At 41.0% G+C, this 52,811-nt stretch carries 47 protein-coding genes and 1 pseudogene; 27 read left to right on the forward strand and 21 right to left on the reverse strand.

All coding sequences use genetic code 11. The features are described from left to right. From GBI16_RS07870 to GBI16_RS07910, 9 genes are all read right to left on the reverse strand, one after another. Nucleotides 1-401: 3-oxoacid CoA-transferase subunit A (locus GBI16_RS07870; protein WP_151706853.1), on the reverse strand; the 401-nt coding region annotated here is incomplete at its 3' end. A 27-nt stretch (nucleotides 402-428) separates the two neighbouring features. Beyond that, nucleotides 429-1,655: a benzoate/H(+) symporter BenE gene (gene benE / locus GBI16_RS07875; RefSeq protein WP_151706854.1), complete on the reverse strand. Its 1,227-nt coding sequence runs from the start codon at nucleotides 1,653-1,655 to the stop codon at nucleotides 429-431. 53 nt (nucleotides 1,656-1,708) lie between these two features. Then, nucleotides 1,709-2,494, reverse strand: a complete 786-nt coding sequence (benD, locus tag GBI16_RS07880) for a benzoate diol dehydrogenase BenD (protein ID WP_151706855.1) — start codon at nucleotides 2,492-2,494, stop codon at nucleotides 1,709-1,711. A 319-nt stretch (nucleotides 2,495-2,813) separates the two neighbouring features. Next, nucleotides 2,814-3,830, reverse strand: a complete 1,017-nt coding sequence (gene benC, locus GBI16_RS07885; protein ID WP_151706856.1) for a benzoate 1,2-dioxygenase electron transfer component BenC — start codon at nucleotides 3,828-3,830, stop codon at nucleotides 2,814-2,816. 88 nt (nucleotides 3,831-3,918) lie between these two features. Then, a complete protein-coding gene (gene benB / locus GBI16_RS07890) occupies nucleotides 3,919-4,428 on the reverse strand; it encodes a benzoate 1,2-dioxygenase small subunit (protein WP_110975456.1) in 510 nt (169 codons plus the stop codon). Further along, nucleotides 4,425-5,822 (reverse strand): benzoate 1,2-dioxygenase large subunit, encoded by a 1,398-nt coding sequence (gene benA / locus GBI16_RS07895; protein WP_086210935.1) that lies wholly within the window; start codon nucleotides 5,820-5,822, stop codon nucleotides 4,425-4,427. The genes benB and benA overlap by 4 nt, the downstream gene beginning before the upstream one ends. 78 nt (nucleotides 5,823-5,900) lie before the next feature. Further along, nucleotides 5,901-6,821, reverse strand: a complete 921-nt coding sequence (catA, locus tag GBI16_RS07900; RefSeq protein WP_151706857.1) for a catechol 1,2-dioxygenase — start codon at nucleotides 6,819-6,821, stop codon at nucleotides 5,901-5,903. Nucleotides 6,822-6,964: 143 nt separating this feature from the next. Next, nucleotides 6,965-7,255 carry a muconolactone Delta-isomerase gene (gene catC / locus GBI16_RS07905; RefSeq protein WP_151706858.1) on the reverse strand — a complete coding sequence of 97 codons (291 nt, stop codon included), beginning with the start codon at nucleotides 7,253-7,255 and terminating at the stop codon, nucleotides 6,965-6,967. A 29-nt stretch (nucleotides 7,256-7,284) separates the two neighbouring features. Beyond that, a complete protein-coding gene (locus tag GBI16_RS07910) occupies nucleotides 7,285-8,394 on the reverse strand; it encodes a muconate/chloromuconate family cycloisomerase (protein ID WP_151706859.1) in 1,110 nt (369 codons plus the stop codon). 115 nt (nucleotides 8,395-8,509) lie between these two features. On the opposite strand from GBI16_RS07910, the gene GBI16_RS07915 reads away from it, so the two are divergent. The 3 genes from GBI16_RS07915 (at nucleotide 8,510) to GBI16_RS07925 (ending at nucleotide 12,587) form a co-directional block, all read left to right on the forward strand. After that, nucleotides 8,510-9,424, forward strand: a complete 915-nt coding sequence (locus GBI16_RS07915) for a LysR family transcriptional regulator (RefSeq protein ID WP_086210932.1) — start codon at nucleotides 8,510-8,512, stop codon at nucleotides 9,422-9,424. Between the two features lie 279 nt (nucleotides 9,425-9,703). Further along, nucleotides 9,704-11,071 carry an MFS transporter gene (locus GBI16_RS07920; protein ID WP_119063937.1) on the forward strand — a complete coding sequence of 456 codons (1,368 nt, stop codon included), beginning with the start codon at nucleotides 9,704-9,706 and terminating at the stop codon, nucleotides 11,069-11,071. 238 nt (nucleotides 11,072-11,309) lie between these two features. Beyond that, the gene (locus tag GBI16_RS07925; RefSeq protein ID WP_151706860.1) at nucleotides 11,310-12,587 is read left to right on the forward strand and encodes a DcaP family trimeric outer membrane transporter; all 1,278 of its coding nucleotides are present in this window, start codon (nucleotides 11,310-11,312) and stop codon (nucleotides 12,585-12,587) included. Nucleotides 12,588-12,666: 79 nt separating this feature from the next. Here the strand turns inward: GBI16_RS07925 and GBI16_RS07930 are convergent, their stop codons facing one another. Then, entirely contained in the window at nucleotides 12,667-14,019 is a 1,353-nt protein-coding gene (locus GBI16_RS07930; protein WP_151706861.1) for an 8-oxoguanine deaminase, read from the reverse strand. 76 nt (nucleotides 14,020-14,095) lie between these two features. Further along, complete coding sequence (locus GBI16_RS07935) at nucleotides 14,096-15,019, reverse strand: LysR family transcriptional regulator (protein ID WP_086210942.1); 924 nt, start codon at nucleotides 15,017-15,019, stop codon at nucleotides 14,096-14,098. Nucleotides 15,020-15,327: 308 nt separating this feature from the next. On the opposite strand from GBI16_RS07935, the gene GBI16_RS07940 reads away from it, so the two are divergent. From GBI16_RS07940 to GBI16_RS07985, 10 genes are all read left to right on the forward strand, one after another. Then, a complete protein-coding gene (locus GBI16_RS07940) occupies nucleotides 15,328-16,383 on the forward strand; it encodes an aromatic ring-hydroxylating dioxygenase subunit alpha (protein ID WP_119063939.1) in 1,056 nt (351 codons plus the stop codon). 24 nt (nucleotides 16,384-16,407) lie between these two features. Next, complete coding sequence (locus GBI16_RS07945) at nucleotides 16,408-16,893, forward strand: nucleoside deaminase (protein ID WP_151706862.1); 486 nt, start codon at nucleotides 16,408-16,410, stop codon at nucleotides 16,891-16,893. A 138-nt stretch (nucleotides 16,894-17,031) separates the two neighbouring features. After that, nucleotides 17,032-18,081 (forward strand): BMP family ABC transporter substrate-binding protein, encoded by a 1,050-nt coding sequence (locus GBI16_RS07950; protein WP_228267823.1) that lies wholly within the window; start codon nucleotides 17,032-17,034, stop codon nucleotides 18,079-18,081. Between the two features lie 76 nt (nucleotides 18,082-18,157). Beyond that, entirely contained in the window at nucleotides 18,158-19,138 is a 981-nt protein-coding gene (locus GBI16_RS07955; RefSeq protein WP_151706864.1) for an isopenicillin N synthase family oxygenase, read from the forward strand. Between the two features lie 341 nt (nucleotides 19,139-19,479). Next, nucleotides 19,480-20,502 (forward strand): BMP family ABC transporter substrate-binding protein, encoded by a 1,023-nt coding sequence (locus GBI16_RS07960; protein ID WP_228267824.1) that lies wholly within the window; start codon nucleotides 19,480-19,482, stop codon nucleotides 20,500-20,502. A 124-nt stretch (nucleotides 20,503-20,626) separates the two neighbouring features. After that, nucleotides 20,627-22,189, forward strand: a complete 1,563-nt coding sequence (locus tag GBI16_RS07965; RefSeq protein ID WP_228147031.1) for an ABC transporter ATP-binding protein — start codon at nucleotides 20,627-20,629, stop codon at nucleotides 22,187-22,189. Between the two features lie 23 nt (nucleotides 22,190-22,212). After that, nucleotides 22,213-23,313, forward strand: a complete 1,101-nt coding sequence (locus GBI16_RS07970; protein WP_151706866.1) for an ABC transporter permease — start codon at nucleotides 22,213-22,215, stop codon at nucleotides 23,311-23,313. A gap of 21 nt (nucleotides 23,314-23,334) precedes the next feature. Continuing rightward, nucleotides 23,335-24,255 carry an ABC transporter permease gene (locus GBI16_RS07975; protein WP_086210922.1) on the forward strand — a complete coding sequence of 307 codons (921 nt, stop codon included), beginning with the start codon at nucleotides 23,335-23,337 and terminating at the stop codon, nucleotides 24,253-24,255. 21 nt (nucleotides 24,256-24,276) lie between these two features. Beyond that, nucleotides 24,277-25,650, forward strand: a complete 1,374-nt coding sequence (locus GBI16_RS07980) for an amidohydrolase family protein (protein ID WP_151706867.1) — start codon at nucleotides 24,277-24,279, stop codon at nucleotides 25,648-25,650. 107 nt (nucleotides 25,651-25,757) lie between these two features. Continuing rightward, nucleotides 25,758-26,645, forward strand: a complete 888-nt coding sequence (locus GBI16_RS07985; protein WP_086210920.1) for a DMT family transporter — start codon at nucleotides 25,758-25,760, stop codon at nucleotides 26,643-26,645. Nucleotides 26,646-26,849: 204 nt separating this feature from the next. Here the strand turns inward: GBI16_RS07985 and GBI16_RS18660 are convergent, their stop codons facing one another. Further along, nucleotides 26,850-27,008, reverse strand: coding sequence for a hypothetical protein (locus GBI16_RS18660; RefSeq protein WP_171494546.1), 159 nt, complete (start codon nucleotides 27,006-27,008; stop codon nucleotides 26,850-26,852). Nucleotides 27,009-27,319: 311 nt separating this feature from the next. On the opposite strand from GBI16_RS18660, the gene GBI16_RS07990 reads away from it, so the two are divergent. The 7 genes from GBI16_RS07990 to GBI16_RS08020 all read left to right on the forward strand — a co-directional run bounded on the left by GBI16_RS07990 (nucleotide 27,320) and on the right by GBI16_RS08020 (nucleotide 35,741). After that, on the forward strand, nucleotides 27,320-28,156 hold the full coding sequence (locus tag GBI16_RS07990; protein ID WP_086210940.1) for an SDR family oxidoreductase: 837 nt from the start codon (nucleotides 27,320-27,322) through the stop codon (nucleotides 28,154-28,156). 130 nt (nucleotides 28,157-28,286) lie between these two features. Beyond that, nucleotides 28,287-29,195 carry a cation diffusion facilitator family transporter gene (locus tag GBI16_RS07995; protein WP_151706868.1) on the forward strand — a complete coding sequence of 303 codons (909 nt, stop codon included), beginning with the start codon at nucleotides 28,287-28,289 and terminating at the stop codon, nucleotides 29,193-29,195. Nucleotides 29,196-29,260: 65 nt separating this feature from the next. Then, the gene (locus tag GBI16_RS08000; RefSeq protein ID WP_087527476.1) at nucleotides 29,261-29,680 is read left to right on the forward strand and encodes a cation efflux protein, CzcI-like; all 420 of its coding nucleotides are present in this window, start codon (nucleotides 29,261-29,263) and stop codon (nucleotides 29,678-29,680) included. Between the two features lie 47 nt (nucleotides 29,681-29,727). Continuing rightward, the gene (locus GBI16_RS08005) at nucleotides 29,728-31,050 is read left to right on the forward strand and encodes a TolC family protein (RefSeq protein WP_151706869.1); all 1,323 of its coding nucleotides are present in this window, start codon (nucleotides 29,728-29,730) and stop codon (nucleotides 31,048-31,050) included. A 1-nt stretch (nucleotide 31,051) separates the two neighbouring features. Further along, nucleotides 31,052-32,287 carry an efflux RND transporter periplasmic adaptor subunit gene (locus GBI16_RS08010; RefSeq protein WP_151706870.1) on the forward strand — a complete coding sequence of 412 codons (1,236 nt, stop codon included), beginning with the start codon at nucleotides 31,052-31,054 and terminating at the stop codon, nucleotides 32,285-32,287. Next, nucleotides 32,277-35,423 carry an efflux RND transporter permease subunit gene (locus GBI16_RS08015; protein WP_151706871.1) on the forward strand — a complete coding sequence of 1,049 codons (3,147 nt, stop codon included), beginning with the start codon at nucleotides 32,277-32,279 and terminating at the stop codon, nucleotides 35,421-35,423. The genes GBI16_RS08010 and GBI16_RS08015 overlap by 11 nt, the downstream gene beginning before the upstream one ends. A 204-nt stretch (nucleotides 35,424-35,627) precedes the next feature. Beyond that, the gene (locus GBI16_RS08020; RefSeq protein ID WP_086210914.1) at nucleotides 35,628-35,741 is read left to right on the forward strand and encodes a hypothetical protein; all 114 of its coding nucleotides are present in this window, start codon (nucleotides 35,628-35,630) and stop codon (nucleotides 35,739-35,741) included. A gap of 219 nt (nucleotides 35,742-35,960) precedes the next feature. Here GBI16_RS08020 and GBI16_RS08025 read toward each other — a convergent pair whose 3' ends face one another. Continuing rightward, nucleotides 35,961-37,214 (reverse strand): saccharopine dehydrogenase family protein, encoded by a 1,254-nt coding sequence (locus GBI16_RS08025; RefSeq protein ID WP_404814589.1) that lies wholly within the window; start codon nucleotides 37,212-37,214, stop codon nucleotides 35,961-35,963. Nucleotides 37,215-37,836: 622 nt separating this feature from the next. Between GBI16_RS08025 and GBI16_RS08030 the strand changes: the two genes are divergently transcribed. Next, nucleotides 37,837-39,078, forward strand: a complete 1,242-nt coding sequence (locus tag GBI16_RS08030; protein ID WP_151706883.1) for an NADH:flavin oxidoreductase/NADH oxidase family protein — start codon at nucleotides 37,837-37,839, stop codon at nucleotides 39,076-39,078. 205 nt (nucleotides 39,079-39,283) lie between these two features. Continuing rightward, entirely contained in the window at nucleotides 39,284-39,703 is a 420-nt protein-coding gene (locus GBI16_RS08035) for a MerR family transcriptional regulator (protein WP_151706873.1), read from the forward strand. Nucleotides 39,704-39,755: 52 nt separating this feature from the next. Here GBI16_RS08035 and GBI16_RS08040 read toward each other — a convergent pair whose 3' ends face one another. Then, complete coding sequence (locus GBI16_RS08040; RefSeq protein WP_151706874.1) at nucleotides 39,756-40,655, reverse strand: LysR family transcriptional regulator; 900 nt, start codon at nucleotides 40,653-40,655, stop codon at nucleotides 39,756-39,758. A gap of 182 nt (nucleotides 40,656-40,837) precedes the next feature. On the opposite strand from GBI16_RS08040, the gene GBI16_RS08045 reads away from it, so the two are divergent. The 3 genes and pseudogenes from GBI16_RS08045 to GBI16_RS08055 all read left to right on the forward strand — a co-directional run bounded on the left by GBI16_RS08045 (nucleotide 40,838) and on the right by GBI16_RS08055 (nucleotide 42,532). After that, complete coding sequence (locus GBI16_RS08045) at nucleotides 40,838-41,395, forward strand: NAD(P)H-dependent oxidoreductase (RefSeq protein WP_151706875.1); 558 nt, start codon at nucleotides 40,838-40,840, stop codon at nucleotides 41,393-41,395. 93 nt (nucleotides 41,396-41,488) lie between these two features. After that, nucleotides 41,489-41,773: a YciI family protein gene (locus tag GBI16_RS08050; protein WP_171494547.1), complete on the forward strand. Its 285-nt coding sequence runs from the start codon at nucleotides 41,489-41,491 to the stop codon at nucleotides 41,771-41,773. A gap of 27 nt (nucleotides 41,774-41,800) precedes the next feature. Continuing rightward, nucleotides 41,801-42,532: pseudogene (locus tag GBI16_RS08055) on the forward strand (SDR family NAD(P)-dependent oxidoreductase). Between the two features lie 85 nt (nucleotides 42,533-42,617). On the opposite strand, the gene GBI16_RS08060 reads toward GBI16_RS08055, so the two are convergent. Then, nucleotides 42,618-44,711 (reverse strand): TonB-dependent siderophore receptor, encoded by a 2,094-nt coding sequence (locus tag GBI16_RS08060; RefSeq protein WP_086210907.1) that lies wholly within the window; start codon nucleotides 44,709-44,711, stop codon nucleotides 42,618-42,620. A 421-nt stretch (nucleotides 44,712-45,132) separates the two neighbouring features. On the opposite strand from GBI16_RS08060, the gene GBI16_RS08065 reads away from it, so the two are divergent. Continuing rightward, on the forward strand, nucleotides 45,133-47,262 hold the full coding sequence (locus tag GBI16_RS08065) for a TonB-dependent siderophore receptor (RefSeq protein ID WP_086210906.1): 2,130 nt from the start codon (nucleotides 45,133-45,135) through the stop codon (nucleotides 47,260-47,262). Between the two features lie 120 nt (nucleotides 47,263-47,382). On the opposite strand, the gene GBI16_RS08070 is transcribed toward GBI16_RS08065, so the two are convergent. Genes GBI16_RS08070 through GBI16_RS08080 form a run of 3 tightly spaced genes read right to left on the reverse strand, consistent with a single transcriptional unit; the run spans nucleotide 47,383 to nucleotide 49,155 of the window. Then, nucleotides 47,383-48,102, reverse strand: a complete 720-nt coding sequence (locus GBI16_RS08070) for an alpha/beta fold hydrolase (RefSeq protein ID WP_151706877.1) — start codon at nucleotides 48,100-48,102, stop codon at nucleotides 47,383-47,385. 34 nt (nucleotides 48,103-48,136) lie between these two features. Further along, nucleotides 48,137-48,448, reverse strand: coding sequence for an AzlD family protein (locus GBI16_RS08075; protein WP_151706878.1), 312 nt, complete (start codon nucleotides 48,446-48,448; stop codon nucleotides 48,137-48,139). Then, nucleotides 48,445-49,155 carry an AzlC family ABC transporter permease gene (locus GBI16_RS08080; RefSeq protein WP_151706879.1) on the reverse strand — a complete coding sequence of 237 codons (711 nt, stop codon included), beginning with the start codon at nucleotides 49,153-49,155 and terminating at the stop codon, nucleotides 48,445-48,447. The genes GBI16_RS08075 and GBI16_RS08080 overlap by 4 nt, the downstream gene beginning before the upstream one ends. A 182-nt stretch (nucleotides 49,156-49,337) precedes the next feature. Here GBI16_RS08080 and GBI16_RS08085 point away from each other — a divergent pair, with 182 nt between their 5' ends. Then, complete coding sequence (locus GBI16_RS08085; protein WP_086210498.1) at nucleotides 49,338-50,207, forward strand: LysR family transcriptional regulator; 870 nt, start codon at nucleotides 49,338-49,340, stop codon at nucleotides 50,205-50,207. A 206-nt stretch (nucleotides 50,208-50,413) separates the two neighbouring features. Here the strand turns inward: GBI16_RS08085 and GBI16_RS08090 are convergent, their stop codons facing one another. The 3 genes from GBI16_RS08090 to GBI16_RS08100 form a co-directional block, all read right to left on the reverse strand. Then, entirely contained in the window at nucleotides 50,414-50,980 is a 567-nt protein-coding gene (locus GBI16_RS08090; RefSeq protein ID WP_151706880.1) for a carboxymuconolactone decarboxylase family protein, read from the reverse strand. A 10-nt stretch (nucleotides 50,981-50,990) separates the two neighbouring features. Next, nucleotides 50,991-52,181: an OmpP1/FadL family transporter gene (locus GBI16_RS08095; protein ID WP_151706881.1), complete on the reverse strand. Its 1,191-nt coding sequence runs from the start codon at nucleotides 52,179-52,181 to the stop codon at nucleotides 50,991-50,993. A 90-nt stretch (nucleotides 52,182-52,271) separates the two neighbouring features. Continuing rightward, nucleotides 52,272-52,589: a helix-turn-helix transcriptional regulator gene (locus GBI16_RS08100; protein ID WP_171494548.1), complete on the reverse strand. Its 318-nt coding sequence runs from the start codon at nucleotides 52,587-52,589 to the stop codon at nucleotides 52,272-52,274. Between the last annotated feature and the right edge of the window lie 222 nt (nucleotides 52,590-52,811).

Below are 52,811 nucleotides of genomic sequence, written 5' to 3' on the forward strand. Positions count from 1 at the left end.
TTGCCTTCAGCCAATAAAGTACCGTAGCCTGTAGGCGTAAAGACTGCACCCAGTCCCATACCTGCGGCTTGAATACGACAGGCCAAGTTACCTTGAGGCACCAGTTCCAATTCGATTTTGCCTGCACGATAGAGTTCATCGAAGACCCAAGAGTCGGACTGACGCGGGAACGAACAAATGACTTTTTTCACAGCACCCGCTTTGAGTAGCTTGGCTAACCCATAGTCGCCATTGCCAGCATTGTTACTAACGATGGTAAGGTCTTTAATGCCGAGTTGAATCAAGCCATCAATCAGTTCAGCAGGTTGTCCTGCTGTACCAAAACCACCAATCATGATGGTTGAGCCATCCTTTATTTGCGAAAGTGCTTCTGTTATAGAAGCTGAACTTTTATCAATCATAATATTGTCCTAGGTACAGCGTACCTATTAACTTTTAGAACTTGGATTGGAGCGTGAAGCTAAAGCTGAAACTTCAGGACTATGTTTGGTTAAAATCAGATGCGCAGTTAAACCAATAACGATGCCCCAAAAAACGGAACTTAGACCCAAAAAGTGCATACCTGAAGCTGTAGCTAAAAAGGTAATGAGTGCAGAATCTCGTTGAGATTCATCTTTCATGGCTACAGCAATATTGGTTGAAATCGCTCCCAATAAAGCCAAGCCAGCCAAAGCAGCAACAAGCTCTTTTGGCAGCAAGCTGAAGAGCAGAACGATACTGCCTGCGAACAAACCACCTAAAATATAGAAAATGCCGTTAGCAACGCCTGCGATATAGCGTTTTTCTTTTAACTCATGCGCATCTTTGCCCATGCACAGTGCAGCCGTAATCGACGCTAAAACAATGGTGATACCGCCGACACATGCAACAGCTAAAGACGCAATACTGGTGGTGGTGATAATCGGCTTAGCAGGCATGTCATAACCACTCAGTTTCATGATGGCCATGCCCGGTAAAAACTGTCCCGTCAGACTGACTAAAATTAAAGGCAGGGCAAGGTTTAAGGTGGAGTGCCAAGTCCATTCAGGGCTAATGAACTGAGGAGTAGCAAGTTGGAAATCTAAACTCACCGCATTCACTTCACCAAGCCCAAAGCTCAAGGCTACACCTGAAAGCAGTACCCAAAGCATGCTATAGCGTGGTGAAATTCGTTTTGCGACTAAAAAGACAAACAGCATGCTAAATACAATAATCGGCATACTGTTAGTTGCACTAAAAAGACCCAAACCAAACTGAAATAAGATCCCTGCCATCATGCCTGCTGCAACCGACTGCGGAATCCATTTCAACAATTTATCGAAGTAACCACTGATCCCGATCAGGAAAATTACCACTGCTGAGGTGATATAAGCGGCTACAGCTTCATTCAGGCTAATATTCGGAAACAGCGTGACCAATAAAGCTGTACCCGGTGCAGACCATGCGGTAATCACAGGGACTTTAAACTTAATGGAAAGGAAGATCCCTGCCACGGCTGCCCCTATAGAAATACCCCAAATCCATGAAATCATCATGGTCGGGGAAACCTGAGCTTGTTGCGCAGCCTGAAAGAAGATAATGAGTGGTCCTGAATAGGAAATCAGCACCGCCAAAAAACCTGCGACAGTGGCTGAAATAGACCAATCTTCTTTCAAAGTTTTAAACAGGGTAGCCATTCATTTGCCTCCATGCAGACATGATCCTGTATATAAAGTTTTGCGACGATCAATTAGCCTTGATCGCCACCGCCTACAGGAACCACTGTACCTGTCATATATGACGAATCATCTGAAGCAAGGAATACAATCGCATTTACTTGTTCCTGAATCGTGCCATAACGGTTCATAAAACTACGATCAATGGTTTGATCGACCACTTGTTGCATCCATGCTTTTTCATTTTCAGACAGTGGATTTGCATTACGTGGCACTTTACGCGGCGGTGCCTCGGTTCCACCTGTCGCAACTGCATTCACTCGGATGCCATCTTTGGCATGCTCAAAAGCCAATGATGCTGTAAGGGCATTGACCCCACCTTTGGATGCCGAGTACGGCACACGGTTGATGCCACGAGTTGCAATAGAAGACACATTTACAATCGTACCTTTCTGATTTTTAATCATTTCAGGTAAAACTGCACGACAACACCATAGCGTTGGAAATAATGAGCGATTGACTTCTTTGATGATTTCTTCTTCAGAAAATTCGTCAAAGGGTTTCATCCAAATCGCACCACCGACATTATTGATGAGTACATCAACACGGCCATAGACTTCAAGTGCTTTTTCAACAACGGCTTGTGCGCCTGCAAAGGTTTCAAGATTGGCTTTGACGGTTATAGCATCGCCTTGATGTGCTTCAATCTCTGCTAATGTTTCATCGACATAGTCGGATAAATCAGCTAAGACAACTTGCGCACCTTCTTCAGCTACTTGGAGTGCAACACCGCGACCAATGCCTTGAGCGGCACCAGTCACAATCACGACTTTGTTTAAAAATCTTTGATTTAACGCCATTTTTGAACTCGCTCATCATCCAACATAAAGATGATTTTCTAAATTTATAAATTTGGCACGCCGGCGTCCTAACATTTGAATATCACTTACCGGATTAACCTTTGGTTGGACTTACTTTTCTTTTGGGAAAATGAGAAGCAGCGCTTCGCAAGAAACCACCTTGCGGTGCAGTGCACCTCATCACAAAACTCGTCAGAAACCGATTACTTGATATCTTTCTCGCAGAAAAGGCTTTTTTACCAAGCAGTCTGGCCTCGAACAATTGCGAATGACGTTTTCGCGTATCATTTTTTCTATGACTTAAATATTGGGTGATCTATTAGTTTGCAGAGAATTTTTCAAACAGGAAGTTTGCAGGCTTTACGCCTTCGCTATCTAACCAACCACGAACAGCATCGACCATAGGTACAGGACCACAGAGGTAGATATCAACATCACCACCATTGAGCCATTCATTGTCAATGTGCCCAGTCACATAACCTTTACGCTCATGCGCAGAGTCTGGGCTTGCAACCACAGTACGGTATTCGAACCATGGCAGTTTAGCTTGGAGGGCATTGAGCTGTTCTAAAGCCACTAAGTCGAAATCATTGGTAACACCAAACACTAAACGAACAGGGTGTTCAGCGCCTTTTTCTTCTAAAGTTTGTAACATAGACATAAAGGGTGCAATACCAGTACCGCCTGCAAGCATAACCACAGGACGAACCACATTACGCAAGTAGAAGCTACCAAATGGACCAGTAAAAGTCATTTTGTCGCCCGCTTTGGCAGCACCACTTAAAAAGCTACTCATTTTGCCATTCGGCACATTACGGACCACGAAACCAGTTAAACGGTTGCCCGGTTTCGAGCTAAATGAATATGAACGCGTTTCTGCTGTCTCTGGAATGCCGACGTTGACATATTGACCAGCAAGGAAGTGAATGTCAGGTTGGCCTTCATCGAGCTGAATATCAAAAGTAATGGTCGATTCTGATAAATTTTCGACAGAGACTAAAGTGCCTTGGTACTGGTGGATTTCGGTTTTACACACTTCAGATGACGCTTGAATTTGGAATACAGCATCCGAGGTTGGGCGACATTGGCAAGCCAGAATATAGCCTTGTTCCGCTTCTTCTGGTGTTAACGCATCTTCAATATACGTCTCTTCAGGCATGTCATAACTACCAGATTCGCAAAAAGCGCGGCAAGTCCCACATGCACCATCACGGCAGTCTAGCGGAATGTTAATTTTTTGGCGGTAAGCGGCATCTGATAAAGACTCACCTTGAGTCACGGTAATAAAACGCGTTACGCCATCTTCAAATTGAAGTGCAACATTGTGGTTTGACATGGCTGAATATCCTTTAAAAACTTTGAAACTTGGAACTTTCAGCCAAAACTCCATTTGGCTGAAAGCATACTAAGGATGTGTGGCTAACTTAGAGGTGATAAACATCAATCACTTGGTTGATATAGTCGTTTTTCAGTACCACGTATTTGCTTAAAATTTGTGGTTTTTCACCTGAAAAGTCGATTTCATAACGCGACATACCAAAGTAGCTATAACTGGTTTTGTAGCGGAAGCTCAGCGTATTCCAGTTAAAACGGACAGTAACTTTATCGCCATCACGCTCAATCATTTCGATGTTGTTCACATTGTGACAAGTACGTGTGTCTGGCATAGTCGCAGAGGAGCGTTCAGTTTTAATGCGGAAGACACGGTCTTCTAAACCTTGGCGGTCTGGGTAGTAAATCAGTGAAATTTCAGACTGCGGATCTGTAGTCAAGGTATCGTCGTCATCCCATGCAGGCATCCAAAACGATGCAGAAGGGGCATAACATGCAAGCCAATCGTCCCATTGTTCATCATCTAAAAAGCGTGCTTCTTGATACAAAAACTGACTGATTTGTTCGATGCTAACCGTATTGAGTGTTGTCGGAGCATTCATGCAACTTCTCCTTGTTCATTTGCAGTTTCAACAGCCAGTGCTTTTTCATTCGCAATGGCAATTTTCATCATGTCTAACCAGTGTTGGTGCTGTGCAAGATAGAGACCTTCATCTTCAGTTTTGACACCTGAAAGTTTTGGTTTTAGACCAATTTCATTGGCAGCATCATCTGGGCCCTGAATCCAATGTTTTGAACCGCGGCACATATCGTTCCATTCCAGTTCAATGCCTGCATAACCTGCTTGGCATGCACGGAATTCTTCTAAATCATCGGGTGTAGCCATACCTGATGCATTGAAGAAGTCTTCGTACTGGCGAATACGGCGTGTACGTGCTTCCGTGTCTTCACCCACAGGCGCGATACAATAAATGGTGACTTCGGTTTTATTGACTGAAATCGGGCGGAGTACACGAATTTGTGAACCGAACTGATCCATCAAATAGACGTTTGGATAAAGACATAAGTTACGTGAACGCTCAATCATCCACTTAGACATTGCTTCGCCAAATTTTTCAGAGTATTCGTCGGCTTTCGGGAAGTTTGGACGGTCTTCTGGGTTCGCCCATTGTGTCCAAAGCAGCATGTGGCCATTGTCAAAACCGTATGAACCACCGCCTTGTTTACCCCAAGCACCTGCGCTCATGGCACGGATGTTGTCACCCGCTTGTTTTTCTTTACGCTGTTGAGTGGTAGCAGCATAGTTCCAGTGTACCGCGGAAACATGATAACCATCTGCGCCATTTTCCGCAGTCAATTTCCAGTTGCCTTCATAAGTGTAGGTAGACGCACCACGTAAAACTTCGAGACCTTGCTCAGACTGATCCACAATCATGTCAATGATCTTACTAGTTTCGCCTAAGTATTCTTCTAAAGAGGGTACGTCTGGATTTAAACTACCGAACAAGAAACCTTTGTAGTTGCCAAAACGTGCAACTTTTTTTAGATCGTGTGAACCTTCATGGTTAAAACAGTCTGAATAACCTGCATCTGCTGGGTCTTTAACTTTTAAAAGTTTGCCAGAGTTGTTAAATGTCCAACCGTGGAAAGGGCAAGTATAGGTTGCTTTATTGCCACGTTTATTACGACAAAGCTGTGCACCACGGTGTGAACAGGCATTGATCATGGCATTGAGTTCACCATTACGGTTACGTGCAATCAGAATAGGCTGACGGCCAATATACGTTGTGTAATAGTCATTGTTATTTGGAATTTGGCTTTCGTGTGCCAAGTAAACCCAGTTACCCTCGAAGATATATTTCATTTCTAGGTCAAAAAGGGCTTGATCAGTAAAAACTGAACGATGAAGTTTGAATTCGCCTGTTTCAAAGTTGTCGACAAGTAATTCGTCGATACGATCGAGATGGCTAGTATTAATAACTGGGATACGTGGCATGTCCGTTCTCCGACTTTCCAAAAGTGAGGAAGTCCCCGAAATGCAACTTTGCAGTGGCTATTTCGGTTCCAATGGTAATTAAGCGCTTGCGCGACGACGATCAACTTCAGTTGATGGTGCAGCCGCTTGGTCTTTCACAAGTTCAACATTGAATTGAATGTGTTTAAATGGACCTGTTAAACCACGGCGCGCAATTTCAGCCTCATCAGTAATATCGACAGCGGTAGCCACTAAGCCTTCACGGGTTGCAAATGCAAAGTCATCCCACAGGTATTGGTCACCCTCAATGTTGAATTGAGTGGTTAACTTGCGGTAGCCTGGCGCAGATACAAAGTAATGCACGTGCGAGGGACGATTACCGTGACGACCTAACTTGTTCAATACAAATTGAGTTGTCCCTTCTGGTGGGCAACCGTAACCGACAGGCATCGTGGTGAGCGCAATGTATTTACCATCTTGATCGCTAATGATTGAACGACGTAGATTGAAGTCTGATTGGGACTTATCGAAGAAAGAGTAATTACCTAAGCTATTGGCATGCCAAACTTCAACTTTTGCACCTTCAATAATCTGACCATTCGTGTCGGTCACAGTCCCTTCAATAATCAAGGTCGGAATTTTGCCTTCTTCAGAACCATCATCCATACGTGCAAAACCAACTGATTCAGGTGCGCCAGCTACATATAAAGGACCTTCGATGGTACGTGGTGTTCCGCCTGTAATGCCTGCTTTGGCATCGGCTTCGTCTGCACGTAAGTCGAGGTAGTGCTCAAGGCCAAGCCCCGCTGCAAGTAACCCGAGTTCGTTGGCTTGGCCTGCATCCGTAAAGTATTCTAGGCCTTTCCAAACTTCAGTTTGACTCAAATCTAAGTCTTCAATTGCTTGGAATAAGTCACCCAATAGGCGAACTACAATTTGTTGAGTACGTGCGTCTACAGGGCCTGTTGCTGTATCCACATTCATTGTTTTGACTAGTGCATCAATCTGTTGACGATTCATACTATTGCTCCTTAAGTATGTTTGCTGTGTGGTGGCTGGCTTTATGAATAGGTTGAAAAGCTAGCTGCCACGCTCCTTGTTAATTTCTTTCACTGGATTACTCATTAGGTTCCAGTGATTAAACTGCATTAAATCTTTTTAAATTAGCGATCATCTTCGCGAATAGACGATGGATGTTGGTTCAAAGGCATCACTTCAATGTTCATATACGGGTACAGGGGTAAACCTTGCAAAATGTTGTGTAGCTCTTCATTGCTGTCTACATCAAAAATACTGATGTTTGAGTACTGACCTGTAATGCGCCAAATATGTCGCCATTTGCCCTGAGCTTGTAGCTCTTGCGAATATGCTTTTTCGACTGCTTTAATTTCACTGGCAGTTTCAGCAGGCATATCCAGTGGAATGTTTACATCCATACGTACGTGAAAAAGCATGTGTAACTCCTAAACGGTTAAGACGTCGCTTAAGCGCGGCGCAGCTGATCAATCTTGTTTTCATCCAACTCAATACCGAGTCCTTTGCCTTGGGGTAGATGTAAGGCGAAGTCAGTGTATTGAAGTGGGGTTTTTAAAATATCTTGGGTTAACAACAGTGGGCCGAATAACTCGGTGCCATAAGCTAAATTTTCAAAGGTCGAAAACAAATGTGCCGAAGCAATCGTGCCGACTGCACCTTCAAGCATGGTGCCGCCGTATAGGTCGATTCCTGCTAAGTTGGCAATCTTTGCGACTTCATGACCTTCGATTAGTCCACCAGACTGAGCCACTTTGACTGCAAAAACAGAGGCCGCATTAGTTTTGGCTAAACGGTAGGCTGAGCTCGGCCCCATGAGCGATTCATCCGCCATGATGGCAAGATCAAAACGTCGTGTTAAACGCTGCATCGCATCAATGTTGTCGATTGCACAGGGTTGTTCAATCAGGTCAACACCACCATTTTGTAGCAGTTGAATGCCTTTAATCGCATCTAGCTCAGACCATGCACGGTTCACATCAACACGGATAGAAATGTCTGAACCCAATGCTTGTTTAATTGCAAGAACATGTTCAACATCTTCTTCTACACGACGTGAGCCAATTTTAAGTTTGAAAATATTGTGGCGTTTCGCCTCAATCATTTTTCGGCCTTCAGCGATGTCTTTTTCAGTATCACCAGATGCCAATACCCAAAGTACAGGTAAGCTGTCACGTAAACGGCCACCCAACACTTCAGAAAGGGGTAAATCTAAACGTTGTGCTTGGATGTCGAGTAGAGCCGTTTGAATTGCACATTTGGCAAAACGGTTACCATTAATATTCTTTTTCAAAGCACGCATGATTTGTGCGATGTTTTGAGCTTTAAGGGACTTTAATAAAGGGGCAAAATAAGTTTCAATATTGGTCTTAATACTTTCAGGGCTTTCTTCACCGTAGCCCAGTCCGCCAATCGTTGTTGCTTCACCCCAGCCGACAAAGCCATCTTCAGTGCTGATTTTCACCAAAACAAGCGTTTGCGTTTGCATAGTCGCTACCGCCATTTTGTGCGGGCGAATAGTGGGGATTTCGACGAGTAAGGTTTCTATAGATTTATACATCTTAACTCTGCGCAGCCTTGCGTTGTGTACCTGATGTGATATACCTTAAAAGAATAAATATGAACTGTCGAAGATCAAATTAGCATTTTAATATATCTTAAAGGTATCAAAGGTCATGGAATTGAGACACCTCCGCTACTACGTAGCTGTTGTAGAAGAGCAGAGTTTTACCAAAGCTGCTGAAAAACTATTCATTGCACAGCCTCCTTTAAGCCGCCAGATTCAAAATCTAGAGGCTGAATTGGGAGTGCAATTATTTGAACGTGGCAGCCGTCCACTCAAGACCACAGAAGCAGGGCAATTCTTCTATCAACATGCGGTTAAACTTTTGTCTAATGCCGAAGAAGTAAAAACCATGACTCAGCGGGTGGGTTTGGTGGAAAAAACGGTAACGATGGGCTTTGTGGGTTCTTTGTTATATGGGTTATTGCCTAAAATTGTGTATTTATTTCGCCAGCAACAGCCGCATTTAAAAATAGAATTGATTGAAATGAGTACCAAAGACCAAATTCAAGCCTTAAAAGAAGGGCGTATTGATGTTGGTTTTGGACGTTTACGCATTTCCGATCCTGCTGTGCGTCGGGTTTTACTGCGTGAAGAACCGTTAATGTTAGCGGCACATTCTAGTCACCCTTTAACGGCACACAAGCAGGGTGTGTACCTGTCTGACTTGGTTGATGAAAACTTATTTCTTTATCCAAGTCATCCAAAGCCAAATTTTTCGACTCAGGTACAAAGTCTATTTTCAGAATATGGGCTCGAACCGAAACATTTAAAAGAGGTTCGTGAAATACAGTTAGCACTGGGTTTGGTCGCCGCTGGAGAAGGGATTTGTGTAGTTCCAGAAAGTGCAAGAACCATTCAACTCCCGCATTTGAACTACATTCCAATCTTAGATGATGCAGCAAGAAGCCCAATTTTTCTTGCGATTCGCTCTATGGATGAAAGTGAGGATATTCGTTCGTTATTTGATTGTATTTATCAGGTCTATGACCTTGAAGCGATCAAATATGACCGTGCATTTATCTAAACTTGTAGATTAAAATTCCACGATACTTTTAAAGTCTACATTTTAAAATGAGCCATTTCAGCCATCCTCTGAGATGGCTTTTTTATAGTCATTTTCGCTTGGTTTTGCTTATTTTCTGTCTCTCACTGTAATTATGAGTTATATAAGCTATTTATTTAAAACAATAAAAACCTTAACCGACCTTAAAGGTATAAATATAGAGTTATTCAGTTTTGGACAAGAAAGCTACTTTTGCTGCAATGTGCACAGCAACAAACATTCGCAAGCAGGAGGCTTAAAGTGAATACAAATCCAGTTAACATCAACACGGTGGTCGATGAAGCCAAATTTACGCCCTTTCATTGGAGTGTACTCATTTGGTGTCTACTGATTATTATTTTTGACGGCTATGATTTAGTCATCTACGGTGTGGCATTGCCACTTCTGATGCAAGAGTGGGGACTCAGTGCAGTACAAGCAGGCTTACTTGCGAGTACAGCCTTGTTTGGCATGATGTTCGGTGCAATGAGCTTTGGTACGTTGTCTGACAAATTGGGCCGTAAAAAGACCATTATGATTTGTGTGGCTATTTTTAGTGGTTTCACCTTTTTAGGCGCATTTGCAAGCAACCCTATTGAGTTTGGTATTTTACGTTTTCTTGCAGGGCTTGGCATTGGGGGAGTGATGCCAAACGTGGTCGCGCTCATGACTGAATATGCCCCAAAGCGCATTCGTAGCACACTTGTTGCGGTTATGTTCAGTGGTTATGCCATTGGCGGGATGACCTCAGCTTTATTGGGTGCATGGTTGGTAACAGACTATGGTTGGAAAATCATGTTCTATATCGCCATCATTCCATTTCTGGCTTTACCGATTCTTTGGAAGTTTTTACCTGAATCTTTAATGTTCCTGACTAAAAAAGGCGAAACTGAAAAAGTCCGTGAAATTGTGCGAAAAATTTCACCTGAACAAGACATTCAACCAGAGACCACTTTTAAATTGAATGATGCGGTTGCAGGCGACGATGCACCATTAAAAGCATTGTTCCAACAAGGTCGTACCTTTAGCACTATGATGTTTTGGGTGGCATTCTTTATGTGCCTGCTCATGGTCTATGCGCTTGGAAGCTGGTTACCAAAACTCATGATTCAAGCAGGCTATTCGCTTGGTGCAAGTATGATTTTCTTATTTGCTTTAAATATTGGCGGTATGGTTGGCGCAATTGGCGGTGGTGCTTTGGCAGACCGTTTCCACTTAAAACCAGTTTTAACAACGATGTTTACCGTAGGTGCTATTGCACTGATTCTACTTGGCTTCAATAGCCCGCAAATGGTGCTGTATACCTTGATTGCGATTGCAGGTGCAGCGACTATTGGTTCACAAATTTTACTGTATACCTTTGTTGCACAGTTCTACCCAACAGCAGTGCGCTCTACAGGTATGGGCTGGGCTTCAGGCATAGGACGCATTGGCGCAATTGTCGGGCCTGTACTGACAGGTGCACTGTTAACTTTTGAATTGCCACATCAAATGAATTTTCTCGTGATTGCGATACCTGGTGTGATTGCGGCTTTAGCCGTATTTATGGTGAATTTAAAAGTATCTGTTGATGGTGAAAAAGCTAAATCAAAACAAGTGTTTGATGCCGTTAAATCCACGGCCAATTAAATAATATTGAACCCATGAGTCTAGTGCATTAGTAGTAGGCTCATGTTAAAAACTGAACGAACTGTTAGAATCAATATGCTTTTTTATAAGTTGTTTTTAACGCAGTTTTAATGCGATAAAAGATTAATTTTAAAGTATTAAAAAAATTGCATTGCGTTGAATAACAGCAGTGAAAAAGAGATCCAAAATATTAAGAGTAAAAGTCAGGACAGACTTATATACACAGGACCCGTGTTAAATGAAACAATTTAAGAAGAATGCTTTAGTTGTCACACTATCTATGTTCAGTAGCGCTGCATTACATGCGCAAAGCAATACTACGACAGAAGTTGAACAACTGAGAAATGAAGTAAATGCGTTAAGACAAATGCTTCAACAGTACACTCAGCAACAACAGCAGCAAGCTGTTCAACTGAGTGCTGTTGAGCGACAAGTGTCAACAGCGCCTAAGACGGTTGAAAAAACGGGTTTGGGTTTAACCAAAGGTGGGGCAGAGTTCAATTTATACGGTAATGTTCGTATGGACGCATCGTATCAGGCTGAAGGTGGTGCTCGTGATATGCCGTATAATCAGATCAATAGTGTGCCTTTAAAGGGTAATGCTGAAAATAGCGATCGTTTAAGATCAACACTTTCAGCAACACGATTAGGTTTGGATTTTAAGGCACCCATGGCCGATCAGAACTTAAATGCTAAAATTGAGGTTGACTTTTTAGGCGGTACAAACCTTGATAATTTACGTATTCGTCATGCGTATTTAAATTATGGGAACTGGTTAATTGGTCAAACCTGGTCAAACTTTGCAACCCCAGACTATATCCCTGAAACGATTGATGCTTTGGCTTATGTGGGTGCTTCAATTAAACGTACCCCTCAAGTGCGTTATACTCATAAATTCACGCCAAATACCAACTTAGTTGCAGCCGTGGAAGATCCGAAAGATAGTAGCATTAGCCAACGTATGCCTGCATTTACCGGACGACTGAACCATAAGTTTAATGATGCATTATCAGTCAGTGGACGTGCAATGGCGCATGAAAAACGCATTCAAAATGAAGAAAAGTGGGCGTATGGCGTAGGTGTTGGTGCCAAATTTGACATCTCTCCGGTCACTTCGGTAAAAGCCGATTATTATCATGTCAAAGGCGATAGCAGCTTTGTATCCTTTACCAACTCGGGTGTTGTTTCAACGGGTACAAGTATTGAACAAAGTGAGTTTGACTCAATTACTGTCGGTTTAACGCAGAAGTTTAATGACAAGTTACGCGGCACGTTAGCTTATGGTTATATGACTTTTGATAAAAATCAGGACTATCTTGATGCTGTCGCTGATGATACCAAAATCAATAAAAACTTATGGCAGGCATGGGGGAATTTATTCTATAGCCCTGTTCAGCCTGTTAGTCTTGGGATTGAGTATGTCTACGGTGAGCGTGAGGCGTTTGCACCTGCGGCAAATGGCAGTAAGAAAGGTGAAGACAACCGTGTGAACTTGGTTGCGATTTATAACTTTTAGTCTTTGACGTGAAACTTCGCGCATAAGAACTGAAGGGATAATCCTTCAGTTCTTATTTTTTTATTCAATGTTTCGGTTTTTAAGCGGCTAATAACTGTTTAGCTGCAATACGATGTTCAGCTTGTAAGCGTTCTAAATCTACCGAGACTAGGTTTTGATTTTTTACGATCCATTGACCTTTGATCATTACATGTTCTGCTCGATCAGCGCCACAAAGCAATAGTGCAGCAAGTGGATCATGTGCACCTGAAAAACGAAGTTCATCTAGACTATAAAAAGCAAGATCTGCCTGATAGCCAACAGCAATTTGCCCTAAATGCTGTTCACGCCCCAACAGTTGTGCTGACCCTTTTGTTGCCCAGCCAAGAGCTAGCTCAGGCGTGATGGTTTCGGCACCATATTTTAAACGCTGTAAATACATAGCTTGACGCGTCTCAAGTATCAAATTAGAAGCATCGCCAGAAGCAGAACCATCCACACCAAGTCCAATAGGAACACCTGCTTGTATGAGATCAAAGGTTGGGCAAATACCTGAAGCTAGACGCATATTAGAATGCGGACAATGACAAATTCCGACATGGGCTTGTCCTAAGCGTGTAATTTCCTCGGCATTAAAATGGATACCGTGAGCCAGCCATGTTCTGCTATTGAGCCAGCCTACGCTTTCTAAATAATCAACGGTTCGCATACCAAACATGTGCATGCAAAAGTTTTCTTCGTCAAGGGTTTCTGCTAAATGGGTATGTAGACGAACGTCGTAAAAATCCGCCAGTTTAGCGCTTTCGCGCATAATATCTTGTGTCACAGAAAAAGGAGAGCAAGGCGCAAGAGCAATATTCACCATGGCGTCTTCACTACGCTGATGATAGCGCTGAACCAGACGCTCAGAGTCTTTTAAAATAGTATCTATTTCTTGAACAGTATGTTGTGGTGGTAAACCACCTGCATCTGAACCTAAGCTCATTGAACCGCGAGTGAGCATAACTCGTAAACCAATTTGTTGTGCAGCTTGTACTTGAATATCAATCGCGTCAGTTAATTGTTCTGGAAATAAATAATGGTGGTCGGCTGCAAAGGTACAACCTGAAAGCACGAGTTCTGCCAAAGCTACTTGTGTCGCTAAATGCAGTTGCTCTGGATTAAGCTTGGCCCAAACTGGATAAAGGGTTTTCAGCCAAGGAAAAAGTGGCGCATTTACAACAGGAGCCCAAGCCCGAGTTAGAGTTTGATAAAAATGATGATGGCTATTAATAAGCCCTGGCGTAATGACAAGATTTTTGGCATCAAATATTTCTTCAAAGGGTTGAGTAGGGTTGGCTCCTAGAGCAATCAGCTCAGTGATTTTCCCATCTGAAATCAGTAGTCCCCCACGCGCATCAAATGCATTTGCAGTATAAATAGCCATTGGGTTTTTAATCCATATTGAAGCCATAGATCAACCTAAATATTTTATTTGATAGAACTACAGCAACTTTTATACCAAGCTTATAATTTATCAACACAAAAAATTAGAGCAGCGTCATACTGTTTTTGACTTTCTCCATTTGCTCAACTAAATGCTTAATCATGACCTGAGAAATGCGTGAAATTTGTCTTTTAGGCGCAACACAAAGTGCAATAGTGAGAGGATATAGACCCTTTTCATGGATTGGGCTAAAAATTAGCTTTTCATTTTGGATGAGGGGATATGCATCAATATACGACAGTAAGCCAATGCCCAAATTACGTTTTAATAGTGATGTCAACATATGGATATCATTGCACTCTGTTTTCTGCGATGGCGTAAATTTATGGTGCTTATACAATGCGTTGGCATAGTCATGAATAATGAGTGGTGCGCACGGAATTAAATGCTTAAAGCTAACTGTATCTGAAAAATTGATTTTTGGGGCTTTAGCTAATGGATGTTGTTTGGACATGACAAATCCGAGTGGGATTTCGATAAATGCCAAAACATCTAGATGATGATGTTCTTTGGGATTCAGCAAAATACCAAAATCAATTTCGGCATTGGCAATCATTTTTGCAACTTGATCACTGTCTTGGATTTGAATATTAAAATTGATCCAAGGATATTGCTGGTAAATATACTCAATAGAGTCAAGCACAAAACCATCACTTAATGCTGAAATTAATCCTAACTCAATATTCCCTCGTGACAAGCCCTGAATTTCATCAAACCTGACTCGTGTCATTTGGAATTCTTTTTGCCACTTTAAAAGGTCAGCATATAACATTTCACCTGCAAGTGTGAGTTTTAGGCCATTGGGCAAGCGTTCAAATAATGGTACTCCTAGCTCTTCTTCAGCAAGAGCAATTTGGCGATGGACTGCAGACACTGAAATATAAAGTTGATCTGCGGCTTTTCTTAGACTTCCTGTTCTGGCAACAGCAATGAAATAGTCTGAAAAACGTGAAAATGGAGTGCTAATCGTCAAATGGATATACCCCAAGTATGTTTAAAAGCAAGGTAGAAAATGATTGAGCATTTTCCTAGATCGGAACAATGATAAGAATTAAGCGATTTCCATGCCAAAAACTGCAAAATCTCAGAGTTATGCGCTATGTGCAAACAAAGGTGTGTTCTTATTTTTAGAATGAAATGTACGAAACATTCTAATAGACAGAATGTTATAAAAATCTTTATTTTTTAATCAAATACAACGGTTTTATCAACGAGGAAAAAAATAGCTTGTTGATAGATAAATTGATGAAATAAAGAACCTTTTGTGAGTTAAATATGAATGCAATTCCAGTGCTTAATCTCTTTAGTCAACCGCATGGCAGCGACTTTGATCCAACGGATTGGAATATTTTAGCGCAGCATTGGTATCCAGTAGCGCGCATTCAGGATGTTACAGATAAACCGCAACAAGTCATTCTTTTAGACGTCAAGATGGCGTTGTATAAAACGGAAAGTGGCAGTATTCATTTAGTTCGAGATATCTGTCCACATCGAGGTGTACCTTTGACTAAAGGCTGGGTTAAAGGCGAAGACTTGGTCTGTCCATATCATGGCTTACACTACAATACTGATGGCAAGTGCGTCAAAATTCCTGCGCAACCTGAATTAACCCAAATTTCAGACCGTTTTTCTCTAACTAAATTTCCTGTGGTTCTAAGGTATGGTCTGATCTGGACCAGTTTATTTGGTCGCAATGAAACAGATGCGAATTTCCCAAATTTAGATACATGGGATCATGGTGAACATCAAGCAATTTTACCGCCATATGTAGATATCGGTGGTTCAAGTGGACGTCAACTTGAAGGTTTTATTGATGTCGCTCATTTTGCTTGGGTACACAGTGCTTCCTTTGCTGATGCCGATAATCCTGTGGTGCAAAAGTATTCAACAGTAAGAACAGACTATGGTTTACATACGGAATATGTCAGTGATGTCAGCAATTACCCACATGGCATGCAGCATTTAGCACCAGAAGGATTTTTATGGAAGCGGGTATTTGATGTTTATCCACCATTTTCAGCGATCCTGACCATATATTTCCCAGAAAACGGGGTGTTGAAAATTTTAAACGCCTGTTGCCCAGTCTCGCACAATAAAACCCGTTTATTTGTACCACTGACCCGTAACTTTGATACCACTGGAGACTTAGAAGCTGTTTACGCCTTTAATGCACAAATTTTTGCTGAAGATCAAGACATGGTTGAAAGCCAAAAACCAGAAGAGCTACCACTTGATATTGGTATGGAGGCGCACTTTGAAGCAGACCGTTCTTCGACCACATATCGTCGTATTCTGGCGGAGTGGGGTTTAAGTAAGCGTTATATCGTTTAGTTTTTAGAAATGGAGTAGATCATTGTGAATCAGCCGAGCCATGAACAGATTATTCGATTTTTAAAGCTTTCAAATGATGTTGGAAGGCGAGCAATCAGTTTAGGGCACCACCCATTTGGTGCAGTATTGGTTGCACCTGACCATGAGACTGTCCTGTTAACTCAGTGCAATATTGACACTGTAAATCATGCAGAGTCGACCTTAGCACGTGTGGCTGCAACCAATTATTCACCAGAATATTTATGGAACTGCACACTATATACAGCTGTAGAGCCATGTTGCATGTGCTCAGGTACGATTTACTGGGCAAATATTGGACGCGTGGTTTATGCCATGACAGAGGAAAAACTTTTAGTGTGTACAGGTAATCATAATGAGAACCCAACCATGAATGTTTCTTCACAATATATATTTTCTCATGGGCAAAAAAATATTGATTTAATTGGTCCAATTCTTGAACTTGAAAAAGAAACAGTAGATCTGCAAATGAGTTTTTGGGCCAATAGATAATATTATTATTTATTTAAATTTGGTTGATTGTCGATTTTTTATAATGCAATCATTTAGAGTTGATAATAATTTTTACTTGGTTAAATAATCTATGGTGGAACAGAAATGCATTTAAAACGAAGATTATTAAAAAGTGTTATGTTGTTTTGTGTCAGTGCTGGGACATGGATGAGTCATACCGTGTATGCACAGGATAAAGCCGCTTTTGTTTATTTAGGACCGACCAGTGATCATGGCTGGTCATATTCACATGACCAAGGGCGGATCAAAGCAGAAAAAATATTGGCAGGTAAATTTAAGACGTCTTATATCGAAAATGTACCCGAAACAGCCGATGCAGAACGGGTGATTCGTAATCTTGCACAACAAGGAAATAAAGTCATATTCGGAACGTCTTTTGGTTATATGAATGCTATGGAGAAAGTTGCGAGGCAATTTCCTAATACTGTATTTATGCATGCAACTGGCTATAAGCAAGCTAAAAACTTAGGGGTGTATGAGCTTAGAACTTATGAAGGGGCCTATTTGTTGGGCGTGCTAGCGGGACAGAAAACCAAGACTAATATCATTGGAGTTGTTGCGTCATTTCCTATTCCAGAAGTTGTTAGAAACATCAATGCATACACACTGGGTGCACAAAGTGTAAATCCAAAGGTGAGCACCAAAGTGATTTGGGCAAATACATGGTTTAATCCAGGAAAAGAGCGTGATGCTGCAATGGCACTCATTGCACAAAAAGCAGATGTGCTCATGCAAAACACAGACTCTCCTGCTGTGGTGCAAGCTGCACAGCAAAAAGGGGTGTATGCATTTGGTTGGAACTCAGACATGAGCAAATTTGGACCAAAAGCTCATTTGGCAGCAGCTGTATTACACTGGGAAAAAATTTATGAGCCAGTGATGAAACAAGTTCAGAATAAAACTTGGAAATCAACTGCTTATAAGTATGGTGTGAAACAAAATGCAGTGAATATTGAAGATTTTGGAGTAGCAGTTTCTACCGCTGAAAAAAATAAAGCGCTAGCAGTTCGAGACTCACTCAAAACAGGGGCAATTCACCCATTTTCAGGACCGTTGTATAAACAGGATGGCAGTTTAATTATAGCCAAAGGCAAAACGCTGACAGATGTAGAACTCAGCAAGATGAACTATTACGTCAGGGGTGTAGACGGCTCACTACCTAAATAAATAGTCATGACTAAATCGAAAAATAATCGCCTAGAGCTGTATGGCACACTCTGGGCTTTACACATGAGGGTTAAATATGAGTATTCCTGTTATAGATCTTCACTATGCTTTCCACCCAAATGCCAATCAGTTAGATGACATTGTGCGATCAATCCGAACTGCTGCAATGAGCTCAGGCTTTTTCTATGTGAAAAATCACTCGATAGATTTGGCTTTGGTGCAACGGCAGTTTGAACTTGCAAAGGAGCTTTTTGATTTACCTCAAAGTGTCAAAAAAAAGTATGACCAAAATAATAGTCCAAGTCATAGAGGTTTTGAGGAAATTGCAGCGCAAAAGCTCGACTTTACTGCTAAGGCCGACATTAAAGAAGGATTTTATTGTGGTAAGAACTATGCTCCAGATCATCCTTTTGTGGTCGCAAAATATCAAAATTATGGCTTAAATCAATGGCCGCATACGGAAGTGCCTGAAACTGAGGCGTTCTGCCAAGCATATATTGATGCCATGATGGGGCTCTCTGAGAGAATTATGCAGCTTTTGGCTTTATCATTAAATTTGCCAGAGCATTATTTTGATGAATGCTGTATAGATCCAATGGTAACACTAAGAATGCTACGCTATCCCGCTCATCCGAAAGATGCTGCTGCTGATACTTTTGGTGCAGGTGCGCACACAGATTGGGGTTCAATCACCATTTTAGCGCAAGATGATTTGGGCGGCTTAGAGGTCTGTATGCCTGATGGCGTTTGGGTTTCTGCACCACCGATTGCTGATACCTTTGTGGTGAATTTGGGTGATTTAATTCCAAAATGGACCAATGGCTTATATAAGTCCAATCCACATCGAGTTCGAAACTTATATTCAAATGGAAAGTCACGTTATTCCATTCCATTTTTCTATGGTCCGAGTTATTTCACACAAATTGATGCACTTCCTGGAACAATTCAACAGGGAGAGCGCTCCAGTTACACATCATGTACGGCAGGAGAACATATGGAGGAGATGTATCAACGTTCGTTTGATGTAAAACCACAAGAAATTCCTGTTTATGAATAAAATCCTCATGTTCACTTTTTATTATAAAATTTATTTTATATAAATAATAACTGATGTGTATTTAAAATAATAAACCACCATAAATAATGGTGGTTTTTTTTATTTTATTTAAAAATTATTAAAATAATAAATATATTTATAGTGGTGCAGTTCTATTTTTCTAAATAGTTGGAACGAATATTGCTATTTATTAGAAAGAGGGTATGAAAGATCCATTTATATCGAGTCAATATATTTTTAGGTTAAAACCTAAGGAGCCGATGATGTCAAAATGTTTAGAAAATAAATTTTCGATGAAAAAAACAGCTATAAAAATAGTACTCACAAGTCTATTGGGGTTGATGGGGACTACACAGGCATTTGCTGTAGATAAAGCTGCTTTTGTATATATTGGCCCGACCAGCGATCATGGTTGGACATATTCACATGATCAAGGACGAATCAAGGCGGAAAAAGCCTTGGCTGGAAAATATAAGACGTCTTATATCGAAAATGTACCCGAAACGGCTGATGCAGAACGTGTGATTCGTAATTTGGCACAACAAGGTAATAAAGTAATTTTTGCAACTTCTTTTGGCTATATGAATGCCATGGAAAAAGTGTCGAAACAGTTCCCTAATACTGTATTTATGCATGCAACTGGCTACAAACAGGGTAAAAACCTAGGGGTCTATGATGTGCGGACTTATGAAGGGGCGTATATGCTTGGAGTTGTCGCTGGTCAAAAAACCAAATCGAATGTGCTCGGTGTAGTTGCCTCGTTCCCAATCCCCGAAGTGGTGCGCAATATCAATGCTTACACATTGGGTGCACAAAGTGTTAATCCAAAAGTGAAAACGAAAGTCATTTGGGTGAACTCTTGGTTTAACCCAGGTAAAGAACGTGATGCTGCACTGGCCTTAATTTCACAAAAAGCAGATGTATTAATGCAAAACACTGACTCGCCAGCAGTTGTACAAGCGGCTCAACAAAAGGGTGTTTTTGCCTTTGGCTGGGACTCTGATATGAGTAAATTTGGCCCTAAAGCACACTTGGCTGCATCGGTTTTGCATTGGGAAAAAATTTATACTCCAACCATGACTCAAGTAGCAAATAAAACATGGAAACCAAGTGCAACTTGGTATGGCGTCAAACAAAGTGCAGTCAATATTGAAAATTTTGGACCTTCTGTTCCTGCCAATGTTAAAGCCTCAGCACTCAAAGTACGTGATGACATTCATTCAGGCAAACTTCACCCATTTTCAGGACCGATTTATAAACAAGATGGCAGTTTGGTGATTGCCAAAGGAAAAATTTTAGATGATGCGACGCTGAGCAAAATGAACTATTACGTCAAAGGTGTAGAAGGTTCACTTCCGAAATAACGCATCGTTTGAGACGTCACGGTTTTGTCCATTTAGTACGATACGAGCTGAATGGACATTCAATGCAGAGATTCGAAAGAGCATCACAATCATGAATACACCAGACAGTCATATCACTAAGGTCATGCATAGAGAACCTCAACAAGCAAGTACTCGCTTAGAGTTAATTAATATTTGCAAAAGTTATAATTCGCTACGTGCAAATGATCAAATTCATCTCAAAGTTCATGCGGGTCAAATCCATGCCATCTTAGGCGAAAATGGTGCTGGAAAAAGCACACTCATGAAAATTATTTATGGTGCGACCAAAGCCGATGAAGGCCAAATTCTTTGGAATGGTAAAGAAGTCAAAATAGATAGCCCTTCGACAGCGAGAAAATTGGGCATTGGCATGGTTTATCAGCATTTCTCTTTGTTTGAGACTTTAACTGTTGCAGAAAATATTCAACTTGGTCTCGATGAGAAAATTGACATAAAAACGCTCAATGAGAAAATCATTGCAGTATCTGAACAATACGGTTTACCTGTTGATCCGCGCCGTGAAGTGTATTCACTCTCAGTGGGCGAACGGCAACGTGTGGAAATTATCCGCTGTCTATTACAAAGCCCCTCCCTCATTATTTTAGATGAACCAACCTCAGTACTTACTCCACAAGCGGTTCAACAATTATTTAAGACATTGAAATTACTCGCTTCACAAGGTGTCTCTATTTTATATATCAGTCATAAACTTCATGAAATTAAAGAGTTATGTGATGAAGCAACCATTTTACGAAATGGTAAAGTTACAGGCCATGTTAGACCAGAAGAAAATAGTACCAGTGATCTGGCGCGTTTAATGATTGGACGTGAGTTACCTACGTATATTCACGATGAATATCTAGGTGAGAAGCAAATATTGTTTGAGGTTTCGAGTTTAAATCAACCCACAGATGATCCTTTCGGTGTTGCGCTAGAAAATATCAGCCTGAACTTAAAAGCGGGAGAGATCCTCGGTATTGCAGGCATTTCAGGCAATGGGCAAGCAGAACTTTTGTCTTTAATCTCTGGAGAGAAAATAACCACAAATGGCAGCATTTATCTAGAGGGGCAAAATGTCGGCAAGATATCCGCAGGTGCACGTCGTGATTTGGGCTTAGGCTTTGTCCCCGAAGAACGTTTAGGGCGAGGTGCTGTACCCAATATGACACTGTCTGAAAATGCGCTATTGACTGCATTTAGGCAGGGTTTGACTAAATTTGGACTGATTAACTTTGAAAAAACCAAACTATTTGCAGAAAAATGTATTGAAAAATTTAGTGTAAAGGCTTCTGGTGCACAAGCAGAAGCACGCTCACTTTCAGGTGGTAACTTACAAAAATTCATCGTGGGTCGAGAAATTTTACAACAGCCCAAAGTTCTCATTATTTCTCAACCCACTTGGGGCGTTGACGTAGGAGCATCAATGTTTATTCGACAAACATTGATTGATTTATCTAGACAAGGCGTTGCGATTTTGGTGATTTCTGAAGAGCTCGAAGAATTGTTTGAAATTAGTGATTACATTTGTGTATTGGCTGCTGGAAAACTATCCGAACCTATGCAGACCCGTAGTACCAATGCAGAACAAATTGGGTTGTTGATGTCAGGGATTACCAGTGTTGCACACACTGTAGATTTAGCTCATTCACAACAAGTTCAAGCTTAATCATTTCATCTAAAGGTGGTCACATGTATTTATTAGAACCTAGAGAAAAGCCTTCTCAAGTCATGAAATGGTTATCACCTGTTATTGCACTAAGTGCAATGCTAGTGGTCAGTAGCTTACTGTTTCTGATGCTTGGGGTAGATCCTGCGCGCGCGCTGTATATCTTTTTTGTTGAACCGCTAACTTCACTATATAACCTCAGTGAGCTCACCATTAAAGCCAGCCCATTAATTCTCATCGCACTTGGCTTAGCTATTGGCTTTCGCGCAAAACTATTCAATATCGGTGCCGAAGGTCAACTGACTATGGGGGCTATTTTTGGTGGCGGAATTGCAATTTTATTTCATGACCATACAGGTTGGTGGATCCTCCCTTTAATGGTGGTCATGGGGGCCATTGGTGGTGCATTTTGGGGACTGATTCCTGCATTTTTGAAAACACATTTTAATGCAGAAGAGACCCTTACGACCTTAATGATGAATTATGTTGCGCTTTTTGTTTTGTTATATCTGGTGAATGGGCCGTGGCGAGACCCAGATGGTATGAACTTTCCACAATCAGTCATGTTCAATGAAAGTGCGACTTTGCCTTTTGTCATTGAAGGTACTCGTGTGAATGCTTCGATTTTTATTACCTTTCTTGCTGTGGTTATTTTTTGGGTATTTATTAAAAAAAGCATGAGTGCTTATAAGTTAGAAGTCAGTGGTCAAGCACCGATGGCTGCAAAATATGCTGGCTTTTCATCAAAAAAAGCGGTCTGGCTTAGTTTAGGGTTATCTGGTTTTATGGCGGGTATCGCAGGTCTTTGTGAGGTTGCAGGACCGATTGGACAGTTAAATCCAAACATTTCACCAGGCTATGGTTATGCAGCCATCATCGTGGCTTATTTAGGTCGTTTAAATCCTATTGGAATTGTACTCTCTGGTTTTTTAATGGCTTTACTTTATTTGGGCGGTGAAATGGCGCAAATGGAACTGCAATTATCTGTTGCTATTACAGGAATTTTCCAAGGTCTATTGCTGTTCTTTTTATTAGCTTCAGATGTGTTGATAGAAAAACGTTATCGGTTCGCAAAAAAGAAGCTCAAAACAAAGATGTCAGAAACTGACCCAACTGTTGCGTAAACTTAGAGAGGAAAGTTCATTATGAGTATAGAAGTAACCGCTATTTTGGCAGGTACGATTGCAGCTGCAACTCCTCTGGTTTTTGCTGGTTTGGGGGAGTTAGTTGCTGAACGTACTGGGGTAATTAACTTAGGTGTCGAAGGCATGATGTTGGTCGGAGCAATTGCGGGTTTTGCTTTTGCAGCCCAGTATGAGGCCAGCGTAGCCAGCGCATTGTTAGTCGGTGCTTTGGCTGGGATGTTGATGTCTTTGATTTTTGCATTTTTTACACTCTCACTCAGTACCAATCAATCTGCTTGTGGCTTAGCCCTTACTATTTTTGGTATCGGTATTTCTGCATTTATTGGACAGAACTATGTCAGTACGGCTTTACCCGGACTACAAAATTTAAATATACCTGTGTTGTCAGATATTCCATTGATTGGCCCCATCTTATTTCAACAAAACTATGTGGTGTATTTATCCATTTTGGCCTTTGTATTTGTTTGGTGGGTCTTGGCAAAGACGCGTTTAGGGCTGTTACTTAAAGCAGTTGGGGAGTCACCTGAAAGTGCACATGCAATGGGTTATAACGTTCTAGGTATTCGTTACTGTGCTGTTTTATTTGGTGGGGCAATGGCAGGTATTGGGGGGGCATTTTTATCGACTGTTTATACCCCAATGTGGATTGAAAACATGGTTGCGGGGCGCGGGTGGATTGCAATTGCTTTAGTGGTTTTTGCTGCTTGGAAACCAGCACGTTTAATGTTGGGTGCTTATCTTTTTGGTGGAGTGACAATTTTACAGTTTCATGCTCAAGCATTGGGTTTAAGCATTCCCAATGAACTTTTGTCCGCGCTGCCATATGTTGCAACGATAGTGGTCTTGGTGGTGATTTCTCGAGATAAAAAACTGTTGAAGCTGAATTTACCTGCATCACTTGGCAAAACATTTACCCCTTAAATTGGATCCATTGAGAAAGCTATGAAAATATTAAGTGCAGATTATGTACTCACCATGAATCAAAGTTTGGATTGCATCAAAAATGGTGCCATTGTTGTAGAGGGTACTTTGATTCAGCAGGTTGGTAAACTGGAAGAGATCCGTGCTCAATTCCCTAATCTAGTGGTAGAACATTATGCAGATGCTGTGCTCATGCCAGGCCTTGTGAATACACACTGTCACTCAGGTTTACTGCGAGGTACTGCCGAAGGTTTACCTGTATGGGACTGGTTACAGCAGTTTATCGACCCAATGCACCGGGTTTTATTACCTGAAGATGCGAAAATGGCATCTTATCTGTGCTATGCGGAAGCGCTACTTTCTGGCACAACAACGATTGTAGATATGTGGCGGTTTATGGATGGCAGTGCTGAAGCTGCCAAGGAACTAGGTATTCGTGCAGTCCTGGTGCCTTATGTCGCAGAGCATCCTGATCATAATTATTTTGAAACGTTGCATAGCAATGAAGTGTTGATTCAGCAGTGGCATCAAGGTGCAAATGGTCGTATCAATGTTTGGGTGGGTTTGGAGCATTTATTTTATGCAGAAGAGCAAGCATTAAAACGTATACAACACTTATGTCAGGACTACCAAACAGGCTTTCATACGCATAGTAATGAAAGTAAGTTTGATGTTGAAGAAAACCTTAAACGCTATAACAAACGCCCCATTCAAACCTTAGAACAACTTGGTTTACTCGATGCACCGCAATGCTTATTGGCGCATTGTGTATGGGCTAACTCCACAGAAATCGACATCTTAAAAAACTATCAGGTGGGAGTGGCACATAATCCAATATCGAATATGAAATTAGCATCAGGTGCAGCACCTATTCGAGAAATGTTAGCTAAAGGGGTAGCGGTTGGTTTGGGAACAGATGGTGAAAAAGAAAATAATAATTTAGATATGTTTGAAGAGATGAAAACTGCATCATTGTTGGCAAAATTTGCAAATTTAGATGCTTCCGCACTAGATGCATGGTCTGTATGTAAAATGGCGACAACTCTTGGGGCTAAAGCTTTAGGTATGCAAGAAAGCATCGGTTCTATTGAAACAGGGAAGCAGGCAGATATTATTGCAATAAAAACAGCAACGCCACGAATGACCCCTTTAATTGGTGAAGGGAAATTATTCAATTTACATCATAATTTAGTACATGCAGTTCAGGGTCAAGATGTTGTCATGACCATGGTGGCAGGTCAAACAGTCGTACAAAATGGCAAGCTAATGAATGCTGACTTACAGCATTTAATTGATCAGGTGAATCGAGCAGCGCCATTACTGTTTAAAAGACGTGAAGATTGGCTTAGTCTTCGTGGGAATGCTGTCAATGAGTTACAACGTGAAATTGGATGAGAACTTAAGTTATTCATCACATAATAATAAGTCATGAAAATAAAGTACATGTTCTGCCTTTAAGCAGGTAAATTATGTTTTATAAGTAATGACATATTGGGTGCTTGATGGGAGTTACATGGATTCTTTTTACGCTTATGGCTGCATTTATGCAGGCTTGGCGAAATGCTTTCCAAAAGCAACTCAGTACGACTGTCGATGTATATGGTGTAACACTCGCAAGGTTTATTTTTGCTTTACCTTTGGCATTTATATACATCGTGAGTCTTTATCATTTTCAACCTATTGTTGAAGTTGTTCATTTTAATCCACGTTTTGCCACTTATATCTTTGTTGCTGCAATTAGCCAAATTGCTGCAACTGCATTAATGGTTCAGTTATTTAAACAAAAAAACTATGCAATTGGTGTTGGGCTTGCTAAAAGTGAGGCCATTTTGGCAGCAATTGTTGCAGTTATCTTTTTATCTGATCACTTGAGCATTTTAGGCTGGGTAGGAGTCGTGATTGGCGGTTTTGCAGTATTCCTCATGTCCAAAGGTCGCGGCTTTTCCGATTTTTCATTACAGACCTTATGTATAGGTATCGGTAGTGGCTTATGTTTTGCTATCACATCGCTTTTGGTACGTGAAGCCAGTTTAGAACTCACTAATTTACCGTTTATTCACCGTGCGGCGTGGGTTCTTATCTGTGTGATTGGTACACAGTGTTCATTGCTCTTAATTTACTTAGGTATATTTCGTCGTGTTACTTTATGGGCGATGTGGCAGCGAGTGGGACTTACATTTCGCGTCAGTTTATGTAGTTTCCTTGCTTCATTGGGCTGGTTTAGCGCGATGAGTATGCAGTCTGTTCCAATTGTTAAAACATTAGGGCAGGTTGAGATCATTTTTAGTATGTTGATCTCTGCCTTTTTCTTTAAGGAAAAACTGGCACGAGCTGAACATTTAGGCATTATTTTGGTGGTGATTGCTGCTTTTCTAGTGATTTGGGCTTAATCAATAAAGCTTTGTCATTTATTTGTAATGACATTGGTTATACCAAATAAATGGAATACGGAATTAACCCATATTCTATCTGCGTGTGAAGAGCTTAAACGGATATGTAGCTTAAGCTCGTACCAGTATAGATTAAAGTCAAAATGTAGATTTGAAACTCTCATCTTAGCCTACAGACATGTTTTCCAACTATATGGCTTTGCTTTAAGATAAATAGTTTTTATCTGCTCCAATAACAAAAATAACGCCCAAGCAAAATAGTCCACAATAAACAGCAAACCAGATAATCATGTTTTTAAATGCTTTGTCCGAAATAGAACTATCCGCATATTTTGCTGGTTTTTTAGGGTCTAGATCTTTCATGGTTACTGCACTCAACTGAGGTGATGTGTACATTATGCAAAGCACAGACAGCATGAAACAGATACAGAACATGATTAAAAAAATATAACAGCGTATTGGCAAATATATAGAACTGTTATGGTTTTCATTATTGCTTGTTAAGCAAAAGTGAAAGAATATTCACTATGAATTTTATACATACTGAACCATGAGAGAATTCCATTTCATTCATGATCTAAATTTTTGTACATTAAATGCAGTGGTACTTTGTATGTGTAGAGTTAGCCTAATTGACCTAAGCATAAAGTTTAAAATGATAGCTAGAGAGCATGATGAAAAATTTTGAGAATAAAGTTGCTGCGATCACGGGGGCAGGTTCTGGTATCGGACAGCAGTTGGCTATTCAATTAGCCAAACAAGGTGCGCATTTGGCACTCAGTGATGTCAATGAGCAAGGTTTGGCAGAAACATTAAAGCTTGTCAAAGATTATCCTGTTTCGGTCACACTTACAAAACTAGATGTTTCAGACCGCAAAGCTGTTGAGGACTGGGCCAAACAATGTGAACAAGACTTTGGCCAGATCAATTTAATTTTTAACAATGCAGGTGTTGCCTTAGCCAGTACTGTTGAAGGCTTGAGCTATGAAGATGCGGAATGGATCTTTAAAATCAATTTTTGGGGTGTGGTGTATGGAACCAAAGCTTTTTTACCCTACTTAAAGAAAAGTGGTGCTGGGCATATTGTGAATATTTCAAGCTTATTTGGACTCACTGCACAGCCTACCCAGAGTGCCTATAATGCGACAAAATTTGCTGTTCGTGGTTTTACCGAAGCACTACGTCAAGAACTAGACCTAGAAAACTGTGGTGTCAGTGCGACTTGTGTTCACCCAGGTGGTATACGAACCAATATCGCCAATAGTGCTCGAATGAGTGACAGTATTCGTACGCTAGGTATGAACCCTGAGCGTGCTAGCCGTTCTTTCAACAAAATGCTTAAAACTCCGCCAGATGTGGCAGCACAGTCCATTTTAAAGGCTGTGGAAAAAAATGAGCGCCGTGTCTTAATTGGAACAGATGCCAAAATTATGGATCTAGTACAACGCATTACACCGACAGGTTATACACAAGCCATGAACTTTTTGACTGGGAAAAAGCGTCAAAAATAAAGGCTGGCAAACTTGAAGGATGATTTTATTGTTTTAACCGAGTATGCTGAATCGAGTAATTTTTCAAATCAAAAAAGCTTCGATTTCAATGTTAAAGCATTGCATCCATTAAAATGATAAGGAGTCCTACATGAGTGGTTCTCATAACCATGATCACAGCCATGTTGAAGTGACTGCAAAAAATGCCAAGAAATTAACGCTTGCACTTGCCTTGACTACGACATTTTTAATTGTTGAGGTTATTGCTGGATTTATCACACAAAGTTTAGCCTTATTGTCCGATGCGGCGCACATGTTTACTGATGCTGCTGCTTTGGCGATTGCCTTAGCCGCCATCAAAATTGGACAAAAACCTGCCGATGATAAACGTACCTTTGGCTATCAACGGTTTGAAATCTTGGCAGCATTGTTCAATGCCATGATGTTGTTTGTTGTAGCGATTTACATTTTATATGAAGCTTATCAGCGCTTTAGCCAGCCCCCCGAAATCCAAAGTATAGGCATGTTGGTCGTTGCTGTTTTGGGTTTAATCATTAACCTAATTTCAATGAAAATTTTGGTGTCGAGCAGTCAAGACAGCTTAAATGTGAAAGGGGCTTATCTTGAGGTGTTGAGTGACGCCTTGGGCTCTGTGGGTGTGATCATAGGCGCATTGGTGATTTATTTCACGGGTTGGATGTGGGTAGATACCGTTATTGCAGTGTTGATTGGCTTTTGGGTCTTACCACGAACTTGGGTGCTACTGAAGCAAAGTATCAATATTTTGCTCGAAGGTGTACCGAGTGAAATTGACATTGAGTCCTTACGCAATGACTTGTTGGCTTTAGAGGGTGTACAAGGGATTCATCAACTTAAAGTTTGGGCGATTACGTCTAAAAATGTGCATTTAACCGCGCATTTGATCGCTCCTGATGTAGATCAGAGAGCTTTATACCACCAAGCTGTGGAGTTATTAGGACATGAGCACGGCATTACCCAAGTGACTTTGCAAATCGAAGATGATGAATGCCATCCACACCAACATGAACATAGTCATTAAAAAAGGCTTGACCTTAGACTTAGTCTAGGCTTTACAATAGCATCACTTTTTTTCAGTACGACATTATGCGTTCTACCACGTGGATTAGCGTCTTAGTTGCTTTATTCATGTTCCAAAGTCTTTGGAACGTGGCGGCAGCTTTTTGCGTCCATGAAGAACAAAAAACTCAAGTCGTGACGCAACAAAATTTTCATTTTGGGCATCATCAATCCACTTTGTGTGTATCGGATGCGAAAGCACATCAACAAAGTAGTATTGATGACCATACTCAAACGGCAAATGATCAGTTTGAATTAGGTGAAGACCATCAAGATCATTTGCCTTCAATGGCACATTTGATTATTCCGAAAGAAAAAAACTATCAACTGCCGCTCGCGCTTGAGATAAAAGAACCGCCACAATTTTTTTGGCACAATGCCTATCAAGCCCCTGATTTACTGGGGCAACATCCGCCCCCTGAACTTTCCCCGCTAATGGTGGGGTAGCCTAAAATATTTCCCACCACTTCTTCTAAAAATTAGTGGGAAAAAGCATGTCGAATCAATTCAAGGCGTTTATACGCCAAGCCCTTGCTGTAGGCATAACAACAGCTACGATGCAATGGAGCTTTGCTGAACCAGTCAAGACTTTGGGTGAGGCTTTGGCAAAAGTAGAGCGTTATCAAAACCAAAGTGAAATTGGGCAACAGCGTCAAAGCATTTCAGAGCTGAACATCAAAAACAGTGGTTTATGGCAAAACCCTAGCTTAAATATCAATCAAGATGGCTTTGGTTCAAATACCGATCGTGAACTCAGTATTGCCATTAGCCAACCTTTAGATGTTTTTGGACAGCGTAAGCTCAATCAAAAACTAGCAGAAACAGCACACCAACAAGGCCAATTACAGCAACAACTGTGGACAGCACAAAGTCAATTGGTGGTGAAGTTTGCATGGTCGCAGTTGGCTTTGGCACAAGTTGAAAAATCGCTATATGCCGCACAGCTGAAAGTGAGTCAAAACAATTTAGACAGTGCCAAAAAGCGCTATCAGGCGGGCAGTATTGCTTTGGTTGACTATGAACGTGCGCAAATTGAAAGTTTGGATATGCAGCGCTTATATCAACAAGCGGTGCTGGCAGAACAAGTGGCACAGCGTCAACTCTCAAACCTTTGGGGCGAAACCAAAGCTGATATTCAACTCAATGCGACCTCGATGCCATGGCCAGATCAAAGCGAAGTCACGGTACAGCGCTATATTGCGGAAGGTTGGTTGGAAAAGCTGTATGCCCTGAATATTCAACAGTCCAATTTAAACATTGAAAGTTTAAAAGTGCTGGCCCGTCCCAATCCGACCTTAAATGTCGGCATGAAACGGAGTCAAGCACCGAATGAAAGTAGCGATACCACATTAGGTGTTGGCGTGGATATTCCGCTGAATATCTTTAACCGTCAGCAATACAGCATTCCGATGGCACAGCGTCAGCAAAGCTTGTTGAATCAGCAGCAACAGCGCGAGTTAAAACAGCAAATCTTAGATATCGCCAATGCCATGCACGAACTCAAAGGACTAAAACAGCAGTTCAGTGCTATCAGTCAACAAACAACTCTGGCAGAACAAGTGCAAGTACGCACACTACAAGGTTTCAAAGCCGGAAAGCTGTCTATTACCGACATTCAACAAGCCAACTCGCAACTACAAAGCATACGTCTTGGGCAGTTACAGTTATTGCGTCAAGCGTGGCAGACCGCATTGACCGCAGAAGCGCTTAGCCTCGGCACTAGCTATGAACAGATCAGTAGTTCAGATGCTTATAGCCAAATCAGTAAAAACTCAATCGCACAAATACAAGACCTCATCCTTGGCGGAGCACAATAATATGCAACTTAAAAATCAATTTGGAAAAATATCACAGCCATTGATGATTGGGCTTTTGCTTCTAATAACGCTCCTGATCGCTATAGGAATTTGGTTTAGCTCAAAAGATAAAACCACCGATAAACATGAGCATGGGGAACATGAAGAATCTGAACATGCGGATGAGCCCGAGGCAGAAAAAGGACATGCGGAGGAAGGTGAGATTCAACTGACAGCGCAGCAACTGACAGAGCAAGGCATTCAAATCGCTTCGGCTCAACAAGGCGTGGTGTCTCAAGTCACTGTTTTACCTGGAAAGCTTGTGGTGAATACCGATCAGCAAGCACATATTTCGCCAAACTTTGGTGGGCATGTGGAACAAGTACATGTTGAACTTGGTCAAAACGTACAAAAAGGACAAACTTTAGCTGTATTGTCCGTACCTGAACTGATTGATCAACAAGCCAATTTACGGATGGCTCAAGCCAGTTTGGACTTAGCACGTCAGGATTATCAACGTGAACAGCAGTTGTGGTCACAAGGCATTTCAGCTAAACAAGACTACCAACGGGCAGAAAATGCTTACCGACAAGCACAGATTACTGTGCAATCCGTGCAAAGCCGTTTAAATGCACTGGGGGCAACAGGTGGTGTAAATGGTCGTTTTGCCATTAAAGCGCCCATCTCAGGGGTGATTAGCCAAAAAGATATCGTGGTGGGTGAAAACGTACAATTGGCCGATCAACTGTTTGTGATTGAACAATTTAAAGAGTTGTGGCTTGAATTTAATCTGCCTACGCAGTACTCAGGTCAATTACAAACCAATCAAAGTGTAACGTTCAAACCGAATGCTTCTGAGCAAAAATATGAAGCTGTCATCCAAAGCTTAACCTCTCAGGCCGATGCCCAAACGGGACGCTTGGTGGTACGCGCTAAATTAAAAAGCCAAGCGGCTGAATTACGTCCAAATGTTTTGGTAAATATCTTTTTAGACAATACCAGTTCCAAAACAGCGCTTCGTGTCCATAAAAGTGCCATTCAAAACATTGAAGGTCAAACGTCAGTATTTGTGGCCGACGCTGAGCAAAAAGGACAAGTGCATTTGAAAGCGCAGCCTGTTGTACTTGGACAAGCGTCAAATGATGGTCAATGGATTGAAGTCGTTTCAGGCATAAAAGTAGGACAACGCTATGTCAGTCAAGGCAGCTTTGTTCTTAAATCTGAACTCGAAAAAGGCGAGGCTGATCATGCACACTAATCATGATTTACCCAAGCCTGAAGGCTTGTTTGAACGAATTATTCAGTTCTCTATTCAAAATGCAATTTGGGTCATGCTCTTTGTCTGCACGTGGATTGCGGTTGGTGTATACAGCTATCAAAAACTGCCGATTGATGCAGTGCCCGATATTACCAATACGCAAGTACAAATTAATACCCAAGCCAATGGTTTTACCGCACTGGAGGTTGAGCAGCGGATTACCTATCCAATTGAAACTGCAATGGCGGGTATTCCAGATTTACAGCTGACTCGATCTATTTCACGTTATGGTTTGTCCCAAGTCACCATCGTATTTAAGGATGGCACAGACATCTATTGGGCACGCCAGCAGATTAATCAGCGGGTACAAGAAGCCAAAGCGGATTTACCCAGTGATGTTTCTCCAACCATGTCGCCAGTTTCGACGGGTTTAGGTGAAATTTATCAATGGGTCATTAAAGCTGAACCGAATGCCAAAAAAGCCGATGGTACAGCTTATAGCGCGATGGACTTGCGGGAGATCCAAGATTGGATCGTTCGTCCGCAATTGCAACGTGTTGCAGGGGTTGCAGAGGTCAACAGTATTGGCGGGTTTAACAAAACTTACGTGGTTGCTCCTGACTTAAACCGTATGCAGCAGTTGAATATTTCCTTGAGCCAACTGCAAACCGCTTTACAGGAAAATAATGAAAACCGTGGGGCAGGCTTTATTGAGGAAAATGGTCAGCAGCTCACAGTTCGTGTGCCAGGGACACTCAACAGTCTTGCAGACATTGAAAATACAACGGTTGCCAGCCCAAATGGGAACCCCATTCGTGTCGCGGATATTGCGCAGGTTTCAATTGATCATGACCTCCGAACAGGAGGCGCAACCTATAATGGCGAAGAAACTGTACTCGGCATCGCTATGATGATGATGGGTGAAAACAGTCGAACGGTGTCTAAAGCTGTCGATGCCAAAATTCAAGAGGTGCAAAGCAGTTTACCGCAAGGCGTTAAAATCGAAACAGTTTATGACCGCACCACGTTGGTGGAAAAAGCCATTAAAACGGTGCAAAAGAACTTGGTTGAAGGCGCAATCTTGGTGATTGTGATCCTGTTTTTATTCTTGGGTAATATTCGTGCTGCGTTAATTACAGCCTGTGTGATTCCACTGTCTATGCTGTTTACTTTAACAGGCATGGCACAACAGAACATCAGTGCCAACCTGATGAGTTTAGGGGCATTGGATTTCGGTATTATTGTCGACGGTGCAGTCGTAATTGTTGAAAACTGTATTCGCCGTTTAGCTCATGCACAACAACTGCTCAAACGACCGTTAACTCAATCGGAACGCTTTAAAGAAGTGTTTTTAGCAGCGCGCCAAGCTCGTCGTCCACTTATTTTTGGTCAGCTGATTATTTTAGTGGTGTATTTACCGATTTTTGCACTGACTGGCGTAGAAGCCAAAATGTTCCACCCAATGGCTTTGACGGTTGTGCTTGCACTCGTTGCAGCCATTATTTTGTCGATCAGCTTTGTGCCTGCGGCTGTTGCACTTTTTGTTAAAGGTGACATTAAAGAAACGGAAAGCCGTTGGATGTTGTGGTTAAAAGAGCGATATCAGCGAGTATTAGACTGTGCCTATCAGTACAAAGCGGTAGTTTTAACCTTTGCACTGTGCTTATTGGTATTAACAGGTTTACTCGCAATGCGGATCGGCAGTGAGTTTGCACCACAACTGAGTGAAGGTGACTTTGCTGTACAGCAACTGCGTTCCCCAAGCACAGGTCTAGAAGAATCACTTCGTATTCAGGAAAATACGGAAAAGCTACTTCTGAAAAAATTCCCTGAAATACACGCTATTTTTGCGCGTACAGGTACGGCAGAAGTGGCGACCGATGTGATGCCACCGAATATTTCAGATGGTTATGTCATGTTAAAACCCCGTGATGCGTGGCCAAACCCGAAAGAAACATTGGATGAACTACGTAGCCGTATGCAGGCGTATTTAGCGACATTACCCGGTAACAACAGTGAGTTTTCTCAGCCAATTGAACTGCGTTTTAATGAGTTAATATCGGGTGTACGTAGTGATGTCGGTGTCAAAATCTTTGGTGATGACATGCAAGTATTAAATGCGGAAGCTGAAAAAATCAGTAAATTAATTCAACAAGTTTCAGGCAGCACCGCAGTCAAAGTTGAACAAACGTCGGGCTTACCTTTGCTTAATGTTGAAATTGATAAAAGCTTGGCAGCGCAATATGGCTTAAGTGTTAAAACCATACAGGACTATGTATCAGCAAGCATTGGTGGGCAAAATGTCGGTGAAATTTTACAGGGCGACCGCCGTTTTGACTTTGTGATTCGACTCAGTGAACAAGACCGTAGTGTCAGCGGGATTGCGCAACTGCCAATACAGCTTCCAAATGGCGGCAGTATTTTACTTACCGATATTGCCACAGTAAAAATGATGGATGGCATCAACCAAGTCAGCCGTGAAAATGGCAAACGTCGTGTGATTGTCACTGCGAATGTCGAAGGGCGTGATTTGGGCTCTTTTGTCACAGAGGTACAAGCTCAACTGAAGCAGTATCCACTACCAAGTGGCTATTGGATTGAATATGGTGGTCAGTTTGAAAATCTAGCCTCGGCACAGGCTCGAATGCAGATTGTGATTCCACTGGCATTATTGACGATCTTTATTTTGCTGATGGCTGTTTTTCATAACATGAAAGAAAGCCTACTGGTGTTCACGGGTGTTCCATTTGCTTTAACAGGTGGTGTGCTTTTCTTATGGTTAAGAGACATTCCCTTGTCGATGTCGGCGGGTATTGGTTTCATTGCCTTGTCTGGCGTTGCCGTCTTAAATGGTTTGGTCATGTTGACCTTCATTAAAGAGTTAAGAGGGCAATACCACTTACATGAAGCTGTTTGGCAGGGGGCGATTTTGCGCTTAAGGCCTGTTTTAATGACCGCCTGTGTGGCATCCTTAGGTTTTGTGCCGATGGCACTTGCTACGGGCACAGGGGCAGAGGTTCAGCGACCATTGGCGACCGTGGTGATTGGTGGAATTATTTCTTCGACGTTATTGACCTTGGTGCTATTACCAGTGTTGTATCGTTGGATGAATGCTAAGAAAGAAACGGAAATTTAATTCTTTAATCAACTGAAGCATGGGGAGGCACATATACCCCTCATGCTTTTTTATACTACTTGATATCAGCCTAATCGCATTTGGGAGTTAAAAATGGCAAATCTGTTATAGTCTGTTATATTTTTTTCATAAAGAACTGTATCTGTCCATTTATAGCCTAAACCTTAGAATAACAAATATAGATAAAGCGTTGAGGTATTGGAAATGAACTTTTTACTGAAAAAAAATAAAGCTTGGTTTGTATTCTTTATCATTACTTTATATTCATTTCTTGGATTTTTTCTCGGATTCATTATTTGGGAATATGTTCTAAAGTAAAGCTAAACATCACGATGCAAAGGCGCAACAAAAAATGCTTTGTATGATGTTCAAACAGATATTTTTTAAGATTCAACAAAAAAGAATGAGGCCTGTGTTGCTTCATTCTTTTTTATTTGTAGTCTACATTTCAATCATCATCAGCTAAATACATAACACTGTGTATTTAAAGTGCATGATGCGCCTTACATACTTTTCTATCAATGAGTTGATAAAGACTTAAATCACTTCAAAGCCAATACCTGCATGCTGTTTTAAGCGTTCAACATAGCGCTCATCAAACATCGTTGCAGGGGTCCAAAAACCGCCATTTCGTCCCGTTTTCTCGCCATTTTTATGATGATCCAAAACTAAACTTAATGCTGCTTGCCCCAACATTTTTCCTGTTGACCCATAACCTGGATCACGGTCGCCTGTGACTTTGATTCGAAGACTTTGTCCTGCATCTGACTTGCCAATAAATCGTAAATCAAAACGGCCAGAGCGTTGTTGCTCGGGTGTCGGGCCTTCGCCTGGTTTTGGGAGCATATAGCGCTCCATCAATTTACTGACAGGCTTGGTAACCGCTGCAAGCATGAATGCACCTAATCCTGCGACCAAGCTATAAGCTTTGACACGACCATTCCAACCTTGGCCTGTCAGCATGGCTTCGTTATAGCTAAAGTTTGCCCCATAGGCATTGTTTGCAAGTGCATTTGAACGGTGCACAACCCGTTCATTAACAGCAGACATAACAAAGGGGGCAATCCATGCATCAAAATCGCTGTCAAACTCAGCTGATTTTACATAGTGTTGACGTGCACTGAGCGTATGATTTTGTGGCACAAGGAGGTACGGGTTCACTAAAGCTTTGCGTAGTGCAGGATCAGCGGCGGCTTCTTGTATGACATTGATTAAACTGGCCACCGTTCCGCCAGAAGCGCCGCCTTTTAAAACTTTCACTCGCATTTTGACGTTGGTCGCTGGGGCATACCAAAGTTGCTGTGCTTGGTGTTGTAAAAAATACACGCCCATATCAGAAGGGACAGAATCAAAACCGCAACAATGTACAATCCGTGCACCAGAATGTTCGGCTTGGCTTTGATACTTGTCGATCATTTTTTTAATCCATTGTGTTTCGCCCGTAAGGTCACAATAGTCTGTACCTGTTTCAACACAGGCCTTGATCATCGGTTCACCGTAAAGTGCATAAGGACCTACGGTTGAAACAACCACACGGGTTTGTTCACATAGCGTGTGAATTGCGTCAGTATCATTGACATCTGCAATCATAATGTCCAAATTTTGTGCTTTTTCACCAAGTTTATTTTTTAACGCATTGAGTTTGCTTGATGACCGGCCAGCGATTGCCCACTGAATTTGTTCACCTGACTCACCTTGCATTGAGAGGTAGTCGCTTAGGTAAGTTGTTAAAATTTGTCCAACGAAGCTGGTTGCACCAAATACCACCAAATCATATTTTTTGTTTTTTATTGCCGTCATGGAGAAACTCCTCATGGAATCATGCTTAAGGTCAGTAGTACACCTGTGTTTGCTATAAACACTATAAGCTTTAAGTGAACTTGAATGTCAAGTCGGGAAAAGTATAAATACTTACAGACATAAAATTGCTATTTATTCGCAATCTTTTACATGAATCACAGCATTAGAAAAGATTTTCACGTGCTGACATTTCAATATAACCTTTCTTTTTCTGACAGTATGCTATGCCATTAACAATAGGTGTGCTGGGTCTTAAGTGTTACTTTAAGCAGAGGACAATGATGTCAGTAAGACACGGAGGCATTACATTCTTAGATATTCGTTACCCATCAAAATGTAATAAATAACATGGCTGTGCCCATAAAAATGAGAGATTAAACCTGTATTCAGGTATTTTCAGGAAATGTTGAGCGTGATCCTGAAAACAGTGACTTTGAATTATTGGTCATTATGCAAAGCTAATCCAAAAATTTAGCACCTAGACGCTAAATCCACTTTAACTATGGGTGACCTAAAGATTGCTCATTTTTATTTTGATCGTGTATAAAAATCACTTGACATTAAAGTTAACTTTAATCTTAAAGTAGTTATCAGATCAAAAGAGGCGATCATGATGAACATATTTGATGCATTAACCCTACCCAATGGGACAACGATTCCAAACCGCCTTGCTAAAGCGGCAATGGAAGAGAACATGGCAACTTTAGAGCAAGCACCATCACAAGATTTATTTAATCTTTATCATACTTGGGCCGAGGGTGGTGTCGGTTTGATCATTACTGGAAATGTCATGATTGATAGCCGGGCAATGACAGGACCTGGCGGGGTGGTGCTTGAAGATACCGAACATCTTGATCTATTTAAAAAATGGGCAAATATTGGACGTGCTAAAGGTGCTCAATTTTGGTTGCAAATCAACCATCCTGGACGTCAGATGCAGTCGAATATGGGGCAAGATACTTGGGCTCCTTCTGCTGTAGCTTTAGATCTAGGCAAAATGTCGGATAAGTTTGCAACACCTGTTGAAATGACAGAAGTGATGATTGAAGAAGTCATTCAGCGTTTTGCACGTACAGCACAACTGGCTGAGCAGGCAGGTTTTACGGGTGTGGAAATTCATGCTGCACATGGCTATTTACTCAGTCAATTTCTATCACCACTCAGTAACCAACGCCAAGATCAGTGGGGTGGTTCATTGGAAAACCGTGCTCGAATTTTACTCGAAATTGTGAAAGCGGTACGTGCAGTTGTGTCTGATCAATTTGCAGTTGCGGTAAAACTTAACTCGGCCGACTTTCAGCGTGGTGGCTTTAGTGCAGACGATGCCAAGCAAGTGGTTGAAATGTTGAATGAGCTTGCTGTGGATTTGGTTGAACTTTCAGGTGGTAGTTATGAGGCCCCTGCAATGCAAGGCCAAGCCCGTGATGGAAGAACGCTTGCACGTGAAGCTTACTTTTTAGAATTTGCTACAGAAATCCGTAAAATCGCTCGAATGCCGATTATGGTCACAGGGGGAATTCGTCGTCAGCCAGTGGCTGAGCAGGTCATACAAAGTGGTGTAGAAATGGTGGGGATTGGGACTGCGCTTGCGTTAGAGCCAAATTTACCTAATGCGTGGAAACTAGGTCAAAATCTTGCCCCTGAACTCAAACCAATAGAGTGGGAAAACAAAGCACTCGCTTCGGTTGCCAACTTGTCAACTGTAAAGTTTCAGCTACGCAAATTGAGTCAAGGTAAGAAACCAAACCCTAAAGTATCACCATTTTGGGCATTGATTTTACAGCAACTTGCAATGAGCAAACGTACTAAGCAATATCGTCATCGTATGCAACGCCGTGCAAAAGCTTTGGTTTAAGTCTAAGAGAGCAAACGTCACATAGCATAAAATAGTTGCTTATGTCCTGACTAAAAGAGGGTGTAAAAGTCATCATCGTGAGAAATATCAGTCCGTGAATAAACTCACTGGTATTTTTCTATACTCTCTACCGCATGCTTAAATATGATTGATTTTTGTATATCACAGGCTTCAAGTTCACTTGAATATAAAGAGGGTATTTCGTATGAATATTAGTGAGTTGTCGAAACTGAGTGGGTTGAGTACGCCTACAATTCGCTATTATGAGCAAATCCAGTTATTGCCTAAACCTAAGCGTTTATCGAATGGTTACCGTCAATATTCAGAAGAAGATTTAAAACAATTGTATTTGATCAGGCAGGCACAACAGGTTGGCTTTTCCTTAGAAGAGATCAAATCGTTGATCCCTGCAAATATTGCTAACTGGAATCATGACAAATTGATTCAGACCTTGAATGACAAAGTACAAGAAATTGTGAAAATGCAAAAAATGTTGGCTGAAAATAAAAAGAACTTACTGATCCTGATTGATTCGATACAAAATAAGCCCCAAGACTTAAGCTGCGAAGAAAATGCACACCGACTACTTAATACATACTATGCCGAATCTGAAAGTGAGGCTTAGTTGTACACTTAAATAATGAAAAAGCGAAAGCACAGATAAGGAGAGCGGTTTTTTAAGCGGTATTTTTTTCCAGTAAAAAGTCAATGAGCGTCCTTACACGTTTAGACTTTTGACTATTTTGTAAATAGTAGAGATAAACAGGAGGGAATGTTCTCCAGTATGGCTTGAGCACAGGAATAAAGTTTTCTTGATCATGCTGTTGTTTTAAATTTATTAAAAAAATTCGACCGATACCGATTCCTTGCCGAATTGCATCCATATTGACATCTATATCATTAGCAATGAAAGAGACAGGCATTTCAACACTAATTTCTTTTCCATTTTCTTGTAAAAGCAATGGAGAAAGCGTATTCGCTGTTGTAAAACGATAGCCGATTAACTGATGTTGTTTTAAATCTACAGGTTTTTGCGGAACTCCATGCTGTTCAAGATAATGTTTTGATGCGAATAATCCTTGAGTTTGTTTGGGTAAAATTTGACGTGCTACCACATGTTCTTCAATTTTATTTCCAAAGCGAATACCCAGATCATAGCCCTCTTTTGAAACGTTGACCGTTCCATCGTTAATCGCAATTTCAAGTTGAATACGTGGGTATCGTTGATAGAACTCACCTAAATAGGGCTGTAAAACACTTAGATAGGCATAACGAGCTGTTGTGATTCGCACAATACCAGCAGGTTCACTCTTTAAGTCTTGAACACTTTCTAGCGCGATTGTTAACGCTTTAATTGGTTCTTGTGTGTTTTGAAACAGATGTTGTCCCGCTTCTGTAAGCTCCAAATGACGTGTGGTGCGATTAAATAAGGGTAAGCCTATAGTTTGCTCAAGTAGTTTTAAGGACTTACTGACAGCAGGTGGGGCAGTTTCAAGTTGTCGCGCTGCTGCGGCTAAACTTCCCTCATTGACGATGGCATGGAATACAACCAAATAATTATAAATTGAGCCATTCATATCAATACACAACTATTAACTTTTAGATACTAATGTAGTGCCAATTACCTGCCTTATCAATCACAATTTTTCTGACTAACATTCATTCCATGTTCAACCCATGTGGGCTTAAGTGGCAAGCTGGTTAAGACAAGCATTGTATGCGTCTCAACAGCAGGCTTAATTTTCTAAAGGTAAATATGATGAAAAAAATACTCGTAATTTCAGGACATCCCAATTTACAAGATTCGGTTGCGAATACCGCCATTCTCAATCACGTAACAACTGCACTCCCTTATGCAAAAATTCGTAAGTTAGATGAACTTTACCCAGATGAAGTTTTCGATATTGAGCTTGAACAACAAGCACTGTTAGCTGCGGACATCATTGTGTGGCAATTTCCATTTCATTGGTATGCATTACCAGCGCTGCTTAAAAAATGGCTAGATCAGGTTTTTCTACATGGTTTTTCTCATGGCTCAAATGCGAAATTGGGCGGTAAGCAATTGATCTTGTCCTTTACCACGGGAGCTCCCGAAGTTGCTTATGCGCCAAATGCAATCATGCAACACTCACTTGAAACGCTATTGGCACCCTTCGACAGTCTTGCTGCATTATGCAATTTAGACCTACAAGCACCAGTCTATACAACAGGTGTTAGCTATCTTGCACGTGGCGATGAAAAAGGTTTACAGCAACAGACTATGGCCGCGCAGGAACATGCACAACGTTTAGTGCGCCAAATTGAAAACTTATATTGAGATATAAATATTCAGTTATTCAGTCTTTACGGTCTGATTTTACTCAGCACTTTAAATTGATACTTATGCTTTAATTTTTTGGAAATGGTTCAAATGTATTTAATCCATGTTTCTGTTGATCTCGGTGAGATCAGCGAGAAATACCATGCTCAACACATTGAATTTTTAAATCAGCAATTTGACAATAAAGTCTTTTTGACTTTTGGTCGAAATCTCTCAAAAAACAGTGCTGGGGTTATTATTGCCCAAGCTGAAAATCAAGATGAATTAGAGCGGATTGTGGCACTAGACCCTTATGTTAAACATCGGTGTGCGATCTATGAAATAGAAGAGTTTTCTCCATTAAAAATTGCAAAAGATTTTCATCTTTTTAAATAATACCTATGGAACATAAAAATGAAGCTAATGAATAAAGTCGCTTTGGTCACGGGAGGAGGCTCTGGCATCGGTCGAAAAATTGCTGAACGTTTAGCCAATGAAGGGGCAAAAGTTTTGATTATGGGATGAACACGTGCGCCTTTAGTTGAAACAAGTCAACATCAAAATATTGACTATGTCGTTGGTGATATTGCATGTTTGGAAGACATTTCAAACACGATTGCTGAGCTTAAACACCGCTTTGGTCGCTTGGATATTTTAGTGAATAATGCAGGTGTTGCTCCCGTTGCAAGTATCGAAAACTTAGATATTTTATCTTTTGATGCTATTTTTCATATCAATGTTCGTGGTCCTGTGGAGTTTATTCGTCAAAGTTTAGATTTATTGCGGGAGTCCAAAGGAAGCGTCATCAATATTGGCTCTTCGGTCAGCCAACGACCACTTGCAAACATGGCTCTATATTCGGCCAGTAAGGCAGCACTTTCAGCAATCACAAAGTCTTTGGCAAGAGAGTTGGCTGTAGAAAAAATTCGAGTAAATGCTGTTTCAGTTGGCCCAATTGATAGCCCAATTTATGAAAAAGCGGATTTATCTTTTGAAGAATCTCAGGCCCATATTGATAAAGTCAGCCAAATGATTCCGTTGGGGTATTTTGGTCAACCTGATGATGTTGCTTCGGTCGTTGCATTTTTAGCATCAGATGAAGCCAGTTTTGTGACTGGCGCTGAGTATGCTGTAGATGGTGGTTTTACAGCTTAGTGAATCAATTTATTTAGCCTCAAATCTATAAAAATGACTGAGAAACCAGACATGATCTAGCATAGATCATGTCTGGTTTTGGCTCTTAAAACCTCCATTGCACCGAGAGCGATGCATTTAAAGGATCGCCTGGTTGAATCCACATATCGCTATAGCTTGCGACATAGTAAGTTTCATCTAAAAGATTATGCACATTGAGCTGATAACGTAGCTGATCTGATGGGGCATAGTAAGCGTTTAAGTTGAGTAACGTATATTCAGGTAAGTTGAAGCCATTATCTGTACTGTGTCCACTACGTTTACCAACATAGACTGCCGTTGCGCCAACTCCAACTTTGTCTGCATTGGCAAGATCCCATTCGTAGTTGCTACTCACAGAACCACTATGTTTTGGCACATTACTCAACCTCGAACCTTTAACAAGGCTCTGGTCTTTTTCCACTTGTGCATCTGTATAGCTATAATTTGCACGGACAGAGAGTCGATCACTCAGTTGGGTTTCAATATCGAACTCTAAGCCTTTACTAGATACTTCTCCAGCGGTGATCTGATAACTACTATCTGTTGGATCGGTAGTCAGTACATTTTCTTTATCCATTTTAAACAGGGCTAAACTGATTAAACTTTGTGGGTTTATTTGATATTTCCCACCAATTTCATAGCTTTTGCCTTTTTCAGGATTAAAAACATTGCCATTTTTGTCCATTCCACTGTTGAGGGCAAAGGATTTTCCGTAGTTGGCGTACCATGACCAACGATCATTCAGTCGGTAATTCAACCCCAAGCGTGGACTGGTTTGTTGCAAGTCTTGTTGGTTGGATGTATGTGCAAGTTTATTTTGAAAATCTTGGCTAATGTGATCAAAACGCGCACCGAACAGCACACTCCATTGATCATTCAGAAAAATTTGATCTTGTAAATTCAGTGCAAAATAGCGTTGCTGTTCTTCGGTATTAATGAAAAGTGGAAGCTCTGGCGAATACTGTCCATAATTTGGATCATAGATATCAATGCTATTTGGCACGCTACTGCTGTGGTTTCGACGCAGTTGTAATTGACGGTACTTCATTTGCCCAAGTTCAGTGCTCAAAAGTACTTCATGGCGTGCCCAGCCTTGTTGGATTTTCCCAAGTAGCTCCGTTTGAAAGAGAACATCATCACTTTTATTGTCACGATAGCGACGTTGACGTTCTAATGTCCGTCCATCACTCTGAATACGACGAGGTTCACTGGAAAATCCTTTGAGTTGAGTATCTTTTACGCTGAGTGCATTATTCATTTTCCAGTCATCATTAAACTGATGCGCAAGTCGAAGCTGATAAAAATGATCTTTTTGAATATGATCACCATCATCAGGTTCGCCTGTAAAGGTTTTTGGGTCCATCACAAATTGTTTTTGATAACTGCTCACACCACGATCAAAAGTTCCATCTTGTCGGGTAAATTCGCTATCAAAGTCCAATTGGGTCGAATCTGAAATTTTCCATGTAAGTTGAGGGGAGAAAAACCAACGCTCACTGTGCACATGATCACGAAAACTTTGATTATCTTCATGTGCTACCGCAATACGATAAGCCACAGCATCATTTATTGGGCTAGTATGTTCAAAACTGGCACGATACTTTTCTAAACTGTTAGCACGTAAATTAACTTCTGAAGAGCTTTCCCACTGCGGTTTTTTGGTGTTGATATTGAGTAAACCACCAGCTTCCCCGCGACCATATAAAGCGGCCATAGGGCCTTTTAAAAAGTCGAGTGATTCAATATTCACCATGTCTCGCGGCGCACTGAGTCCACGGTTGACACTTAGGCCATTTCTTATAATTTGTGCCCCAATATTTGGGTCTGTACTAAAACCTCTGAATGAGAAGTTATCCCAAAATCCGCCACCATAATTGGTTTGATTATAAACACCACTTACTTGTGTTAGTGCGTCATCAATACGCTGTACATCTTGTTGTTGAATTAGAGCTTTAGATAACAAACTTCGACTGAAAGGTACGTCTAAAATGTCATGAGAAAACTTAGTCATTGCGGTACTTTGTTGCAAGCTTTCATCTTCAGTTTCGGCTTGCAATTGGATGGTCTTGAGTACTTCTGTAGAGGTTTCAGCCCATGTAAAAGAACTTAATAGGCTTAAATATAAACTGGAAGAAAGAAGTGTAAATTTATTCATCATGATGGAGCGTAGTTTAGATGTTGTATTGTTATGTTATAACATTTTATTGGGTTTGTGTTAGCAATATTGGTTTAATCTCTAAAAAAATGAAATAAATCAAAAAGTATAGAAATAAATATTCATCATGACACAATTAAAAAAATGGGTTTAATTTTTCATTTCATTCTTAGCCATTTATTTAATGTCTGAGCCAAAATTCAGGTTTACTCAGATTACAGATGACGTTGTCAAGTCGTATATTTCTTGTAGACCTTAAGGCCAGACTAAAAGCTGTATGAGATTTTTATTTTTAAGGTTATTTCAAAATTATTTAAAAAGCTGAGATATGTTGAATAATGTGCTTGTTCATTCTAAGAAAATTGTGAATACTCAAGCCGCAAAACTTGGGCTGTAATATTATTTTTTGGGGTTAGCAACTACTGTGAAAACGTATCCTTTTTCTCGTTTACAAAAAGCATTACTGGCGGTTGGTTCATTTTCATGTCTAGGGCTGAACTCGGTATGGGTACATGCGGCAGAAGACAGTGATGTGGCACAACTTGCAACCATAACAGCGACTGCTCAAGCTGAACCAGCTGCGTATTATCAACCCAAAGTTAATTTGTCTGGTTTTGCCCAGCAAAACCTTGCAGCCATTCCTGCATCTATTAACACCGTTACTGCTGAACTGATAGCAGATCAACATGCGAAAACACTCAGCGATGTAGTAAAAAACGATGCATCTGTTGGTGATGGCTATGCACCGATTGGCTACTATGCAAACTTTGTAATGCGGGGATTTAGCCTAAATGCCGGATCAAGTTATTTACTGAACGGTAATTTGCTTCGTGGTGAGCAAAATGTAGCGCTTGAAAATAAAGAGCAAGTCGAAATACTCAAAGGCATGAGCGCGATTCAAAGTGGGATGTCGACCCCAGGTGGAGTCGTGAATTATGTAAGTAAACGCCCCAAAGATGTCCAATCTTTAACTCTTGAAGCAGATAGTCATGGCGGTAGTCGTGTGGCAACAGACTTTGGTGGATGGCTTGGAGACAATCAACAGTTTGGTTATCGTGTGAATGCAGCGTATGAAGACATTCATCCCTATGTTGAACATGCTGACGGTATACGTTTGTTTGGTTCCTTGGCTTTAGACTGGAAAATTTCAGATCGTTCAAAACTCGAATTTGATATTGAATCACAGCGTCAAAAACAGCGTTCGGTACCGGGCTATCAGCTATTGGGTGGTGAAACTGTACCGACAGGAGTGGAATGGGATCGTTTGCTGGGTTATCAAAGCTGGAGCAAACCGATCACCAATGAAAGTCTAAATACGAGTCTTAAATATAGTTATCAAATCAATGATAACTGGAGTAGCAATCTGTCAGCTTCACAAAGCCGTGTGATCGTAGATGATTACTCTGCTTTTGCCTATACCTTTGACCAACAGGGTAACTATGACATTTATGATTTCCGCAGCCCAGATGACAGTTATCTCACCAATCAATTTAAAACAGGTTTGAACGGAAAATTCAGCACTGGAGCATGGCAACATAGCCTGAGTTTAGAGTTGTCACATGCTTACAAACGTCATACTCAGTATGATGCAATCAATGAATGGATAGGTTCAGGAAATATTGATCATGATCCTATTACCTATACACCTACAGATAAAGCCTTAGGTAATCATTACAAATCATTGGATAGTCAACAAACTGCTTTAAACCTACTAGATCAAATCAAATTGAATGATGCATGGTCAGTTTTGTTGGGCGGTAAGCTTTTACATTTAAATGAAAGTGCCTATGCTGCGGATGGTAACAATATTCGCGAGACCGACTTTAATCGTTTCTTACCGCAACTCGCTCTGATGTACCAGCCTTGGCAAAATACTCATCTTTATGCTTCTTATGCAAAAGGGATAAGCGATGGTAGTCAAGCGCCGTGGTATGCCAATAATGCTTATGCTACCTTAGCGCCAAGACATTCAACTCAGTACGAGTTGGGCCTTAAACAGCAATGGCAAACGATGTTGTTCACAGCGGCATTATTCGATTTAAGACAAGACAATCAATATACCAATAGTGCTAGTAATTATGTCACCGATGGTGAACAACACAACTTAGGTTTGGAATTGGGATTGCAAGGTCGTGTTGCTGAGAATCTAGATATGACATCGACGTTGGCACTGACCCGTTCACGTTTAGAAGATGTACAAGCAAATGAATATGCAGGGCATCAGACCCAAAACGTACCAAAGCTACGTTTTGCCAGTCATGTGTCTTACCAAATGCCTCAAGTCGAGGGCTTACGTTTACTTGCAGGTATGCAATACAGCAGCAGTAAATACGCCAATAAAACGGGTACGGTTAAAGTTTCAGGCTATACCGTATTCGATGCGGGTGCAGCTTATAACTTCCGTGCTTATGGTTATGAAAATATGCTGCGTCTGAACGTGGACAACCTGTTCAATAAAAAATACTGGCGCGATGCAGGAAGCTTCTTCGGGGATGATTATTTATTTCTGGGCACACCACGTACAGCGCAGTTTTCATGGACTGTGAATTTTTAAGAAATACGTTTAAGTAAATAAAAAAGGCATATTCCACAATATGCCTTTTTTATCTGATGATGAATTGTCTTAGACTTTACTAAAGGGCTCTTTTCAGTCTCTATTATATTGATAGGTCAATTATTTTTCGAACTGACTTGAAAGGTAATCACGATTGAGCCATTTCAAAACAACCTGTGTCAATGCTTTGGGCTGTTCCAGAGGTATCATGTGTCCCGTATTTTCAATCACAGCCAAGTCGGAACCCTTTATTTGTTGATATAATTCTTTGGCTTCATTTGCTGAACGGATTTGGTCTTGCTCACTGTAAATAATCAAAGTGGGGCATAAAATTTTTGTTGTATCCTGCTCATTTCTATTCAGCAGAGACTGTCTCACAAAGGTGTCATAGCCTAAATGCTGTCCCATTTTCTGAATCTTATGTATCAGCCTGTCATTGTGATTATTTGAAGGGTGCAAGGTTTTCCGAATAGCCGTTGAACTTAAACCTTTAAATGTTTCTTGTGAACTCAGTTTAATCACCATCATTTTCTGCTGTCTTTGCTGTGCTGTATCAGAACGTAGTGAGGATGCAATGAGAATCAATGCAGAAACTTGCTCTGGAAACTGCTCCGCTATAGACCTTGCAACATAGCCACCTAAAGAAAAACCGATCAAGATAAATTTTGGAGGTAAAGAGCGGATCATATATTGAGCAATTTCGGGGATGGAATTTCCATGCGATAAATTGGCTCGAATCAATTGCCATTCTGAGGGCAGCTCTTGCACAAAGTCATCCCATAAAGATTGATCTAACATAAAGCCCGGAATCAAAACCACAGCTAAAGATTGTTTTATCATTGGCCTATTCATTTCTGAGGATGTTTTAAAACAACTAAAAATATTGACGAAATAACGCTGCGGCGATGATGCCAGAGGCAATTGCAAGCAATGGCTTTTTCACCACCAACATCACGACAAGTGTAGTTAATAAGGCCAATCGCGCGCCATTATCTCCCTCAACAGCAATCGGAGCTAAAAGTGCGACCAGTACAGAGCCTGACATTGCAGTAATAAACCGTTGAGCAGTATCAGTGATGGGGACATAAGACATAATAAATACGCCACCCCAACGTGTAACAAGTGTGACGAGGGCCATAATTGCGATGATGGTCAACGGATATGCTGTATTTAGCTCTATATTCATATTTTTTTCTCTTTCCAAAGCAAACCAATAACACCACCTGCGAGTGCGCCAATAACCACATGACTATTTTTCGGCAAATACCAATAAGCCAATAGTGAAATACAAGCAGATGCAGCCCAAATCAACACCATGCGTAGATCTTTTTTTCCACCTACAACCATTGCCAATAAGAAGCAAGACATAACCATATCAAGCCCAAAAGCATTTGGATTTTGAATGCTATGACCAAAATACAAGCCAAGCCATGTACCTATAATCCATGCGACCCAAAGTGCTAAACCTCCGCCAAATAACAATCCAAAACCAGATTGACCTCGGCTAAAGGCTTGTAAAGATAAAGCCCAGTTTGCATCCGAGATCACAAGCAGAATACCGTATCTTTTCATTGGAGAAAGATGGCGTAACCATGGGTAAAGAGAAGCCCCCATTAAAAGATGACGTGCATTGATAAAGAAAACAGTAATCATCAACGGAAACAATGATATTTGTTCGCCCCATAATTCCAAAGTTGCAAATTGGGAAGCACCTGCAAAAACCAAGGCGCTCATTAACATACTGGAATCGTTACTTAAACCTGTATGTGTCGAGGCCAATCCAAAGGCTGCACCAAAAATCACAACAAAAAGTGAAATAGGCAATAAGCTTTTAAAGCCAGACCAAACATCTGAAGTGTTGAGGCTATATATCTCTTGGGTTGTATTAGACAAAGCTATTTCCTTTTCATTATCAGTCGTATGTCTCAAGTTAGGGCGTGAGTAGCAGAGTGGCATCAATACAACTTGATACTTTGTAAGACTTGATCTGTTGTAAATTATGCACTTAGAAAGAGAAAAAGAAAAACGCATAAAACTTAAGTATACTATTTGAAAATCGAATAGGTGGGGCGGTCTTGAACTTAAAAGATTTGCAGATTGACTGGTTAAAGTGCTTTGTCACAGTGGTTGATATGGGAACGTTGTCTCATGCCGCTCCTGAGCTTTATCGTTCACAGTCGGCGGTAAGTATGCAGCTCAAAAAACTAGAAGATGCGCTACAGTGTCAACTTCTCATCAGGTCCCATCGACAGATTGAATTGACCGCGGAAGGGCAGCTTCTTTTAGGTTATGCAAGACGGATTTTGGATTTACATCATGAAACGCAACAAGCTTTTCATAAAGATGAGTTAGTGGGGCGAATTCGACTGGGGGTCCCTGATGATTATGCTGCGCAATATCTCACACCTGTATTAAAGCGCTTTGCACCACGTTATGGAGGCGTTGAAATCGAACTCTATTGTGAACAATCCACTTCCTTGATTCCGCGTGTGGATAGTGGAGACTTGGATTTAGCCTTGATTTCTCGTGATGATCCTCGGCAGGGTACTTTGTTGTTCCACGAACCAATGGTCTGGGTCGGCTCACCACAATTTGATATTTGGAAAAATGACCCGCTACCTATAGCTGTTTATGAAAGTGCTAGTCTAGCTAAACACAGTGCAATTCATTCACTCGCTTTACAGGGACGTCGTTATAAGGTGGTTTATCACAGTTCTAGCTTAGTGGGGCAGATCGCTGCTGTTGAAAGTGGTTTGGCTGTTGCTGTCCTGACCAAATGTAGCGTGCCATCTCATTTAGATATTTTAGGTGCGGAACAGGGTTTAGGGCCTTTGGAGCCGATGGAAGTATCGGTCTATCGTAGTCGTATCTCACAGGGCTCTAAAGCTGTGGATCATCTTTATGAGCTTTTAATTAAAACCTTGCGACAATCAACGGCTTATTAAAAATTCTGACATTATATTTGAAAGAAAAAAGTATATGAATAGGTTAAATGTCTATATGTATTTTCAATATTTTGAGTGTATACAGATCCCTATAGATATTCATGATGTTGGGTTTTAGTATCCACTTGAGTTAAAAGCAGTTTGTTAATGCAGTGTTAAAATACACTTTTAACTTACGTGGATACTGATATAAATACTCAGCAGTCTTATTCAGGCTGAACACCACAGGTATTAATGGTCATTGCTACCATGACGTAATGACCAACCAACATACAGAACTCAACAATTTGGTCATCATTAAAGTATTTTTTGAGCTGCTGAAATTGTGTGTTATTTAAAGTTTTATCCGTGAGTAAAGCATCTACACTGTTGATCAGCGTGGTGAGTTTGTCATCCCATAATTCAGAATGATCTAGCGTAATGGATTCAACGATTTGATTCTTAATTCCGAGTTCTGCTGCAAAATGGGTATGGTGTTTCCATTCATAAGAGCACTCTAGTTTCCAAGCAACTCTAAGGACAATCAGCTCTTTATCAACACGACTAATATTCCCTTTAAATAAAATACTTTTCATAAAAAAAAGATAATTGGGAAATAGTTTATCTAAACGAGCCAGTACGCCAAACACATTCAGCGGCACTTTAGATTTGGCACCATATTGCGTGACTTTAAGAAAAACCTTCTGCGTGAGATTGGACTGAGAAAGGGATAATGGTGCAATGCGAACTTGCTCATTTTTCCATTTTGGTGGGGTAATGTTTAAAGCATTCATCGTTTACTCCTTAAAATTTATAGGCAATTTTTAATGCATACGCCCATGCAGTACTGTCTTTAAATTCAGCGATATAGTTATTAGTGCCTTGTTGGCTAGCAGATTGGATTTTGCCATCACCGAACATAAAGTAACGTACCCCTAAGCTGATGTCGTAATTGCTAGCAGGGCTGAATTTTGCACCGAGTCCGACATTCCAGTAACCATCCACAGGGCCAAGCATAGATACAGGTTCACCCGTACCACTGTCCCAGCCTAAAGAAACGCTACCTACAAATTTCTCATGCAGTTTTCGAGCAACCCCGACAGTTACAGAATATTGATCTTCTGGATATTCCAGCAGATTTAGACCATTACTCAGTTTTCCAAACCAATATGGTTGAATGGTAAAGTCTTTCCAATTGACCCAGCGTAGTTGGGTAAATGCTAGGGTATTGTGTGCGATTCCTGTTTGAAGGTCTAAATTGACAGATTGAGGGGTTTCGATGGTTGTTTTGCCCGTATTGGGTAGGTCAGACAAAACGGCACTTGCACGAGTCTCTTTGATATCTAAATCATGTTCGATTTTAGAACGATAGGTTAGAGATGTTTTGAGTGCAATTTCTGGTATTTCATAACTCAGACCAGTCACCCAGCCAACACCATTACTGTCATTGACTTCAATGTTGTACAAACCAAATGCTGCGGGGCCACCATTGGCATAACCGCGTAGTTTTGCTGATGCCGAAACGGTCTGATATGCAGGACCTGCATAGATTTGAAAGCGGTCATTGAGTTTATAACCAAGTAACATCGTGAGATTTTCTGTACTGACTTCTGCCTGTGTAGCTTCACCATTGAGGCTAAATACAGGTGCTTGCTGTACTGGATATTCTGAATCTGTTCCAAAAGGTTGATCATAAAGTAAGCCAAATGCCAAGCGATCTGTGAGTTGAAATTTCAGCCCAGCAAATGGAGCATAGTAGCCTTTACCAATGTTTGAGATTTCTGCATTTGCGCCAACAGGGAAGTTAGGGCTCACTTGACCTTCTGCTGTCGGTGATAAAACAGATATCCCCGCTTCAAAATAATTATTGGGTTGCAAAAAAGCAGCAACAGATTGTGTGGTTCGTTCCAATCCTGCTGCTGTGGCTAAACTAAAAGGTAAAAGGCTGAGACTCATGCTTGTGAGGATATAATGTACGAGAGCAGTTTTCTTCATGTTGAATTCCTTAACTTTATTTTTGGTCTTGCTCCTCAAGACTAGTCATCAGTTTAAGGTGTGCTGATTTAGAGAAATGGTGCTATCGTCTCAATCCAATAGTGCTAGCGTCTCAAATTGGCTGTTTTGCCATTGTTTAGGGGGCATACCGAAGTAATCTTGAAAAGATTTAATAAAGTTAGAGGGGTGGCTAAAACCGAGGGTATAAGCCAAGTGGCTTACAGTCCCTTTGTTTTGTAGAAGATATTTACTGGCAAAGTCCATACGCACTTGCTGAATCAGATCTTCATAGTTGGTGTGATAGACATGCAACTTTCTAAAAAAAGTACTGCGTGAGGTAAATAACAATGCTGCGAGATCTTCAGCTTTTAACGGTTGATGAAGATGGCTATGAATCAAACTGAGCACTCTAAATATCCAATATTTTTTAACCCTAAAAAAATCTTTAAATTGTGATTCTGCCTGTTGTTTTAATTGCAAAAATTCAGATGAGCTATTAGAACTTACAGCTTGTCCAATGTTTGAGAGAGGTGGTCCCACATGTTTGAACAACTAAAAGCTTATTTATAAGTGATACTCTGCTCTAGTTAAGCTACCTTATTTTGTTGTGGTAGCTGGTCATAGTAAAAC

The organism is Acinetobacter sp. TUM15064, assembly GCF_008980265.1.
In the GTDB taxonomy this organism is placed as follows: Bacteria; Pseudomonadota; Gammaproteobacteria; order Pseudomonadales; family Moraxellaceae; genus Acinetobacter.

What these genes read in the sequence shown, in the direction of transcription:
- benE (WP_151706854.1), bottom strand. Translation starts at nt 1,655, where the DNA reads ATGGCTACCCTGTTTAAAACTTTGAAAGAAGATTGGTCTATTTCAGCC.
- benD (WP_151706855.1), bottom strand. Translation starts at nt 2,494, where the DNA reads ATGGCGTTAAATCAAAGATTTTTAAACAAAGTCGTGATTGTGACTGGT.
- benC (WP_151706856.1), bottom strand. Translation starts at nt 3,830, where the DNA reads ATGTCAAACCACAATGTTGCACTTCAATTTGAAGATGGCGTAACGCGT.
- benB (WP_110975456.1), bottom strand. Translation starts at nt 4,428, where the DNA reads ATGAATGCTCCGACAACACTCAATACGGTTAGCATCGAACAAATCAGT.
- benA (WP_086210935.1), bottom strand. Translation starts at nt 5,822, where the DNA reads ATGCCACGTATCCCAGTTATTAATACTAGCCATCTCGATCGTATCGAC.
- catA (WP_151706857.1), bottom strand. Translation starts at nt 6,821, where the DNA reads ATGAATCGTCAACAGATTGATGCACTAGTCAAAACAATGAATGTGGAT.
- catC (WP_151706858.1), bottom strand. Translation starts at nt 7,255, where the DNA reads ATGCTTTTTCACGTACGTATGGATGTAAACATTCCACTGGATATGCCT.
- GBI16_RS07910 (WP_151706859.1), bottom strand. Translation starts at nt 8,394, where the DNA reads ATGTATAAATCTATAGAAACCTTACTCGTCGAAATCCCCACTATTCGC.
- GBI16_RS07915 (WP_086210932.1), top strand. Translation starts at nt 8,510, where the DNA reads ATGGAATTGAGACACCTCCGCTACTACGTAGCTGTTGTAGAAGAGCAG.
- GBI16_RS07925 (WP_151706860.1), top strand. Translation starts at nt 11,310, where the DNA reads ATGAAACAATTTAAGAAGAATGCTTTAGTTGTCACACTATCTATGTTC.
- GBI16_RS07930 (WP_151706861.1), bottom strand. Translation starts at nt 14,019, where the DNA reads ATGGCTTCAATATGGATTAAAAACCCAATGGCTATTTATACTGCAAAT.
- GBI16_RS07940 (WP_119063939.1), top strand. Translation starts at nt 15,328, where the DNA reads ATGAATGCAATTCCAGTGCTTAATCTCTTTAGTCAACCGCATGGCAGC.
- GBI16_RS07950 (WP_228267823.1), top strand. Translation starts at nt 17,032, where the DNA reads ATGTTGTTTTGTGTCAGTGCTGGGACATGGATGAGTCATACCGTGTAT.
- GBI16_RS07955 (WP_151706864.1), top strand. Translation starts at nt 18,158, where the DNA reads ATGAGTATTCCTGTTATAGATCTTCACTATGCTTTCCACCCAAATGCC.
- GBI16_RS07960 (WP_228267824.1), top strand. Translation starts at nt 19,480, where the DNA reads ATGGGGACTACACAGGCATTTGCTGTAGATAAAGCTGCTTTTGTATAT.
- GBI16_RS07965 (WP_228147031.1), top strand. Translation starts at nt 20,627, where the DNA reads ATGCATAGAGAACCTCAACAAGCAAGTACTCGCTTAGAGTTAATTAAT.
- GBI16_RS07970 (WP_151706866.1), top strand. Translation starts at nt 22,213, where the DNA reads ATGTATTTATTAGAACCTAGAGAAAAGCCTTCTCAAGTCATGAAATGG.
- GBI16_RS07975 (WP_086210922.1), top strand. Translation starts at nt 23,335, where the DNA reads ATGAGTATAGAAGTAACCGCTATTTTGGCAGGTACGATTGCAGCTGCA.
- GBI16_RS07980 (WP_151706867.1), top strand. Translation starts at nt 24,277, where the DNA reads ATGAAAATATTAAGTGCAGATTATGTACTCACCATGAATCAAAGTTTG.
- GBI16_RS07985 (WP_086210920.1), top strand. Translation starts at nt 25,758, where the DNA reads ATGGGAGTTACATGGATTCTTTTTACGCTTATGGCTGCATTTATGCAG.
- GBI16_RS18660 (WP_171494546.1), bottom strand. Translation starts at nt 27,008, where the DNA reads ATGAAAGATCTAGACCCTAAAAAACCAGCAAAATATGCGGATAGTTCT.
- GBI16_RS07990 (WP_086210940.1), top strand. Translation starts at nt 27,320, where the DNA reads ATGAAAAATTTTGAGAATAAAGTTGCTGCGATCACGGGGGCAGGTTCT.
- GBI16_RS07995 (WP_151706868.1), top strand. Translation starts at nt 28,287, where the DNA reads ATGAGTGGTTCTCATAACCATGATCACAGCCATGTTGAAGTGACTGCA.
- GBI16_RS08000 (WP_087527476.1), top strand. Translation starts at nt 29,261, where the DNA reads ATGCGTTCTACCACGTGGATTAGCGTCTTAGTTGCTTTATTCATGTTC.
- GBI16_RS08005 (WP_151706869.1), top strand. Translation starts at nt 29,728, where the DNA reads ATGTCGAATCAATTCAAGGCGTTTATACGCCAAGCCCTTGCTGTAGGC.
- GBI16_RS08010 (WP_151706870.1), top strand. Translation starts at nt 31,052, where the DNA reads ATGCAACTTAAAAATCAATTTGGAAAAATATCACAGCCATTGATGATT.
- GBI16_RS08015 (WP_151706871.1), top strand. Translation starts at nt 32,277, where the DNA reads ATGCACACTAATCATGATTTACCCAAGCCTGAAGGCTTGTTTGAACGA.
- GBI16_RS08020 (WP_086210914.1), top strand. Translation starts at nt 35,628, where the DNA reads ATGAACTTTTTACTGAAAAAAAATAAAGCTTGGTTTGTATTCTTTATC.
- GBI16_RS08030 (WP_151706883.1), top strand. Translation starts at nt 37,837, where the DNA reads ATGAACATATTTGATGCATTAACCCTACCCAATGGGACAACGATTCCA.
- GBI16_RS08035 (WP_151706873.1), top strand. Translation starts at nt 39,284, where the DNA reads ATGAATATTAGTGAGTTGTCGAAACTGAGTGGGTTGAGTACGCCTACA.
- GBI16_RS08040 (WP_151706874.1), bottom strand. Translation starts at nt 40,655, where the DNA reads ATGAATGGCTCAATTTATAATTATTTGGTTGTATTCCATGCCATCGTC.
- GBI16_RS08045 (WP_151706875.1), top strand. Translation starts at nt 40,838, where the DNA reads ATGAAAAAAATACTCGTAATTTCAGGACATCCCAATTTACAAGATTCG.
- GBI16_RS08050 (WP_171494547.1), top strand. Translation starts at nt 41,489, where the DNA reads ATGTATTTAATCCATGTTTCTGTTGATCTCGGTGAGATCAGCGAGAAA.
- GBI16_RS08060 (WP_086210907.1), bottom strand. Translation starts at nt 44,711, where the DNA reads ATGATGAATAAATTTACACTTCTTTCTTCCAGTTTATATTTAAGCCTA.
- GBI16_RS08070 (WP_151706877.1), bottom strand. Translation starts at nt 48,102, where the DNA reads ATGATAAAACAATCTTTAGCTGTGGTTTTGATTCCGGGCTTTATGTTA.
- GBI16_RS08075 (WP_151706878.1), bottom strand. Translation starts at nt 48,448, where the DNA reads ATGAATATAGAGCTAAATACAGCATATCCGTTGACCATCATCGCAATT.
- GBI16_RS08090 (WP_151706880.1), bottom strand. Translation starts at nt 50,980, where the DNA reads ATGAATGCTTTAAACATTACCCCACCAAAATGGAAAAATGAGCAAGTT.
- GBI16_RS08095 (WP_151706881.1), bottom strand. Translation starts at nt 52,181, where the DNA reads ATGAAGAAAACTGCTCTCGTACATTATATCCTCACAAGCATGAGTCTC.